This is a genomic window from Aquamicrobium terrae (genome assembly GCF_040545735.1).
Lineage (GTDB): Bacteria > Pseudomonadota > Alphaproteobacteria > Rhizobiales > Rhizobiaceae > Mesorhizobium > Mesorhizobium terrae_A.
Genome location: NZ_JBEPML010000001.1, coordinates 1 through 56,964, shown reverse-complemented (window position 1 = coordinate 56,964; position 56,964 = coordinate 1). Strand labels below are relative to the sequence as shown.

50 protein-coding genes and 1 tRNA gene are annotated in these 56,964 nt (G+C 64.7%); 23 read left to right on the top strand and 28 right to left on the bottom strand.

Annotation, left to right across the window (positions count from 1 at the left end):
- Positions 1-27 precede the first annotated feature (27 nt).
- From ABID37_RS00255 to ABID37_RS00235, 5 genes are all read right to left on the bottom strand, one after another.
- On the bottom strand, positions 28-765 hold the full coding sequence (locus tag ABID37_RS00255; protein WP_354191935.1) for a 5'/3'-nucleotidase SurE: 738 nt from the start codon (positions 763-765) through the stop codon (positions 28-30).
- Positions 762-1,934, bottom strand: a complete 1,173-nt coding sequence (locus tag ABID37_RS00250) for an MBL fold metallo-hydrolase (RefSeq protein WP_354191934.1) — start codon at positions 1,932-1,934, stop codon at positions 762-764. The genes ABID37_RS00255 and ABID37_RS00250 overlap by 4 nt, the downstream gene beginning before the upstream one ends.
- Positions 1,931-3,007 carry an ABC transporter ATP-binding protein gene (locus ABID37_RS00245; RefSeq protein ID WP_354191933.1) on the bottom strand — a complete coding sequence of 359 codons (1,077 nt, stop codon included), beginning with the start codon at positions 3,005-3,007 and terminating at the stop codon, positions 1,931-1,933. Before ABID37_RS00245 ends, ABID37_RS00250 begins: the two co-directional genes overlap by 4 nt.
- Positions 2,995-4,698, bottom strand: a complete 1,704-nt coding sequence (locus tag ABID37_RS00240; RefSeq protein WP_354191932.1) for an ABC transporter permease — start codon at positions 4,696-4,698, stop codon at positions 2,995-2,997. Before ABID37_RS00240 ends, ABID37_RS00245 begins: the two co-directional genes overlap by 13 nt.
- A gap of 171 nt (positions 4,699-4,869) precedes the next feature.
- Entirely contained in the window at positions 4,870-5,856 is a 987-nt protein-coding gene (locus ABID37_RS00235) for an ABC transporter substrate-binding protein (RefSeq protein WP_354191931.1), read from the bottom strand.
- A gap of 211 nt (positions 5,857-6,067) precedes the next feature.
- Here ABID37_RS00235 and ABID37_RS00230 point away from each other — a divergent pair, with 211 nt between their 5' ends.
- A complete protein-coding gene (locus ABID37_RS00230) occupies positions 6,068-7,051 on the top strand; it encodes a sugar-binding transcriptional regulator (protein WP_354191930.1) in 984 nt (327 codons plus the stop codon).
- 108 nt (positions 7,052-7,159) lie between these two features.
- Here the strand turns inward: ABID37_RS00230 and ABID37_RS00225 are convergent, their stop codons facing one another.
- From ABID37_RS00225 to ABID37_RS00170, 12 genes are all read right to left on the bottom strand, one after another.
- The gene (locus ABID37_RS00225; protein ID WP_354191928.1) at positions 7,160-7,528 is read right to left on the bottom strand and encodes a hypothetical protein; all 369 of its coding nucleotides are present in this window, start codon (positions 7,526-7,528) and stop codon (positions 7,160-7,162) included.
- A 95-nt stretch (positions 7,529-7,623) separates the two neighbouring features.
- Complete coding sequence (locus ABID37_RS00220; RefSeq protein ID WP_354191926.1) at positions 7,624-8,952, bottom strand: pyruvate dehydrogenase complex dihydrolipoamide acetyltransferase; 1,329 nt, start codon at positions 8,950-8,952, stop codon at positions 7,624-7,626.
- A 3-nt stretch (positions 8,953-8,955) separates the two neighbouring features.
- Positions 8,956-9,954, bottom strand: coding sequence for an alpha-ketoacid dehydrogenase subunit beta (locus tag ABID37_RS00215; RefSeq protein WP_354192430.1), 999 nt, complete (start codon positions 9,952-9,954; stop codon positions 8,956-8,958).
- Positions 9,954-10,979: a thiamine pyrophosphate-dependent dehydrogenase E1 component subunit alpha gene (locus ABID37_RS00210; RefSeq protein WP_354191925.1), complete on the bottom strand. Its 1,026-nt coding sequence runs from the start codon at positions 10,977-10,979 to the stop codon at positions 9,954-9,956. Before ABID37_RS00210 ends, ABID37_RS00215 begins: the two co-directional genes overlap by 1 nt.
- A gap of 11 nt (positions 10,980-10,990) precedes the next feature.
- A complete protein-coding gene (locus ABID37_RS00205) occupies positions 10,991-12,307 on the bottom strand; it encodes an NAD(P)H-dependent oxidoreductase (RefSeq protein WP_354191924.1) in 1,317 nt (438 codons plus the stop codon).
- A 315-nt stretch (positions 12,308-12,622) separates the two neighbouring features.
- Positions 12,623-14,050 (bottom strand): glutaminyl-peptide cyclotransferase, encoded by a 1,428-nt coding sequence (locus tag ABID37_RS00200; protein WP_354191923.1) that lies wholly within the window; start codon positions 14,048-14,050, stop codon positions 12,623-12,625.
- Between the two features lie 100 nt (positions 14,051-14,150).
- Positions 14,151-14,927: a 2,3-dihydro-2,3-dihydroxybenzoate dehydrogenase gene (locus tag ABID37_RS00195; RefSeq protein WP_354191922.1), complete on the bottom strand. Its 777-nt coding sequence runs from the start codon at positions 14,925-14,927 to the stop codon at positions 14,151-14,153.
- A gap of 13 nt (positions 14,928-14,940) precedes the next feature.
- Positions 14,941-18,828, bottom strand: coding sequence for a non-ribosomal peptide synthetase (locus ABID37_RS00190; RefSeq protein WP_354191921.1), 3,888 nt, complete (start codon positions 18,826-18,828; stop codon positions 14,941-14,943).
- Positions 18,829-18,830: 2 nt separating this feature from the next.
- Complete coding sequence (locus ABID37_RS00185; protein ID WP_354191920.1) at positions 18,831-19,079, bottom strand: phosphopantetheine-binding protein; 249 nt, start codon at positions 19,077-19,079, stop codon at positions 18,831-18,833.
- An 11-nt stretch (positions 19,080-19,090) separates the two neighbouring features.
- On the bottom strand, positions 19,091-19,726 hold the full coding sequence (locus ABID37_RS00180; RefSeq protein WP_354191919.1) for an isochorismatase family protein: 636 nt from the start codon (positions 19,724-19,726) through the stop codon (positions 19,091-19,093).
- Positions 19,727-19,731: 5 nt separating this feature from the next.
- Positions 19,732-21,360: a (2,3-dihydroxybenzoyl)adenylate synthase gene (locus tag ABID37_RS00175; protein WP_354191918.1), complete on the bottom strand. Its 1,629-nt coding sequence runs from the start codon at positions 21,358-21,360 to the stop codon at positions 19,732-19,734.
- A complete protein-coding gene (locus ABID37_RS00170; protein WP_435521511.1) occupies positions 21,357-22,556 on the bottom strand; it encodes an isochorismate synthase in 1,200 nt (399 codons plus the stop codon). The genes ABID37_RS00175 and ABID37_RS00170 overlap by 4 nt, the downstream gene beginning before the upstream one ends.
- A 198-nt stretch (positions 22,557-22,754) precedes the next feature.
- On the opposite strand from ABID37_RS00170, the gene ABID37_RS00165 reads away from it, so the two are divergent.
- Positions 22,755-23,255 (top strand): cytochrome b, encoded by a 501-nt coding sequence (locus ABID37_RS00165; protein WP_354191916.1) that lies wholly within the window; start codon positions 22,755-22,757, stop codon positions 23,253-23,255.
- A gap of 11 nt (positions 23,256-23,266) precedes the next feature.
- Entirely contained in the window at positions 23,267-24,367 is a 1,101-nt protein-coding gene (locus tag ABID37_RS00160) for an ABC transporter substrate-binding protein (RefSeq protein WP_354191915.1), read from the top strand.
- Here the strand turns inward: ABID37_RS00160 and ABID37_RS00155 are convergent.
- Positions 24,364-25,149: an ABC transporter ATP-binding protein gene (locus tag ABID37_RS00155; RefSeq protein ID WP_354191914.1), complete on the bottom strand. Its 786-nt coding sequence runs from the start codon at positions 25,147-25,149 to the stop codon at positions 24,364-24,366. The genes ABID37_RS00160 and ABID37_RS00155 overlap by 4 nt on opposite strands.
- On the bottom strand, positions 25,146-26,210 hold the full coding sequence (locus ABID37_RS00150) for a FecCD family ABC transporter permease (RefSeq protein WP_354191913.1): 1,065 nt from the start codon (positions 26,208-26,210) through the stop codon (positions 25,146-25,148). The genes ABID37_RS00155 and ABID37_RS00150 overlap by 4 nt, the downstream gene beginning before the upstream one ends.
- 118 nt (positions 26,211-26,328) lie before the next feature.
- On the opposite strand from ABID37_RS00150, the gene ABID37_RS00145 reads away from it, so the two are divergent.
- The 8 genes from ABID37_RS00145 to ABID37_RS00110 all read left to right on the top strand — a co-directional run bounded on the left by ABID37_RS00145 (position 26,329) and on the right by ABID37_RS00110 (position 34,796).
- Positions 26,329-27,165, top strand: a complete 837-nt coding sequence (locus ABID37_RS00145; protein WP_354191912.1) for an alpha/beta hydrolase — start codon at positions 26,329-26,331, stop codon at positions 27,163-27,165.
- 262 nt (positions 27,166-27,427) lie between these two features.
- Positions 27,428-28,453 (top strand): tonB-system energizer ExbB, encoded by a 1,026-nt coding sequence (exbB, locus tag ABID37_RS00140; RefSeq protein WP_354191911.1) that lies wholly within the window; start codon positions 27,428-27,430, stop codon positions 28,451-28,453.
- An 11-nt stretch (positions 28,454-28,464) separates the two neighbouring features.
- Positions 28,465-28,926 (top strand): TonB system transport protein ExbD, encoded by a 462-nt coding sequence (gene exbD / locus ABID37_RS00135; RefSeq protein WP_354191909.1) that lies wholly within the window; start codon positions 28,465-28,467, stop codon positions 28,924-28,926.
- 11 nt (positions 28,927-28,937) lie between these two features.
- Entirely contained in the window at positions 28,938-29,831 is an 894-nt protein-coding gene (locus ABID37_RS00130; RefSeq protein WP_354191908.1) for an energy transducer TonB family protein, read from the top strand.
- A gap of 345 nt (positions 29,832-30,176) precedes the next feature.
- A complete protein-coding gene (locus ABID37_RS00125; RefSeq protein WP_354191907.1) occupies positions 30,177-32,453 on the top strand; it encodes a TonB-dependent receptor in 2,277 nt (758 codons plus the stop codon).
- Between the two features lie 69 nt (positions 32,454-32,522).
- Positions 32,523-33,206, top strand: a complete 684-nt coding sequence (locus ABID37_RS00120) for a Fe2+-dependent dioxygenase (protein WP_354191906.1) — start codon at positions 32,523-32,525, stop codon at positions 33,204-33,206.
- A 4-nt stretch (positions 33,207-33,210) separates the two neighbouring features.
- Entirely contained in the window at positions 33,211-34,299 is a 1,089-nt protein-coding gene (locus ABID37_RS00115; RefSeq protein WP_354191905.1) for an alpha-hydroxy acid oxidase, read from the top strand.
- Between the two features lie 134 nt (positions 34,300-34,433).
- Positions 34,434-34,796 (top strand): hypothetical protein, encoded by a 363-nt coding sequence (locus tag ABID37_RS00110; RefSeq protein WP_354191904.1) that lies wholly within the window; start codon positions 34,434-34,436, stop codon positions 34,794-34,796.
- A 265-nt stretch (positions 34,797-35,061) separates the two neighbouring features.
- Here the strand turns inward: ABID37_RS00110 and ABID37_RS00105 are convergent, their stop codons facing one another.
- Positions 35,062-35,778 carry an SIMPL domain-containing protein gene (locus ABID37_RS00105; RefSeq protein ID WP_354191903.1) on the bottom strand — a complete coding sequence of 239 codons (717 nt, stop codon included), beginning with the start codon at positions 35,776-35,778 and terminating at the stop codon, positions 35,062-35,064.
- A gap of 195 nt (positions 35,779-35,973) precedes the next feature.
- On the opposite strand from ABID37_RS00105, the gene ABID37_RS00100 reads away from it, so the two are divergent.
- The 10 genes from ABID37_RS00100 (at position 35,974) to ABID37_RS00055 (ending at position 43,125) form a co-directional block, all read left to right on the top strand.
- Positions 35,974-36,049: transfer RNA gene (locus ABID37_RS00100), tRNA-Ile, on the top strand.
- Positions 36,050-36,225: 176 nt separating this feature from the next.
- A complete protein-coding gene (locus ABID37_RS00095) occupies positions 36,226-37,446 on the top strand; it encodes a tyrosine-type recombinase/integrase (RefSeq protein WP_354191902.1) in 1,221 nt (406 codons plus the stop codon).
- Positions 37,443-38,492: a hypothetical protein gene (locus ABID37_RS00090; RefSeq protein ID WP_354191901.1), complete on the top strand. Its 1,050-nt coding sequence runs from the start codon at positions 37,443-37,445 to the stop codon at positions 38,490-38,492. Before ABID37_RS00095 ends, ABID37_RS00090 begins: the two co-directional genes overlap by 4 nt.
- Positions 38,493-38,583: 91 nt before the next feature.
- A complete protein-coding gene (locus ABID37_RS00085) occupies positions 38,584-38,799 on the top strand; it encodes a helix-turn-helix transcriptional regulator (protein ID WP_354191900.1) in 216 nt (71 codons plus the stop codon).
- Positions 38,789-39,118: a hypothetical protein gene (locus tag ABID37_RS00080; RefSeq protein WP_354191898.1), complete on the top strand. Its 330-nt coding sequence runs from the start codon at positions 38,789-38,791 to the stop codon at positions 39,116-39,118. Before ABID37_RS00085 ends, ABID37_RS00080 begins: the two co-directional genes overlap by 11 nt.
- A 17-nt stretch (positions 39,119-39,135) precedes the next feature.
- Positions 39,136-39,750, top strand: coding sequence for a hypothetical protein (locus ABID37_RS00075; protein WP_354191897.1), 615 nt, complete (start codon positions 39,136-39,138; stop codon positions 39,748-39,750).
- A 2-nt stretch (positions 39,751-39,752) separates the two neighbouring features.
- The gene (locus ABID37_RS00070) at positions 39,753-39,977 is read left to right on the top strand and encodes a hypothetical protein (RefSeq protein WP_354191896.1); all 225 of its coding nucleotides are present in this window, start codon (positions 39,753-39,755) and stop codon (positions 39,975-39,977) included.
- Positions 39,978-39,979: 2 nt separating this feature from the next.
- Positions 39,980-40,183, top strand: a complete 204-nt coding sequence (locus tag ABID37_RS00065) for a hypothetical protein (RefSeq protein WP_354191894.1) — start codon at positions 39,980-39,982, stop codon at positions 40,181-40,183.
- Entirely contained in the window at positions 40,180-40,464 is a 285-nt protein-coding gene (locus tag ABID37_RS00060; RefSeq protein WP_354191892.1) for a hypothetical protein, read from the top strand. Before ABID37_RS00065 ends, ABID37_RS00060 begins: the two co-directional genes overlap by 4 nt.
- Positions 40,465-40,539: 75 nt before the next feature.
- Positions 40,540-43,125: a virulence-associated E family protein gene (locus ABID37_RS00055; protein WP_354191891.1), complete on the top strand. Its 2,586-nt coding sequence runs from the start codon at positions 40,540-40,542 to the stop codon at positions 43,123-43,125.
- Positions 43,126-43,614: 489 nt separating this feature from the next.
- On the opposite strand, the gene ABID37_RS00050 is transcribed toward ABID37_RS00055, so the two are convergent.
- The 8 genes from ABID37_RS00050 to ABID37_RS00015 form a co-directional block, all read right to left on the bottom strand.
- Complete coding sequence (locus tag ABID37_RS00050) at positions 43,615-44,076, bottom strand: DUF6998 domain-containing protein (RefSeq protein ID WP_354191890.1); 462 nt, start codon at positions 44,074-44,076, stop codon at positions 43,615-43,617.
- Positions 44,077-44,181: 105 nt separating this feature from the next.
- The gene (locus tag ABID37_RS00045; RefSeq protein ID WP_354191889.1) at positions 44,182-45,273 is read right to left on the bottom strand and encodes a DNA methyltransferase; all 1,092 of its coding nucleotides are present in this window, start codon (positions 45,271-45,273) and stop codon (positions 44,182-44,184) included.
- Positions 45,270-46,271 (bottom strand): hypothetical protein, encoded by a 1,002-nt coding sequence (locus ABID37_RS00040; protein WP_354191888.1) that lies wholly within the window; start codon positions 46,269-46,271, stop codon positions 45,270-45,272. The genes ABID37_RS00045 and ABID37_RS00040 overlap by 4 nt, the downstream gene beginning before the upstream one ends.
- Positions 46,261-47,421: a ParB N-terminal domain-containing protein gene (locus ABID37_RS00035; protein WP_354191887.1), complete on the bottom strand. Its 1,161-nt coding sequence runs from the start codon at positions 47,419-47,421 to the stop codon at positions 46,261-46,263. Before ABID37_RS00035 ends, ABID37_RS00040 begins: the two co-directional genes overlap by 11 nt.
- A complete protein-coding gene (locus ABID37_RS00030) occupies positions 47,418-47,645 on the bottom strand; it encodes a helix-turn-helix transcriptional regulator (RefSeq protein ID WP_354191885.1) in 228 nt (75 codons plus the stop codon). The genes ABID37_RS00035 and ABID37_RS00030 overlap by 4 nt, the downstream gene beginning before the upstream one ends.
- Before the next feature lie 471 nt (positions 47,646-48,116).
- Positions 48,117-49,487, bottom strand: coding sequence for a nucleotide sugar dehydrogenase (locus tag ABID37_RS00025; RefSeq protein ID WP_354191884.1), 1,371 nt, complete (start codon positions 49,485-49,487; stop codon positions 48,117-48,119).
- 194 nt (positions 49,488-49,681) lie between these two features.
- Positions 49,682-51,487 (bottom strand): hypothetical protein, encoded by a 1,806-nt coding sequence (locus ABID37_RS00020; protein ID WP_354191883.1) that lies wholly within the window; start codon positions 51,485-51,487, stop codon positions 49,682-49,684.
- Complete coding sequence (locus ABID37_RS00015) at positions 51,487-54,009, bottom strand: glycosyltransferase (RefSeq protein WP_354191882.1); 2,523 nt, start codon at positions 54,007-54,009, stop codon at positions 51,487-51,489. Before ABID37_RS00015 ends, ABID37_RS00020 begins: the two co-directional genes overlap by 1 nt.
- Positions 54,010-54,313: 304 nt before the next feature.
- On the opposite strand from ABID37_RS00015, the gene ABID37_RS00010 reads away from it, so the two are divergent.
- On the top strand, positions 54,314-55,681 hold the full coding sequence (locus tag ABID37_RS00010; RefSeq protein ID WP_354191881.1) for a UDP-glucose dehydrogenase family protein: 1,368 nt from the start codon (positions 54,314-54,316) through the stop codon (positions 55,679-55,681).
- Positions 55,678-56,700 carry an NAD-dependent epimerase gene (locus ABID37_RS00005; protein ID WP_354191880.1) on the top strand — a complete coding sequence of 341 codons (1,023 nt, stop codon included), beginning with the start codon at positions 55,678-55,680 and terminating at the stop codon, positions 56,698-56,700. The genes ABID37_RS00010 and ABID37_RS00005 overlap by 4 nt, the downstream gene beginning before the upstream one ends.
- The last annotated feature ends 264 nt before the right edge of the window (positions 56,701-56,964 follow it).

The following is a 56,964-nucleotide window of genomic DNA, read 5'->3' as shown; positions in this document are numbered from 1 at the left end:
GGATGATCAGTTCGCGAACGCAGAACGTCAGAGCCCCGCCACGAACCCGTCGTCCAGCCGCGAGCCGCCGAACCAGTTGAGCCGGTTGACGGTGACGAAACCGGCGTCGATCATGCTGTTCTCGTCGCCCTGGATGGACGTGTGCGGACGGCCGCGCGGCACGATGATCACGGTGCGGTCGCCGTCGCTTTCCACGACTTCCGCCTTGGAGGCGATCTTGTCGCGGCCGATCACCGGCTGGCGCACCTCGGCCGGCAGCCGTGTCGGCAGGTTGACGCTCAGCCAGTGGCCCTGCGCCGCCCATTCGGCCCGCTTCTCCCACAGCCTGCCGATGAAGCCGGAAAGCCAGACCTCGTCCGCGTCGGTGATCTCAGGGTTCTTCACCCGCGAGAATCCGATGGAAGGCACGCCCCAGAAGGTCGCCTCGCGGGCGATGCCGAGCGTGCCCGAATAGGCGAGGTCCTCGGCGACGTTGCGCCCGTCATTGATGCCGGACACGACGAGGTCCGGCTTGCGGTCGTTCCCGAACAGCCACGCCATGGCCGCAACCACGCAGTCGGCCGGGCGGCCGGAACAGGAGAAGCGCCTGTCGCCACGCTTTTCCATGGTGATCGGCTGGGCGATGGTGAGCGAAGGCCCCGCCGCCGTATGCTTCTTCTCCGGCGCGACCACCCATACGTCGTCGCTCAGCCGGCGCGCGGCCTCCGCCAGGCGGGCAATGCCCGGTGCGTCGATGCCGTCGTCATTGGAAACCAGAATTCTCATGCACTTGCCTTTTGTCCAACCACCAGCCGCTCGCCGGTGCGCCTTGCGCTTTGCAGCGCCGGAATATGCTCGCCCAGCCGCGCGATCTCGTCCGCTCCGCAGGAATGACCGAGCACCGCCGGACGGCCGGATTTCTCCCAGATCTCGACATTGCCGGCGAGCGTCGGATGCGTCGGCATCCTGATCCAGTCGGCGCGTCCCTTCGCGTGCAGCTCGAAACCGGGCGTGCCGGCCGGCAGATGGCCGGAGAGCAGGATCGGAAAGCCCTGCGCATCGGCCAGCGGGATCAGGCGCGACGATGGCCCCGCCTTGCCCATGCCGTCATCGGCCAGCAGCGGACAATCCGGCAGCGGCTCACCGTCCGTCCAGTCGAGCGCCGCATCGATGCGGGCGCGCAGCAATTCAGGCATGCCGGGCTTCAGCGCATCGCGCGCCTCGATCTGGGCCAGCAGATGTTCGCGCATCGAGGCATGGATGGCGAAGCGGCCGGACATCGCCGCCACCAGCTCCAGCGACCGTCCCGAAAGCGGTGTCGGCAAAAGGCAACCGCCCGCGCGCTCCGCGATCCACGCGGCAATGCGCTGCGCCCGCTCGCCGCCCGATACAGGGTCCGCCCCATAGGAAGCGTCGAGCAGCAGCAAATCGCATTCGGGCATGCGGTCCATGACGAAGACGGCGCTGTCCGGCACCACGTCGGCGCAGTAGACGACGCGGGTGCCTTCATCTTCCAGCGAAAACCACACGCCGCCCACCACATGGCCGGAGCGCCCGGTGGCGATGCGGAAGCCGGCGACGTCGAGCACGTCGCCCGGCCTGAACAGCTCGATCCTGTCGGCCGGGAACGGATATGCCTCGACAAGCGCCTTCTCGCCATAGGCGGCCAGCGTGGCCGGCGCCTCCTCGAGCGTTTCGCGCGTCATCAGGATGCGCCCGCGAAAGCCTTCCGACAGCAGCCAGTTGAGCGCCCCGACATGATCCTCATGGGCATGCGAGATCAGCACCGCGTCGAGCTGGTCCATGGGTGTCAGCGGCCGCGGATAGTAGTCGCGGCCGGTCGCGCCCACCTTGATGCCCGCATCCAGCATCACGCGCTGGCCTTCGCGCCCGACGACGACGCTGGTGCGGCCCTTCTCGCCAAAGCCGCCGGCGAGTTCCACGTCCAGGGTCATGCGCCCTGCCCGCCGGGAATGAGCCAGCCCGAAACGATGCGCAGCCGCAGCCGCGCTCCTTCCTCGAAACCTGCATGGCCGGGATATTCGAAGCTGATGTGCCGGTCCGGATCGGCCGTCGGCTGAAAATCGATGCGCAGCGCGCCGCCCTTGTAGACGGCGCGCGTCACCGTGCCGTCGATGCCCGGCTCGCCCTCACCGGCGATCTCCAGATCGGGGGTGCGCACGCAGATGCTGGCGGCAGCGCGCGGGCCGTCGCCCGGGCGGCAGCGCACCGTGACCTCCTGGCCCAGAACCTCCACCCGCGCCTTCCCGCCTTCCGCCGAAAGCACCCTGGCCGGCAGCACGATGCCCTGTGCGATGAAGGAGGCGACCATTTCGTTGGCCGGCTCGCTGTAAAGCTCGCGCGGCGTGGCGAGCTGCGCCAGCCGGCCATGGTCCATCACCGCGATGCGGTCGGCCAGCGCCATGGCCTCGGACTGGTCATGGGTGATGTAGACGATGGTCGTGCCGGTGCGCTTGTGGAAGGCGGCGAACTCATCCTCCATCGAGGCGCGCAGATGCACGTCCAGATTGGCCAGCGGCTCGTCGAACAGCACCAGCGAAGGTGCGGCCACAAGGCAGCGCGCCAGCGCCACGCGCTGCCGCTGCCCGCCCGAAAGATTGGCCGGGCGGCGGTCGGCAAGGCCCTTCAGGTCCACCAGCGCCAGCGCCTCGTCCACCTTGCGCTTCGCCTCGGCCTTGTCCACCTTGGCGACTTTCAGCGAATAGCCGACATTCTCGGCCACCGTCATGTGCGGCCACAGCGCATAGTTCTGGAAGACGATGCCGACGCGCCGCTTCTCGGGCGGCACGCTGCCGCCGGCGTCCGACACGGTCTGGCCGCCGATGCGGATCTGCCCGTCGCTCACCCGCTCGAAGCCGGCCACCAGCCGCAGCAGCGTGGTCTTGCCGCAGCCCGAGGGGCCCAGCACGGCAAGGAACTCGCCGTCACGCACGTCGATGGAGACGTCCTTCACGGCATCGAAATCGCCGAAGGTCTTGGTTACGTTGGAGAGCGTCAATCCCGCCATGGCAGAACTCCGTTGGGAAGGTAGGGGGCGAGCAGATTGGTGGCGAGCATCAGCACGAAGGTGATGGAGACCGTGATGGCCGACATCGCCGCCGCATAGCTGGAATCGCCGCCCTGCTCGAACGAGAACATCACCACGCCGATGGTCTCCGAGCCGGAGGACCACAGCAGGGCCGAAACCGTCAGTTCGCTGAGCGCGGTCATGAAGATGAGAAGCCCGCCGGCAAGGGCGGCCGGCGCCACCAGCGGAAAGACGATGGTGCGCAGCCGCGTGAACAGTCCCGCGCCCGCCACCTGCGCGGCCTCCTCCAGCGCCCGGTCGATCTGGTGATAGCCGCTCACCGTCGGCCTCAGCGCCAGCACGAGAAAGCGGGCGAGATAGGCATAGAGGATGATCCAGACCGTGTTGTAGAGCTGGATGCCGGTGAACGGGATCGGGCGCAGGAACATCAGAAGCGCGGCAATCGCCAGCACCACGCCGGGCAGCGCATAGGGCAGCTCGATGGACAGGTTCACATAGCGGATCCACTTGTGGCGGCCCCAGGCCACCAGATAGCCGACCGGCACCGCGACCAGCACGGCGAAGGTCGCCGCCGCGATCGACAGTGCGAACGAGTTGAAGAAGGAACGCCGCGCCGCCGCATGCTCGAACAGCACGAAGCGGTAATTGTCGAGCGTGGCCGTCGCCCAGCCGAGCGGGATGCCGTAGCCCGGCACCAGCGAGGTGAGCAGCAGGCCGAACAGCGGCAGGACGAGGATGAGCACGATGAACAGCCACATGCCGACCTCGACCGGCAGCCGCCATTTTCCGAGTTCATAGGGGTCGGCCGGCAGCGAGGTGGACGAGATGCGGTAGTCGCGCCGCCGGCTCATCACCTCCTGCGCCAGAATGCCGGCCATGGCGATGATGCCGATCAGCACCGACAGGAACGCCGCCTCGCCCAGCACCGCCGGGCCGCCGCCCGCCAGCTTCTGGTAGATCAGCGTGGGCAGCACGAGATAGTTGGCGGGAATGCCGAGGAAGGCGGGAATGCCGAAATTGCCGACGCAGGAAACGAAGGCAAGTGCGGCCGCCGCCACGATGGAGGGCGTCATCAGCGGCAGCACGATGGTGCGCAGCACGGTGAACCAGCCCGCCCCGCCCGAGCGCGCCGCCTCGATCAGCTCGCGCGGCAGCTTGCGCAGGCCGGCGCGCACCAGCAGGAACACCAGCGGCCCATATTGCACGCCGAGCAGGAGGATGATGCCTTCCGTGGAATAGAGCGGGTTGCGGCTGCCCAGCGGCGGCGCCATGCCGATCATCTTGAGGAAGGGGCTGGCCGGCCCGAACAGTTGCAGCCAGGCCAGCGCCGTCACCTGCGGCGCGATCATCAGCGGCATGACATAGGCCAGCACCAGCGTGGAGCGGCCGCGAATGTCGGTCAGCGTCACCAAGAGCGCCACGAAGGTGCCGAGCACCACGGCCAGCACCGTGCCGCCGAAGCCGACGACCAGCGTGTTCACCGTGGCGGTCCAGGTGGCCGGACTGGCGAGGCCGAGGCGGATCGCCGTATCGGAAATGGTGCCGCCCGGCGCCACGATCTCCTTGATGAGGCGCAGCATCGGCAGCAGCGAAAGCAGCACGATGACGACGGCAACGGCCACCGTCAGGGCCATTTCCTGGCCCCGGCTTTCCTTGACAGGTGCGGACATAATTGTTTCCCGAGATGCCCCAGGGGGCCGGTCAATAGGTTTCGTTTATGTCGGTCGGCTCCGGGCCGCCTCGATATTCGTCGCCTTTTCCTTCGTGTCAGGCGCTACGGCCCGGGCACGACATGCGATGGGCAGGGACCGGCGGCATGGCTGCCGGCCCCTCGCCCGGCTTCAGCCGCCGAACAGTTCGGAGAATTTCGACTTGTCGGCTTCGGTGTTCTTGATGATGGCGGGCATGTCGAACGACATCACCTTCACCTCGGTGCCCTCCGGCATCCATTCGGGCCGGCCGACCGACGCCTTGGCCGGCAGGTAGCCCATGTCGAGCGCCAGCTTCTGGCCGTCGTCGGAGAGGATGAAGTCGACGAACGCCTTGGCGCCCTCGACATTCCTGGCCGTCTTCATGATGGCGACGGGCTCGGTCACCGCCGGCACGCCTTCCGTGGGGAACACGAACTCGACCGGCGAGCCCTTGGCCTTGGCGTTCATGGCCATGAAGTCGACGAGGATGCCGTAGGGCTTCTCGCCGCTGGCCACCGACTTCAGCACCGCGCCATTGCCGCGCACGGAGATGGTGTTGTTTTCCTTCAGCTTCTGGAAGAAGTCCCAGCCATATTCGGAATCGGCCACGAAGCCGGAAAGCAGATAGGCTGCGGCGCCCGAATAGAGCGGGCTCGGCATCACCAGCCCGTCCTTGTACTCAGGCTTGGCGAGATCGGCCCAGTGCTCGGGCTTTTCGGCCGCGGCGGTGTTGTAGGCGATGCCGGTGGTGATCAGCTTGGAGCCGAAATAGGTCTTGTCCTTGTCGACCGCATCGGGCTCGATGCCGTCGGTCTTGGCTTCCGGATAGGCCATCAGGTGGTCTTCCGCCTTGAGCAGTTCCATGCTCACCGCATCGGCGATCAGCAGCACGTCCGGCTGCGGGCTGCCGGCGGCGAACTCGGCCGCGAGCTTGGCCAGAATGTCGCTCGTGCCGGAGCGGTAGATATTCACATCGGTGTTCGGATTGGCCTTCTTGAAGGCCTCCACCGTCTTGGCCGCATCCGCTTCCGGCTGCGAGGTGTACAGCGTCAGCGTGTCGGCGCTGGCTGCTCCCGAGATGAGCATTGCAGCGAGCGCGACCTTGCTCGCAAGCAATGTGACGAAACGCGTTTTCATAAGACCTCCTGATCCTTTGCGCATGGCCTCCGGCTTCTTTGCCGGCCAAGCCCGCTCCTCCCTGCACGGCGTATATGACCCGTCGATGACAAAACGCCTGCATCCATATGATATGTTCATTTGTTCGTTGTCAAACACAAATGAACATGTCTAGTGTGGCATTGTCGACATAAGCGTTATCCACAATGGCGCATCGGCCCGGGAGAGGAACATGCAGCCAACAGCGAAGAAGAAGCGCAAGATTGCCGGCCGGGACGTGCCGCTGGTTTCCTCCGACATCAACGTCAAGACGGCCTGGCTCTATTATGTCGAGGGGCTGACGCAGGAGCAGATCGCCGAGAGGCTGAACGTCAGCCGCGTCAAGGTCATGCGCACGCTGGCCGCCTGCACCGCCGAGGGCGTCGTCGTCACCACCATCAACGCGCAGGCGGCCAAGCAGGTGGCGCTGGAGCGTGCCCTGGAGAAGCGCTGGAGCCTCGATTCGGCGGTGGTGGTGCCGACGCCCGAGGATGCCGGCCATCTGGAGAAGGCCATCGGCCATGCGGTGGCGCTCTATCTGGGCGAGCACATGCAGGACGGCATGACGCTGGCCATCGGCGGCGGCGCGACGCTGCACGCCAGCCTCGGCTTCCTCGCCCGCCGGCAGTTGCAGGACGCGACCGTGATCGGCCTCGTCGGCGCGCTGCCCCATTCGCAATGGATCAATCCGTCCATCGTCGCCGCCAAGGTGGCCGACATCTTCGGCATCGACAGCTATCAGATCACCGCCCCGGTCATGCTGCACGACCCGGCGCTGCGCGATCTCCTGTGGGCGCAGCCCGAGCTGATGGACGTGAAGGCCCGCGCCGCCAGCGCCGACATCGCCCTGCTAACGGTCGGCGAGATCGCGCGCGAGGCCACCATCTTCCGCCACGGGCTGGTGCCGCCGACACTCATCCCCTCGCTGCGCGCGAAGGGCGCGACGGCAAATGTGCTCTCCTATTTCATCGATGCGCAGGGCCGGCTGGTCGATCACGAGGTCAACGACCGGGTGATGGCCATCGATCTCGACGTGGTCGGCGCGATCCCCAACGTGGTGCTGGCCGCCGGCGGCCGCCACAAGATCGCCGCCATCCGCGCCGCCCTCAACGCATTTGAAACGAACGTCCTGATCACCGACAGCGAAACGGCGGAAGCGCTGGCGGGAACCGGCTGATCATCCCTCGTCAGGCCGGAAGCCGCAGCGAAGCGAAGGCTGTCCGGGAGTCCATGCCGTGCCAGAGCAATCTGCTTGCCCTTGGCCGGGATGACGATGGGGCGTTTCCTAGATCAGCCCGCGCTCGCGCAGGAAATCGTCGAGGCCGGCATTGGTCATGTCCTCGAACTCGCGCACCGCCTCGTTCATGCGGCGGCGGTGGGTGACGAGCAGGGTCAGCACCTGCCGCATCTCGACGGAAATGCCGAATCGCGCCCAGCGCTCGGCGATGTGGGCGGGAAGCTGCAAGTCGGTGCAGAAGGCTTCGAGGCTTTCATAGCCCAGCTGCTGCACCAGCCGGGCGGTGTCCTCGCCCGAAAGCCGTTCCTCGAAGGCATGGTCGTGCAGGCGCTGCGCCACCAGCTTGATGTCGGCCGGCGAGGCGCTCATCACCTTCGAGACAATGTTGCGGACGTCGGATGGACCGAACGGGGGCATGGCGAGGTTCCCTGCTGCCTTGGCGTTCCCCGCCCACAAGGGCGAGGAATTTTCAGCCCGAATATAGGGGCATTGCCGGCCAGCGCCAACGCGGTTCAGACAACGAGACCCATCGGGTTTTCGATGAGGCGCTTGAAGGCGCCGACGAGTTCGGCGCCGAGCGCCCCGTCCACCGCCCGGTGGTCGGTCGACAAGGTCACCGACATCACCGTCGCGACCTTGACCTCGCCACCCTTCACCACCGCCCGCTGCTCGCCCGCGCCGATCGCCAGGATCGTCGCATGCGGCGGGTTGATGACGGCGGCGAAGTCCTTGATGCCGAACATGCCCAGGTTCGACACCGCCGTGGTGCCGCCCTGATACTCTTCCGGCTTCAGCTTGCGGGTCCGCGCCCGCGCCGCCAGGTCCTTCATCTCGTTGGAGATCGACGACAGGCTCTTTTCCTCCGCCTTGCGCACGATCGGCGTGATCAGCCCGCCGGGGATGGAGACGGCCACGCCGACATCGGCATGCCGGTGCTTGACCATCGCGCCCTCGGTCCACGACACATTGGCGTCTGGCACCTCCTTGAGCGCCAGCGCCAGCGCCTTGATGATCAGGTCGTTGACGGAGAGCTTGTAGGCCGGCTCCTCGCCCTTTTCGGTCTTCTTCACCGGGGCGGCGTCGTTGAGCTGCTTGCGCAGCGCAAACAAAGCATCCAGCTCGCAGTCCAAGGTGAGGTAGAAGTGCGGCACGGTCGACTTCGCCTCGACCAGACGCCTTGCGATGGTCCTGCGCATATTGTCGTGCGGGATCAGCTCGTAGGAGCCTTCCTCGAACAGCTTGAGCACCGCCTCGTCCGACATCGGCTTGACCGCCGGCGCGGCTGCGGCAGGCGCGCCGGCTTCCGCAGCCGGAGCGGCCGCCTTGGCCCCGCCGCCGGCAATCGCCGCCTCGACATCGGCCTTCACCACCCGCCCCTGCGGACCCGAGCCCGAAATCCCGGAAAGGTCGAGGCCGGCCTCGCGGGCCAGACGCCGCGCCAGCGGCGTGGCGCGGACCGCACCCGCCTGTACAGGCGTATCCTGTACCGCGGGCGCAGTCTGCGCGGACCTGTCCTGGGAGGACGATTCGGGCTTTTCAATTTTCACTTCGGCGGCCGGGGTCGCGGCAGACGCAGCCGCCGGAGCAGCACTTGCATCCTCGCCCTCGGCATAGATCCACGCCACCGCATGGCCGACGGGAATGTCCACGCCTTCCTTGCCGGTGATGTTGCGCAGGACGCCGCTGGCCGGGGCGTCGATCTCCATCGCCGCCTTGTCGGTCTCGATCTCGAACAGCACGTCGCCCTGCTTGACGGTGTCGCCTTCCTTGAAGAACCAGCGCGAGATCTGTCCGGTCGCCATGTCCATGTCGACCTTGGGGAGGATGACTTCGACGGCCATGTCTCAGCGCACTCCCTTCGCCAGGTCGCGGGCAGCAGCGATGATGCCGGGCACCTGCGGCACGGCGGCCTTTTCCAGCTCCGGATTGTAGGGGATCGGCGTCTCGGCGCCACCAAGACGCACGATCGGCGCGTCGAGATAGTCGAACGCCTCGCTCTCGGCGATCATGGCGCTGATCTCGGCGCCGATGCCGAGCGTCTTCACCGCCTCGTAGACGCACAGCAGGCGCGAGGTCTTCTTGACGCTCTCGATCACCGTCTCGCGGTCGATGGGGCGGATGGTCCTGAGGTCGATGACCTCGATGTCGATGCCCTCGCCGGCCAGAGTTTCGGCCGCTTCCAACGCCTTGTGCACCATGATCGAGGTGGCGACGATGGTCAGGTCCTTGCCCTCGCGGCGCACCTCGGCCTTGCCGATCGGCACCGTGTAATGGCCTTCCGGCACCGGGCCCTTCATCTTGTAGAGCAGCTTGTGCTCGAAGATCATCACCGGGTCGGGATCGGCGACGGCCGCCAGCAGCATGCCCTTCACGTCATGCGGGGTGGCCGGCTGAATCACCTTGAGGCCCGGCACATGCGCCAGCCATGCCTCGAGGCTCTGGCTGTGCTGGGCGGCAGCACCCGTGCCCGAACCGGCCGGAAAGCGCATGACGACGGGAACGGAGACCTCGCCGCCCAGCATGAAGCGCATCTTGGCGGCCTGGTTGACGATCTGCTCCATGCCGAGCGTGGCGAAATCGGAGAACTGGAATTCGAAGATCGGACGCAGGCCAGTCACGGCCGCACCGACGGCGACGCCGGCGCCGCCGAGTTCGGAGATCGGCGTGTCCATCACCCGGTCGGTGCCGAAGCGCTCGACCAGATCGCCGGTCACCTGGAAGGCGCCGCCATAGACGCCGATGTCCTCGCCCATGAGGATGACGCGCTCGTCGGCCTCCATGGCAATCGCCATGGCTTCCTGAATGGCCTGCGAGTAGCTCAGTTCACGCACAGCGGCATCCATCACGCCACCTCTTCCGTATAGACAAATCTGGCAAGGTCGGAGATTTCGGGCATGGGGCCTTCCTTGGCGTACTCGATGCCTGCCGCGATCTCGCGCGCCACGTCCTCGCGGATCGCCTCGATGCCCTTGTCGTCGACCACGCCGAATTCCTTCAGCTCGGTCTCGAACAAGGTGATCGGATCGCGGTTGGTCATCCAGTCCTCGATCTCTTCCTTGGTGCGATAGCGGTTGCGGTCGCTCTTGGAATGGCCGCGATAGCGGTAGGTCTTGGATTCGATCAGCGTCGGCCCCTCGCCGGCCCGCGCCCGCTCGACGGCGGCATGGGAGGCTTCCGCCACTTCCGAGAAATTGTTGCCGTCGACGATCACGCCCGGCATCGAATAGGCGGCGGCGCGGTCGGCGATGTTCGGCACTGCGGTCGAGCGCGCCGTCGAGGTGGACATGCCGTAGCCGTTGTTCTCGCACACGAAGATCACCGGCAGCTTCCAGATCGAAGCCATGTTGAGCGATTCGTGGAACGCGCCCTCATTGTTGGCGCCGTCGCCGAAGAAGGAGACGACGACCTTGCCGTTGCCAAGGCGCTTGGCCGACAGCGCCGCACCCACGGCGATCGGAATGCCGCCGGCGACGATGCCGTTGGCGCCGAGATTGCCCTTGCTGACGTCGGCGATGTGCATGGAGCCGCCACGGCCCTTGCAGTAGCCGGTCGTCTTGCCGAAGAATTCCGCGAACATCTTCTTCACGTCCGCGCCCTTGGCGATCGAATGGCCGTGGCCGCGATGCGTGGAGGTGATCTGGTCGTCGTCGGTGAGCGGCATGCAGATGCCCATGGCGCTCGCCTCCTGCCCGATGGACAGGTGCATGGTGCCGTGGATCAGGCCGCGCATGTAGCTGTCTTCCGCGCCCTCTTCGAAGCGGCGGATCAGATACATCTTGCGCAGCACGTCCCTGAGCTGCTCGTGGCTGTACTGGGTGTAGGCGAAGGGCAGGTTCGACTGTTCCGCCGCCTTTTTCGCTGTGGCCATGTTCAGGTTCCTCAACCGTAGACGAGCTTGTCCTGCCGGGCGCGCAGTTCGGCGATCTTCGATCCCGGCGCGGGCGCGGCGTTGGCATAGGTGATCAGCTCACCCTTCTTGATCGGCGCGGTCACCGAGCCGCCCTGCAGCAGGCCGCAGGGAATGGCCTTGGCGGCGTGCGCTTCCGGCGCCGTCATGATCCAGGCGCGGTAGCAGTATTCGCCGATGGCATCGAGCTTCTCGCCCGGCTGCATGTCCTTCTTGGCGACGGCGCAGACCTCGGCGACCGGCTTGGCCAGCGGCACCATGTCGGCCTTGCCGTAGAGCACGACGCGGGCGCAGGTCAGCGGCACTTCCAGCGAGGTTAGGTGATAGGGGCGATGGAAGGTGAAATACGGGCCCTTGCCCATCTTCAGGTCTTCCATGCGCTCCGAAATGCGCGGATGCGACATGTCCGCGACCACGAACACGCCCGGCGCCACGCCCTTGCCGATGGAGTAGTCGACCACGCCGACCTTGGAGAGCACGCCGCCGTCCTTTTCCGGGATCAGCACGCTGGAGAGCTGGTCGAGCGTGGCGGCGGGGCCGTGCATGCCGGGCTTGTCGGGCACCAGGCCGGTGGCGTTGGCGATGGCCGCCATCTCGACCATGGTCTTGGAGCCGTCGACGAACTCGACCAGCATGCGCACGTTCATGTTGCGGCGCTTCGCCTCTTCCTCGTAGTCGGGCGGCGTGGCGTCGATGTTGAGCGGGTTGTTCTTGCCCTTGCCGGCGGCGACGATCGGATGGCCCATGGCCGAGACGAACTCGATCAGTTCCATGCACGACGACGGCTCGTCGCCCGCGCCCAGCGAATAGGTGACGCCGAGGCGGTCCGCTTCGCTCTTGAGGTAAGCGCCGATGGTCACGTCGGCCTCGACATTCATCATCACCAGATGCTTGCCGTGCTCCATGGCGCGCAGGCCGATCTCGGCGCCCACGGCCGGAACCCCGGTGGCGTCGATGACCACGTCGATCAGGTCGTTGTTGATGATGAGGTCGGCATCGGCGGTCACCGCGACCTTGCCGGCCTCCATCGCCGCCGTCATGTCGGAAGCGTTGGAAACCTCGCGCGAATGGCCTTCTTCCTGATAGGCGATGTCGACCGCCTTGTGGGCATTCGGAACCCTCAGCTCGGAGATCGCGCCGATCTCAATGCCCGACATATGCGCCACGCGGGTGACGATATCGGTGCCCATCTCGCCCGAGCCGATGAGGCCGATGCGGATCGGCTTGCCCGTTGCGGCACGTTCCTGAAGATCCCGCGCCAGACCGGTCGGGGCGATGTTGATGCTCATGTCGTGCGTCCTCCAGTGGTTGATCCATCAATAGTGAACATGTGTCTCTCAATCAAGTCGAATGTTCATGAAGTTGATAATAGCACCCATTCACCGCAGCTTTGCGGCAGCGTCCTGTGGATGACGACGGGAAGCGGTGAATTGCCGCGCGTCAGGCCGTGAGCGCGCCGTGTCGTCCCGGAACATGAAAACGCCGCGCATCCCGACGGATGCACGGCGCTCTGACATTTCTTCGACGAATTTTGCCAAAAGGGAGCGGAGCGCTCCCCCGCTTTCAGGCACCGGCCGGATGCAGGCCCGGCCGGTGCCCCGCGATCACTGCTTGGGAGTGAGCTTGGAAATGCGGTCGCCTGCCGCGTCTTCCGGACCGGTCGACTTGTTGATGGCGAAAACGTCACCCTTGCCGTCGATGGCGACATGATTGGCGAACGGCGCGTTCTCGAGATTGGCAACGATGTTGCCATCCGGATCGACAACGGTGACCGTTCCGGCGCCGCGGCTGCTGACATAGGCAAGGTCGTTGACCGGATCGAAGGCGACGTTGAGCGCCCCTGCACCGACCGGCACGTTGTGCAGCGTCTCGCCGCTGTCGGCGTCAACGATGAGAAGATTGTCGCTGCCCTGCGAGGCAACGAAGATGCGCTTGGTCTCGCCGTCATAGGCAACGCCGATGGAACCGCGCGATCCTTTGATCGGGATCACCTTGTCCACCTCGCCGCTGGCGACATCGACGATCGCCACCTCGTCGGTGGACAGGCTGACCGTGAACAGCTTGCCGCTATCGGCATCGAGCTTCAGGCTGCCGACCGAGAAGTTCTCGCCCCGCTTGTCGCTCTTGATCTCGATGGTGGCGGCCTGCTCCAGCGTCTTGGTGTCGAACACAACCACGTTCGGCGTGCCGGTGGCGGTGACATAGGCCTTGCCGTTCTTCTCGTCCAGGACCACGTCGCGGGCATGCGGGGCGACGCCCGGCTCGAACTGCTTGACCAGCGAAAGGTCGGACTGCTTGTAGACGGCCACCGTGTTCTGGCGGGTGTTGGTCACCCACACCGTATCGTTGCTGTCGTCCACGGCGACGCCATAGACGGCGAACACGCCGCCTTCCTTGCCTTCGTCGCGCGCGGGCGCTTCCGCCGGCGTCACCTGTGCGGCGATCTCCAGCGTCTCGGGGTTCACCTTGACCAGTTCCGACGCCTTCACCGGCGGGCGGCCGACGGCCGAGGTCACGAACACGGCATCGTTCTTGGCGCTGTAGGCGCTCTGGTAGAGGCCGGGGACCAGTTTGTTGTCCTTGACCTCGAACTTGTCCTCGCCCGACAGCGGCACCTGCGGCGAGACCTTCAGTTCCACGATCTCGGCATGGTAGGGCGCGGCCGTGGTCAGCACCAGCGGATGGGTGCCGACGGCGGCATCCTCGGGCAGCTTGAAGGTCGCCTCGAACTTGCCTTCCTGGTCGGTGGTAATGGCCCCGTCGCCCAGCGTCTGCGTGCCGCGCTGGATGGTCACGGACTGGCCGGGCTTGAAGTCCTGGCCGGAAATCTTGATCTCCGAGCCCGAATAGACGGGCTTGCCCTGTTCGGCCGCCGTGGCGCGCACGCGGCCCTGGAAATCGGCGTCGGGCGCATCGAAGGCGACCTGCGCCAGCGCCGTGCCGAGGCTGAGCGCCAATGCGCCCGCCGCAATGATGAAGCGCAATCCCGCAGCGGACCGGTTTCGGGAAACGGAGGATGAAATGCCGTGCATGGAAAGCTTTCCTGTCAGTTGCGACCCCTGCAAGCAGCGGTCTTTTGGGAGAACGGCTCCGTTCTACATAACATGATAATGATGCTCAAGTTATATTTGCTCAACCGCGCAAGGTGGCGCCACCGTCCACATAAAGGTCGCTCATGGTGATGTGTCCGGCGCGGTCGGAGAGCAGGAACACCACGGCTTCGGCGATGTCCTGCGGCGTCGCCAGCTTGCCGAGCGGAATGCCGCTCTTGAACGCCTCCAGCGAGCCGGCGATCACCTTTTCCGCGCCGGTCTCGTCGGCCCACATGCCGGTCTGCATCGGCGTCAGCGTCGAGCCGGGCGCGACGATGTTGCAGCGTATGCCGAAGGGAGCCAGTTCCAGTCCGAGGCAGCGGGTGAACATGGTGGCCGCCGCCTTGGACGCCGCATAGGCGGCCATGGCGTGGCGCGGAATGCCGGCCGCGTTGGAGCTTACCGTCACCAGCGCGCCGCGCCGCCTTTCCTTCATGCGCTTTGCCAATGCCCGCATCACATGGAACACGCCGTCGCTGTTGACAGCGAACACGTTGCGCCATGTCGCGTCCGAGGTCTCGGTGACGAGATCGGTCGACAGGATGCCGGCCACGCTGACACCGAGGTCGATCGGCCCCGCGTCGCGCTCATGGGCCTCGACCAGAGCGTCGACGGCAGAAGAATCGCGCACGTCGAGCGCAGCCGTCGTCACCCTGTCCGCCGGCAGGTCGGCCAAAGCGGCAAGCCCTTCCACGTCGAAGTCGGTCGCCAGAACGTTGGCGCCCTCCTCCACCAGAAGCCGCGCCACCACCTGCCCGATACCGCCCCCGGCACCGGTCACCAGCGCGGTCTTTCCCTCAAGTCCGGTCGGGCGCATGAAAAAAACTCCTTCAGTCGTATTGGGCAAGCCGGCGGTCCAGCTCCGGCGCGATCAGCGCCGAGGCCGCCGGCGCGGTCAGTTGCGGATGCAGGAACGGCACCTCGATGCAGTCGAGCGCCGCCGCGTGCGCCAACCACAGCTCCGGCACCAGATCGGGGCGCTCCTTGTGGTCGAGCCCGGCCCGCACATGCGTGACCGTGCCGTCATAGCGGTCGTGATAGTGGGTGCGCACCAGCCGGTTGGTGTCGAGCACCACCCGCACCACCCCGTCCAGCGCCGTTCCCGGCAAATTGCCGAGCGGGCTGTCGCCGGCGCGCAGGAAGGCGATGATGGCCGCGCGCGTCGTCAGTTCGGGATGCGCGTTGGGATCGTAGCCGGCAATCGCCAGCAGCGCGCGCAGCGCCGCCGCCTCGTCCGGCTCCGGCTCGGCCCGCCAGCACTCCGCCGGATAGGAATCGAGCATCGCCACCACGCCGGCCTTCTTCCCAAGCGCCTGAAGATGCACAGCCATGGCATGCGCGATGATGCCGCCCACCGACCAGCCGGCCAGATGGTAAGGACCCTCCGGGCAAAGCTCCACGATCCGCGCCGCATAATCGGCGGCCAACGCATCGAGACTGTCGGGCAGCGGATGGCCGGGATCGATGGCCGGCGATTGCAGCCCATACACCGCGCGCCCCGCCACCAGCGACCGCGCCAGCGTGCGATAGCCCCATGAAAGCCCGCCCGCCGGATGGACGATGAACAAAGGCGGCCTGCCTCCATCGCCACCGCGCAGCCTTATGACCGGCTCAAGCCCGCTGTCATGCACCCGGTCGGCATCGATTGCTGCGGCCAGCGTGGCGATGGTCGGATGCTCGAACAGGACGCCCAGCCCCGGATCGAAGCCGAACCGCTCCTGAACCCGCAACAAGAGGTGCACGGCCAGCAGCGAGTCGCCGCCGAGATTGAAGAAATCCGCGTCCGGGTCGGGCAGCGCTTCCAATCCCAGCACATCGGCCACGAGTTGGCAGAGCGCGGCCTCGGTCGGCGTCGCCGGCGCGCGCGCGGCTGGCGCCTCGAAGCTCGGCGCCGGCAGCGCCTTGCGGTCCAGCTTGCCGTTGGCGTTGACCGGCATCGCCTGCATCTCGATCACGGCCGAAGGCACCATGTAATCCGCCAGCCGCGCCGCCATATGCCGGCGCAGCCGCTCCGCCTCATAGCCCTCGCCCGGCACTACATAGGCGACGATGCGCTTGTCGCCCGGACGGTCCTCGCGCACGATCGCCACCGCATCGCTCACCAGACCGGAGCCGGCAATCGCCGCCTCGATCTCACCGAGCTCGATGCGCAGGCCCCTGATCTTCACCTGATGGTCGGAGCGCCCGAGATAGACGACCGCGCCATCCTCGCGCAGCCGGGCCAGATCGCCGGTCATGTACATGCGCTCGCCCGGCCGGAACGGATCGGCCACGAAGCGTTCTTCCGTGAGATCCGGCCGACCCAGATAGCAGCGGGCAAGCTGCACGCCGGCAAGATAGAGATGGCCGGCGACGCCCGGCGGCAGCGGCCGCAGCCGTGCATCCAGCACATAGAGCCGCGTGTTCCACACCGGAAAACCGATCGGCACCGGCGAAGACGTATCGTCCGGCCCCGCCGGCCAGTAGCTGACATCGACCGCCGCCTCGGTCGGCCCGTAGAGATTGTGCAACTCGCCCGTGATGCGCTGATGGAAGCGGTCGCGGTGGTCGGCGGTCAGTTCCTCGCCGCTGCAGAATGTGCGCGCGACGCTCAGGCCCTGCGAGGCCGGCGAAGCCAGGAAGGCCGAGAGCATGGAAGGCACGAAATGCAGCGTGGTGATGCCGTGCCGGCGCACCAGCGCCGCAATTGCCGCCGGGTCGCGATGCGCGCCGGGCGGCGCCACCACCAGCCGCGCCCCGCACAGGAAGGGCAGGAAGAATTCCCACACCGAGACGTCGAACGTGGCGGGCGTCTTTTGCAGGAAGCGGTCTTTGGCCGAAAAGCCGTAGTGCGTGCGCATCCACTCCAGCCGGTTGACGATGGCGCGATGCTCGATCACCACGCCTTTCGGCTCGCCCGTGGAACCGGATGTGTAGATGACATAGGCCATGTCGCGGGGTTCGACCTGCGGCAATGCCGCGCCACCCGGCTCCGTCGGCCAGCACGCTGGAGCCAGTACTTGCGCGTTCGCAAAAGCTTCATTGCCCGGTTCGGCCAGCACGCAGACGGGCTCGGCGGATGCCACGATGCGGGCCAGCCGTTGCGGCGGATTGTCGAGATCGAGCGGCAGGTAGGCCGCCCCCGCCCGCAATGTCGCGATCAGCGCGATCACCAGTTCCAGCGAGCGCGGCAGCGCCACCGCCACGATCCTGTCGCGCCCTGCCCCAAGCTTCACCAGTTCGCTGGCTAGCGACGCCGTGTGCCGGTCAAGCTCGGCATAGCTCAGCACCGTGTCGCCGAACACCAACGCCGGCGCATCCGGCGTCGCGCGCATCTTGGCCTCGATCAGCGCCGTCAGCGTCGTGTCCGGCACCTTATGTTCGGTGCGGTTCGCTTCCACCACATAGCGCTGCACATCGGCCTCGCAGGCGGTCGGCACATCCGCCAGCGTCGCCGCCTCCATGGCTTTTTCGAGGAAAGCCGCCAGCCGCCGCGAATGCGCTCTTGTGGCTTCCACCGAATAGAGCACGGGATTGGAATCCACCTCCATCAGCAGCGCGCTGCGCGCATCCCCCCGGAAGGTGAAAGTGATGTCGTCCACCGCGCCCGCGCCGAGGATGTTCAGCTTAACATCCAGTCCCGGCATGGTCGGCGGCAGGTCGAAGGGCTGCATGTTGACCAGCGGCCCATAGAGCCGGCGCTGCCCGCCGACGAGCCCCAGATCGCGACGCAGTTGCTCGGAGCGGTAGCGCCCGTGCCTTCGCGCCCGCATCATCTGCTTCGACACGCCAACGAGAAAATCGCCCACGCCCTGCGTCTCGTCTGGCGCGACGCGCAGCGGCAACACGTTCATCAGCATGCAGGGCACGCGCGCCGCCACGCTGCCCAACCGCCCCATATAGGGCACGCCGACGACAATCTCTTCCGTTCCGGCGAAGCGCCGGCAATAGGCCACGACCAGCGCCGTCAGCGCATCCGGCCACGTCACTTTCGCTTCTGAAGCAAAGGCTTGCAGCCGTTCCATGAATCTTTGCGGCAGGTAGCAGCTTTCCCGGTGGAAGTTCGGGCCGGAGACAGCGCGCCCCGGGGCCATGCCGGTCACCGGCTCCAGCCCCGCCATCGCCTCGTGCCAGTATGCGCGGTCGGCCTCGCGCTTTTGCGAATCCGCATAGGCACGGTTGTCATCCAGCGCCACCTGCAACGGCGGGAAGCTCGCCGCCGGCTCCGTGCCCTTCATCAGGCAGCCATAGCGTTCGGCCACCCGGTTGGTCACCAGAACCATGCCGAAACCGTCGATGGCCAGATGGTGGATGCGCTCGTAGAAGAAATGCCGCTCATCCGACAGCCGGTAGAGCCGGAACGCCGCGATCCGGTCGCGGGCGAGGTCCACCGGCGTGTTCGTATCGGCCTCGATCAGCGCCAGCGCCTCGGCTACGGGATCGTCCGCGCCTGAAACATCCACGATTTCGAGGAACGGCCGCCGCGACGGATCGACCATTTGCACCGGTCCGTCAGGTCCGTCCTCGAAGCGCAGCGACAGCGCCTCGGCCTCCAGCACGGTCTCATCCACCGCCTTGCGGAAGGCGTCCACATCGAGCGGCCCGACAATATCGAGATACTGCCCGGTGTTGAGGATCGGATTGGCGGGGTCGATGCGCTGCGTGTACCAGAGGCCCGTCTGCGCCTCGGTCAGCGGCGCGCCTGTCCCTGAAGCGGCGGCAGGCGGCTTGGCATCCATGTCTAGGCCCCGCCGCCCGCGCCCGCCTGCTTCGCCTGGATCGCCTCCCACCAGCCGGCCAGCGTGAAGCGGTCGGCCAGTTCGGCGAATTCGAGGTCGAGCCCGTCTTCCTGCCATTTCAGGATGAGGTTGAGCAGGCGCATGGAATCGATGCCGAGGTCCATCAGGTTGTCCTCCAGCCCGATTTCCTCCGGGTCCTCGTGGATCATGCCTGCGATGTCGGCGCGCATGCGCTCCAGCGTGATGGCCATGTCAGCCTCCGTCAAACAAGGGCGGCGATGAACTGGTCGGTGCCGGCGACGACGCCGCAGCGCCCCGCCACCCAGTCCAGCGCCAGGTCGTGCTTCGCCCGGGAAAAATCGGCCAGCGCGTCGGCGGCGAAGAACGCCTCGATGTCGCGCTGGAAGGCCTCCGCCGCCGTCATCATGCAGCCGATATGGGCATAGATGCCGGTGACGATGAGCTGGTCGCGCCCGCGCGCCCGCATCAGCACCTCCAGATTGGAGCGCTGGAAGGCGCTGTAACGATGCTTGACCAGCACGAAATCGCCCTTCTCAGGTGCAACCGGCGCGATGATCGCCTGATCCGCCTCGGCCGAACTCATCCCCGGCCCCCAGATGTCGGCCTGCAAGCCACGGTCGCGCCGGTCCTGGTCGCCGTTCTGGGCGGTATAGAACACCGGAATGCCCTTCTGCCGGCAATGTGCCGCCAGCCGCGCGATATTGGCGATGGCCGGCGCAAGCGGCGAAGCATCCGTCACGAAGGGCCGCACGAAATAGTTCTGCATGTCGTGGATCAGCAGCGCCGCGCGAGCGGCTTCCACCTTCCACGGCCCGCGCGAAGCGGGCAGTTCCGCCGCTGACGGCAGGTCGTAGGGCGGGATCGTCGGCAGGCCCATGGCGTTCACCCCTTTTCCGCTTCGGCGTCGAGGAATGCCTGCCGCAGCCGCGCGCGCAGCTCCTTGCGGCTGATCTTGCCGACCGCCGTGGTCTCGAACGCATCCACGAACAGGATCTGGTCCGGCACCTTGAACTCGGCCACGTTGCGCGTGCGCATCCACGCCTTGATGGCCGCGCCCTTCGGCTTCTCGCCCTGCGGGATGATGAAGGCGCAACTCCGCTCGCCGAGGAACTCGTCCGGGATCGACACCACCGCCGCGTCGAACACGTTCGGGTGTGCCAGAAGATGGTCCTCGATCTCTTCCGCCGAAACCTTCTCGCCGGCGCGGTTGATGTGGTCGGTCGCCCGCCCCTGCACCACGAGGTAGCCCTCGGGCGTGCGCTTCACAACGTCGCCGGTGCGGTAGAAACCGTCCCCGGTGAAGGAACGCGCATTCGCGCCCGGCTCGTTGTGATAGGCGCGGATCGTATAGGGCCCGCGCGTCAGGAGGTTGCCAGCCTCGCCTTCGGGCACGGGATTGCCCTCATCGTCGACGATCAGCACCTCGTCGTCAGGGCTGATCGGCCGCCCTTGCGTTTCCACCACGATCTCGTCCGGGTCGTCGAGCCGCGTGTAGTTCACCAGCCCTTCGGCCATGCCGAACACCTGCTGGAGCCGGCAGCCCAGCGCAGCACGCACCCGGCGCGCGGCTTCCGGCATGAACTTCGCCCCGCCCACCTGCAACACCTTCAGGCTGGAAAGGTCGTGCCTTGCATTGGCCGCCGCCTGCATCCACAACAGCGCCAGCGGCGGCACCAGCCCGGTGATCGTCACCTTCTCCTGCGCGATCAGCGCGAACGCCATCTGCGCGTCGGGCGAAGGGCACATGACGATGCGGCTGCCGGCATGAAGCGCGCCCATCACGCCCGGCGAACTCATCGGGAAATTATGCGCCACCGGCAGCGCCGCCATGTAGACGCTGTTCTCATCGAGCCCGCAGATCTCGGCGCTCGCCCGGAACGAATAGATATAGTCGTCATGGGTGCGCGGAATGAGCTTCGACAGCCCGGTGCTGCCGCCCGAAATCTGCAGGAAGGCAACATCTGAGGGGGAAGGATCGCCCGGCAGCAGCGACGGATCGGCGGCAAAATCCTCGAAGCGCGCGAATTCCTCCGCCTCGCCCAGCACCACGACATGGCGAAGCCTCGGCGCCTGCGCCTTCACCTCGCGCGCAAGGGCGCGATAGTCGAAACCGTCGCCCCTGTCGGCCACCACATAGCCGGCGGCTTCGGCCTTCCCGGCGAAATGCACGATCTCGGTGCGGCGGTGCGCCGGCAGCGCGTAGACCGGGATCAGCCCGGCATAAAACAGGCCGAACACCACGGACAGAAACTCCGGCCGGTTGCCGATCTGCACGATCACCCGCTCGCCGGGCTTCAGCCCGAGCTTGAGGAAACCGGCAGCCGCCGTTTCAGCGCGGGCATGCAGCTCGCCATAACTCCAGCGCTGATCGCCGCCCACCACGGCGATGCGGTCGGGAAAGGCGGCGGCGCGCTCGCGCAGCATCTTGGGAAAAGTTTCGCCGCGCCAATAGCCCTTGTCGCGGTAGCGCCGGGCGAATTCCTCCGGCCATGTCTGGCTGACTTCACTCATGCCGCATGCTCTCGCAGGGGTCGGCCGTGCTCGTCAATACCGAGTGCGGAAAGCAGCGCCACGAACTTGGCCGAGGTCTCGTCGGTCTCGCCGGCGGGATCGGAGCCCGCGACGATGCCTGCCCCCGCATAGAGCGTCGCGTGCCTGCCAGCCAGCCGCGCGGAGCGGATCGAGACATACCATTCGCCGTCGCCCTTCTCGTCGGCCCAACCGACAGCGCCGGCATAGAAGCCGCGATCGTAGCCTTCCAGCTGGCCGATCACCCCGGCGGCGCGCTCGCGCGGCAGGCCGCACACGGCCGGCGTCGGATGCAGCGCGCCAGCCAGCTCAGCCACCGGCGTTTCGGTGTCCTTCAGCCTGCCGACGATGCGCGTGCCCAGATGCCACATGGAGGCGGTGGGCCGCAGCGTCGTGCCGTCCGGCGCCGTCAACTCACTGCAATAAGGCGACAGCGCATCGAACACCGCATCGACCACGGCCTGGTGCTCGCGCCGGTCCTTCTCCGAACCCTCCAGCACAGCGGCCGAACGGCGGTCGGCGCCCGGATCGCCGTAGCGCCGGGCCGAACCCGCCAGTGGATACGAGACCACTTCGGCACCCTTCCTCGACACCAGAAGCTCCGGTGTCGCGCCCACCAGCAGCGGGTGCGGCGCATCGGCCTCGGCCGGCAGAAGCGTGGAGAACACGGTGACGCTGGGATCCCTGCCCAGCGCTCGAATCAGGTTCCCGGCATCGAATGCATGCGACGAGGCCAGTTCGAGGCTGCGCGACAGCACGACCTTGGTCAGCGGCTCGGCATCGCCGGCCGAAGCCGCGATCATCTCCAGGCAGGCGGCGACCGCGTCGCGATAGGCCGAAGGGGCCGGCACCGGCCGGATGGTGCAATGCACCGCATCGGGCAAGGTGGCAGCCTTGCCGGCCTCGCTCCGGCTGCCCATGGCTACCGCCTCGGGCTGGAACAGGTAGTCGGCCCGGGAGCGATCGAACGGCAGGCTGCCCATGACGAGTCGCGGGCCGCCTTGGCGATCAGAAAAAAAGCCGCGTACGCGCTCCGCGAGGCTGTCGATCGCCCCGCGCGCGACTTCCGCGCGCAGCCCTTGTCCGATCAGGGTCTTTTCGCTACCGCACAGCCGGAAGACCTCTTCCGCCTGTCTGCCGGTTCCCGCAACCTCGTTTCCTGACGACAAGATACGCACCTGAGTTTCAGTTTTCCGGCCGCACATGCGGTTTGCGCGCGAAACCGGAAAGGATTCCGACAAGGGAACCCGTCATGGATTTACCGGCACCAATAAAAATATGAATTGCAATGTCAACTTAAAAACTTGCATTGTGGACGTGAATCCATGATGCCAGCGCAGACAGTTGACGAGGGCATGCAAGGAGCGAAACCGGATATGAACGAGCGGCACCGATACGATCCGGTCGCCATCTGGTTGCACTGGCTGGTGGCGGTTCTGGTGCTCGCCCAGTTCGCAACCGGCTGGATCTGGGGCTTTTTCGAGCGCGGCTCGGAGCCGCGCTTCTACCTGTTCCGCACCCACATCACCCTCGGCTCGGCCATACTGGCGCTGGCGCTGGCCCGCATAGGCTGGCGCCTCACCCATCGGGCGCCACCGCTGCCGCAAGGCATGTCGCGCCTGCAGCGGATCGCGGCGCATGCCGGGCACGGCCTGCTTTATCTGGCCATACTGGCCCAGCCGGCGCTCGGCCTGCTGGCCATTTCCGCCTTCGGCAAGACGCTTGGCCGCTGGCCGCGCGACCTCCATAATCTCGGCGCGAAGCTTATCCTCGCCATCGTCATGCTGCATGTCGCGGCGGTGGTCTGGCACCAGTTCATCCGCAGGGACGGGCTTCTGTCGCGCATGCTGCCGTCCCGCCTCGCCGTCCGCACATAGGTCCGCCTTACATGAGAAATCGCATCCAGCTTCTTGCCTGCGCCCTGTTCACGGCGCTTGCGTTTCTGACGGCCGCTCCCGCACAGGCCGAAATCGAGACGACCGATCTCACCGGCCGCAGGATCGTTCTGGCCGAACCCGCCCACCGCATCCTCATCGACGACAGCCGCTATCTGGTGGCGCTGTCGCTGATCCATCCGGACCCGGTCAGCCTGCTTTCGGCCTGGCCGCGCGACATCAACCGCCTCGGGGCGGAGACCTACCGGCAATATGCGGAAAAGTTCCCGGCCATCGAGAAGCTGGCGTTGACCGCCAGTTCGGCCGGCACCTTCTCGGTCGAACAGGTGCTGGGTGCCCAGCCGGACCTTGCCATCTTCTCGCTCCAGTCGCAGCCCGGCGCCGATGACATCGCCCGGCTGGAAGCCGCCGGCGTGCCGGTCGCCATCATCGATTTCTTCGACCAGCCTCTGGAAAACCTCGAACCCAGCCTGCGCCTGCTGGGCGACGTCACCGGCCGCCGCGCCGAGGCCGACGCCTTCCTCGCCTTCCGCCGCGCGCATATGGACGCCATCGCGGCCAGGGTGGCGGCGGCGTCCGGGCCGCGTCCGCGCGTCTTCCTGGAGCCGCATGCGGCCCGGACCGACGAGTGCTGCGCCTCGCCGGGGCGCGGCAATATCGGCAACTACATCGAGTTCGCCGGCGGCGAGAACATCGGCAACGTGTTGCAGGGCGTGACCGGCACGCTGAACCTCGAATATGTGATCTCGGCCGACCCGCAGGTCTATATCGCCACCGGCGGCCCGCATATGGAAGGCACCGCCGGCCTGCTGATCGGCCCCGGCTATGACGAAAAGCGCATAAGGGAGACACTGGCCCGCGTCGCCGCCCGCAACGGCATTTCCGGCCTCGCCGCGGCGCGCGAACACCGCGTCCACGGCCTGTCCCACCAGCTTCTCAACTCGCCACTGGATATCCTCACCGTCGAGGCGCTGGCGAAGTGGATCCGCCCCGACCTGTTCCCGGACCTCGACCCGGAAAAGACCCGACAGGAGATCAACGAGCGCTTCCTCGCCGTGCCGATCGAGGGCACCTACTGGGCCGATCTAAACTAGGCCGCGTCGTCGACCATGACCTGGAGATAGCCGCGCGAGCAGCGCTCCACCCGCGCCTGCACGCCATAGACGCCGGCGAACATTTCCGGCGTCACCGCCTCGTCGGGCGTCCCGTCGGCGAACACCTTGCCGCCCGACAGCACGAGGATGCGCTCGCACCAGCGGCAGGCCAGCGCGATGTCGTGCAGGACGAGCACCGTGGCGATGCCGCGCTCGCGGGCGATCGCCTGCACCACCTTCATCACGCGAAGCTGGTGGTTGAGGTCGAGCGCGCTGGTCGGCTCGTCCAGCAGAAGCACCGAGGGCCGCCGCGCGATCGCCTGGGCCAGGCTTGCCATCTGCCGCTGGCCGCCCGAAAGCTCGTCCAGAGGCCGCATGGCCAGTTGCTCGATGCCGAGGCGCGCCAGCGTCTCCAGCGCCAGTTCCCGGTCGGCACTCGACGCGCGACCGTGCGGCGAGGCCTTCAACGCACCCAGCAGCGCCTCGAACACGGTAAGCCCGACGCGCTGCGGCAGCGATTGCGGCATGTAGGTGACATGGGCGGCATGCTCGGCGGCGCTGGCGCCCACCAGTTCGCGCCCGCCGAAGCGGATCGAGCCGCTCGCCCGGTTGAGGCCCGCCAGTCCGCGCAGAAGAGTCGTCTTGCCTGCCGCGTTGGGCCCGACCAGCGCCGTCAGCCCGCCGCCGCGAATGGGCGCCAGCGAAAGATTGTCGATGACCTTGCGGCCCGGATAACCGACCGACAGGCCCTCCACCTCCAGCAAAGCCGCCGCGCCGCTCATGTGCGCTCCCGCCTCAGGAAGATCAGCGCCACGAAGAAGGGCACGCCGATCAGCGCCGTCACGATGCCGACCGGCATCACCGCGCCGGGCACGATCACCTTGCTGGCCACGGAAGAGAGCGACATGACCGCCGCGCCCGCCGCCATCGAGGCGGGCAGGAAGAAGCGGTGGTCCTCGCCCACCAGCAGCCGGGCGATATGCGGCCCGACCAGCCCGATGAAGCCGATGGTGCCGACGAAGGCCACCGAGGTGGCGGCGAGCAGCGAGACCCTGAGCAGCGACACGAAGCGCAGCCGTGTCACGTCCACGCCGAAGCTGCGCGCCCGGTCCTCGCCGAGCCGCAGCGCCGTCATCTTCCACGCCGACCACATGGCGGTGGGCGTGACCAGCACCAGCACGACGAACAGCACCGCCAGCTTTTCCCAGTTGCCGCGCGTCAGGCTGCCCATGCTCCAGAACACGAGCTGTTGCAGCGCCTCCTGCGTCGCCACGAACTGGATCAGCGCCACCAGCGCGTTGAAGGTGAAGACCATGGCGATGCCGAACAGCACCAGCGTTTCCGGTCCCGTCCCGCGCAGGCGCGACAGCGCCTGCAACAGAAGCACGGAGCCGAAGGCGAACAGGAAGGCGTTGCCCGACACGATCCAGCTGTTGGCGATGCCGGGCAGGCCGATGCCGAGCACGATGGCCAGCGCGGCACCCAGCGAGGCGGCCGACGACACGCCGAGCGTGAACGGACTGGCCAGCGGGTTGTTGAGGATGGTCTGCATCTCCGCGCCGGCCAGCGACAGTGCCGCGCCCACCATGACGGCCAGCAGCGCCTGCGGCAGCCGCACATCCCAGATGATGACGCGCACCGGCGGCGACAATTCGCCCGGGAAGATCAGGCCCCGCACCGCCTCGGCCACCGAAAGCTGCGACGGGCCGGTCACCAGGTCGGCAACGAAGCCGGCCAGCAGGACGACGCAGAGGCCGGCGAGGATGGCCAGCCGCCTGCGCACCAGCCGGTCATAGTCCTCGATCACGGAAGAAGCCTGCACGCTATCGGCCAAGAGATGCATCCTGAAGCAGTGGCCCGGTCAGTTCAGGGCCGGCCGCTTATGGGGTACATGATAAAAATCGTCAAGTTAGCGCCGGCCGCTCTTGACGGCGTTTCACCCGACCTGCCACAGCTTGAGGATGCAGTCCGCCGCCCCTGCCCCCGTCCAGCCCAAGCAGCCGCAACCGGCGGCGCTGGCCATTTTCGACACCGGCGTTTCCACCCACCGGCTGGAACGCCGGCTGGTTTCCACGCAGGGCGGCCGGACGTTCCAGATCTTCCTCGCCATACCGCATGCGGCGCCCCCCGTCGCCGGCCATCCGCTGCTTTACATGCTGGACGGCAATGCCGCTTTCGACGCGCTCACGCCCGCGCATCTGAAGGCCGTTCCCACCCTGGCGCTCGCCGGAATCGGCTACGACACGGACCTGCGCTTCGACGTGGTGGCACGCAGCTTCGACTTTACGCCGGTCGAGATCCCGCCGGCCCCCAACGGCCACAGGACCGGTGGCGCCGCCGCCTTTGTCGACCTTCTGGCCGGGGAACTGCGCGACGAGGTCGAGGCCGCCCTGCCCGTCGATCCGGCCCGCCGCGCCCTGTGGGGCCATTCTCTGGCGGGCCTGTGCACCCTCTATTCGCTGTTGAGCCAGCCCGGCGCCTTCCGGCGCTACGCTCCGGTCAGCCCGTCGATCTGGTGGAACGACCAGTGGATGCTCGGCCTGGAAGCCCAGACCCCGCTATCCGGCAGCGACGCCGACGTGCTGGTGATGCTGGGCGATGCCGAGCGGCGCTCGAACCCGGCCGGCCCGCATTGGGACGGCGCTGCCCCCCACACGCTGGAAATGGTCGACAGGCTGAAGCGACGGGCGGGACTGGCGGTCGAACTGCGCATCTTTCCCGAGCTCGGCCATGCCGCCACGCTGCCGGCTTCGCTTGCGCCGGCGCTGGCCTTCGCGAACCTGCAGGATCATGCCTGAGCGGCTGCAAAAGGCGCCGCCCGGCTTGCCGGCGCCGGAATTCGACATAGTTTCTGACGAAAGTTGTCGTATAATCTTGAATGATTTAGTCAACAATGGTAACCGCCATCCAGTTTGATCGAAAGGCGTCCCCGGACGGCCTTCGATGAAGTGCGCCACTGGCGCCGGGACCAGCATGGCGCTCGAGCGCCGCGAAACAATTGAGATGGGTTGCAGTATGGTCGATCTGATGAAGCATGAATTCTGTGCAAAGGGATCGGCCATGAAACGCCTGGCCGCCATCGCGCTCTCCGCCGGCATCTGCCTTGCCTTGGCCCAGTCGGCCATCGCCCAGGAGCAGGCAGCCCCTGAAGCTCCTGCCGCCACCGTTCCGGCCGAACCCGCGCCGGCACCCGTCGCGCCGGCCGAAACCACGCCTTCCGCACCGGCCGCTCAGGCCCCTGAAAGCCCTGCGCCGGCCGCCTCCGATACGCCCGCGACCGCGCAGGACGGGGCACAGGCCCCCGCACCCGCCGCGACCGAACCGGCGCAGGACGCCGAGGCCCTGCCGCTGGAAGACGGCGCGCGCGACATGACCCTGCCGCACGACCTGTCGCCGTGGGGCATGTTCATGGCCGCCGACTGGGTGGTCAAGGCCGTCATGCTGGGCCTCGCCTTCGCCTCGCTCGTCACCTGGACGGTGTGGCTGGCCAAGTCGCTGGAGCTCGCCGGATCGAAGGCGCGGCTGCGCTCGGCCCTGCGCGCCATTCTCGGCTCGACCTCTCTGCAGGAGGCCGCCCAGAAGCTCGACAAGCGCCGTGACGCCGGCGCCCTGCTCGTCAATGCCGCCATGGAAGAGACCCGGCTGTCGATCGGCGCGCTCGACCATGCCGATCCCTCCGGCCTGAAGGAGCGCGTCTTCTCGCGCCTGTCGCGCATCCAGATCCAGACCGGCCGCAGGCTCAGCCGCGGCACCGGCGTGCTGGCGACCATCGGTTCCACCGCTCCCTTCGTCGGCCTGTTCGGCACCGTGTGGGGCATCATGAACTCCTTCATCGGCATTTCGGAATCGCAGACCACCAACCTCGCCGTCGTCGCGCCGGGCATCGCCGAGGCGCTGCTGGCCACCGCCATCGGCCTCGTCGCGGCCATTCCCGCGGTGGTCATCTACAACGTGTTCTCGCGCTCGATCACCGGCTACCGGCAGGCGCTGGCCGATGCCGCCGCCGGCGTCGACCGCCTCGTCAGCCGCGACCTCGACTTCCGCCTGGTGCCCGCCGCGTCGCGGGACAGGCTGGCGGCGGAATAGGAGCAGGCGTCATGGCCGGAGGCATCAGGGAAACTGCTGGCGACGACGACGATCTCCAGGAAACCCACGAGATCAACGTCACCCCCTTCATCGACGTCATGCTGGTTCTGCTCATCATCTTCATGGTGGCGGCGCCGCTCGCCACCGTGGACGTGAATGTCGACCTGCCGGCCGCGGCCGCCACGCCGGCGCCGCGCCCGGACAAGCCGCTCTACCTCACCGTCAAGGAAGACCTGTCGGTCCTGCTCGGCAATGACGAGGTGGCCCGCGACAACCTCGCCGGGGCGCTCGACACGTTCACCGAAGGCAACAAGGAACAGCGCGTCTTCCTGCGGGCCGACCAGTCGGTCGACTATGGCGAGCTGATGAATGTCATGAACCTGCTGCGCAAGGCCGGCTATCTCAAGATTGCGCTGGTCGGCCTTGAAATGGTGCCGACGGCGACGACGGAAACCGGAACCGGGTCCCCGTGATGAGTCCCGCGATGCGCAAGACGGCCTACCATCCGGCAGACAGCCTGTCGCTCAATCTCGGCAAGGGCGAGATGGCGCTCTGGTCGGGCGCCGCCGCCTTCGTGCTCGCCGCGCATATGGCCGGCGCCTGGTATCTGCAGCGCGTGCCGGCCATGGAAGCCCCCTCCCTCGACGCCGCCCCCGCCATCATGATGGAACTGGCGCCCATGGTCGTCGCCCCCGAGGCGGTGCTGACCGACATGGCCGACGTCGTCGACAGCGCCCCCGTCGAGCAGGTGGAGGAAGTCACCGAGGAACTCGATCCGGTCGAGGAACCGGTGCTGGAAGAGGTGGCCGAGGAAACGCCGCTCGAGACCGAGGAGGTCGCCGAGATCGAGCCTCTGGAAGAGGTCGAGGAAGTCGTCGAGGAACTGGAGGAAGTGCCGCTGCCGGAGGTCGCCATGGCGGTGCCGCAGCGCCGCCCTGTCCCGGAAAAGCCGAAGCCGGTCGAAAAGCCGGTGAAGAAGAAGGTCGAAAAGAAGATCGAGAAGAAGCGGCCGGCGCCGCAGGTGGCGGCAACCAAGTCGGCCGACGACGCGCCGAAGGCTGCCGCGCCGCGCGTCAGCAAGGCGGCCGCCGGCTCCGGCATGTCGCCGGCGCGCTGGCAGTCGCGCGTCAACGCCCATCTCAACCGCTACAAGCGCTATCCGCGCGATGCCCGCGGCATCGGCACCGTCACCGTGCGCTTCACCATCAATCCGGGCGGCGACGTGGTCGGCGTGTCCCTCGCCGGCTCCTCGGGCGATCCGGCATTCGACAGCGCCGCCCTCGACCTGGTGCGCCGCGCCTCCCCGGTTCCAGCCCCGCCGCCGGACATCGCCAAGTCGCGCATGAGCCTGGTGGTGCCGATCCGCTATTCGCGCTGAAGCCCGCTGTATCGCAGAGTTGACCCGGCTCCGTCGCCAGGGCTCCTGTCCGGTGGCCTGACGCCAGCGTGCGGATGCGGACCGCCCCCTACCCGCGCCTCCCAGTGCGTCATTTGCAACAGGTTGCGGCAAACCGTTCTGCCGAAACGCAACCGGGCTGGCCCTTCATCGGATGATACTTGACAATTATTATCAGCTTCCCTAGCGGAAGGTTGCCGGTGTTTCCCGGCGACCCCGCTTTCTTGGCTCGGCAACAATCTGGAGACATTTTCCTGGCCCCGGAGGGATCGCGGCCAGCAAGAAAGGTTGGGGATGAAATCCATGGAAACTGGCAATGGTGGTCTCATGACCGCACCCGAAGGATCGGCACAGATCCGCAACACTTTGGGGCTCCTGCCCGTCATTGCCATTTCGGCAGCGTTAACCGGCCCGGCCTACGCCCAGACGGTCGCGCCTGCGCAGAACAGCGCCGGCAACAATAGTGATGTCCGACTGCAACAAGTCAACGTGCAGGGCAAGGGCGAACCGTCCAACGCCGTCGAGCAGGAAACAGACCTCGGCCGCATTCCGGGCAAGGTCAAGGACGTTCCGCAGGTCGTCAACGTCATCACACCCGAGGTGATGGAGCAACAAAAGACGCAGACGCTCGAACAGGTGCTGCGCAACGTGCCGGGCGTCACCATGGCCATTGGCGAAGGTGGTGGCGGCCTGAATGGCGACCAGTTCAAGATTCGCGGCTTCGAAGCCAAGGGCGACATCTACAGCGACGGCCTGCGCGATTTCGGCGTCTATGTCCGCGACAGCTTTGCCTATGAAGGCGTGCAGGTCTTCAAGGGTCCCTCTTCCGAGAACTTCGGCATGGGCACCACCGGCGGCGCCATCAACACCCAGCAGAAGAAAGCGCATCTCGGCGATGAAATTTATGTCGAGGGACAGGCGGGCAACGGCCCACTCGGCCGCGCCACGCTGGACGTGAACAAGCAGTTGAACGAAACCAGCGCACTGCGCTTCGTTGCTATGGGCCACTGGCAGGATCTTGCCGGCCGCGACCACGTCGAGTCCAACCGCGCCGGCATCCTCGCCACCGGTTCGTTCGGCATTGGCACCGACCTCACCTGGGACATCAGCTATATGTACCAGCATGGCGACCGTACGCCCGACTATGGCGTGCCGATGGTCGTGAATGGAACGGCAAGCCCGGATAATCCCTCGCTGCCCATCACCGAGTTCGGCGTGAGCCGTAATGTCTTCTACGGCAAGAAGCAGGACCACGACGTCTTCAACACCCATGCCGTCACCTCGAAGGTGAAATGGCAGGCCGAGGACTGGCTGACGATCTACAACGATACGCGGCTGTCCGTGTACGACCGCGATTTTTCCACCAGCGTGCCGGGGTGCAGCGGCGCATGCGCTACCGACTTCTTCGCCGGCAATCCGGCTTTCCTGTCCGGTTACGGCGGCGGCAACCCAACCTATGAGCAGAATTCCTGGGGCATCCAGAACGTGACGACAGGCGTCGCCAGGTTCGAGACCGGCTCGCTACGGCATGAACTGGTTTTGGGCCTTGATGCCTTCTATCAGGAAAACGATCGTGACGCCTTCACCGTCACCGGCAAGGATCCGAGCATCGTCTATGTCCGCAATCCGGGGGCGACTTACAACCTGCCCTATACGGTCGCGCGCAATCCCAACGGAGACCGCCACAGCACCGGCACGAATATCGCCCTGTTCGGAAGCGATCGGGTCTGGTTGACGGAACAGTTTTCCGTTCTGGCCGGCGGGCGCTTGGACTATTTCGACTCCAAGTACCATCAGGCGACCACATCGAATAGCGATCCGACTCCCTTCGACGGGCGTGAAAAGACCACTGTGTTCTCCCCCAAAGTATCGCTTATCTGGGAGCCGACATCAGATCAGACTTACTACGCTTCGTGGGCACGCTCCTTCACACCGGCGGGGCAGTTTATCGCCAACGGGTCCAGCACCATCAGCCCGACTCAACCGAACCTCGACCCGGAAAAGAGCGATCTTTACGAGGTTGGTGGAAAGGTCAATTTCCTCGGTGGGCTGATGAGCGTCACCGGCGCCGTGTTCCAGGTCGAAAAAAGCAACGCCTTCTATACCGATCCCAATACCGGTGATCCCGTTGCCACGGGCGAGAAGCAGCGCGTGCGCGGCGTCGAGCTCGGCGTTTCCGGGCGGCCTACCGAGAACTGGACTGTCGGTGTTTCCTACAGCTATCTGGACAGCAAAATCCTTACCTCGACGGCCACGCCACCGAATCCGTCGACGGTCGGCAACGAAGTTGCCTACGTGCCGCACAATGCCGTATCGCTGTGGACCAGCTACGAGGTGTCTCGCCACTTCGATATGGAAGGCAAGCTCGATGTCGGCGGCGGCATCGTCTATTCCGATGCCTACTACACGAATTCGGGCAACACCGGCCGCATTCCGGAGTCTTTCTCACTCGATGCGTTCATTGCGTATGAATACAAGAACCTGAAATTCGCTTTGAACGGCTACAATCTGACGGATAATCTCAATTACTCCACGGGTTGGAGCAACCGTGCCGTGGTGGCGCCGGGCAGGAGCTTCGTGTTCACGGTCGGCGCGAAGTTCTGATCCAGTAACCGCGTCCCGGATCGGGCCGGCCACGCTTCGGCCTGCCCGATCCGCCATGGGAGACCCATCATGCTCATCACCATTCCCGACGTGCTCACCAAGGAAGAGGTGGCCTATATCCGGCAGGTGCTGGAAAACACGCAATGGGTGGATGGGCGAACCACGGCCGGCGAGCAGGCCGCGCTGGTGAAGAAAAACCTGCAGGTGCCGGTCGACGCGCCCGCCGCGCAGGAACTCAGCCAGATCGTCATGCGTGCGCTCGGCCGCAACCCCACCTTCTCCTCGGCCGCCCTGCCCCTGCATGTGCTGCCGCCCATGTTCAACCGCTACGACGAGGGCATGACCTTCGGCGCCCATGTCGACGGCTCGATCCGCGTCGTGCCGGGCGCGGGCATGCGCCTGCGCACCGATGTCTCGTCCACCCTCTTCCTCACCCCGCCGGAAGATTATGACGGCGGCGAATTGGTGGTGCATGACACCTACGGCACCCATTCCGTAAAGCTGCCGGCCGGTCACATGGTCGTCTATCCGGCCACGTCGATGCACAGCGTCACTCCCGTCACGCGCGGCAGCCGCTGGGCGTCCTTCTTCTGGACCCAGTCCATGATCAAGGATGACTGGCGCCGCCACATGCTCTACGATCTCGACATGTCGATTATCCAGGTGCGCCAGACCATGCCCGACGATCATCCGGCCGTGGTCGGGCTGACAGCCCATTATCACAACCTGATCCGCCACTGGTCGGAACTGTAGCGGCATGACGGCCTCGCCCGTCCCCGCCGATGTCGTCTCGCTGGCGGACTATGAGCGCCACGCGCGTGAGCGTCTGCCGGCTGCCGTCTGGGCCTATATTGCCGGCGCCGGCGCTGACGGCATCACCCGGCGCTGGAATCGCGAGGCTTTCGACCGCCTGAAGCTGGAAGGCCGGGTGTTGGCCGACATGACCGGCGCCGACACGGGTCTGGACCTGTTCGGCCAGAGGCTGCGCGCTCCAATCATCCTGGCTCCTGTCGCTTTCCACAAGCTTGCCCACCCGCGGGGAGAACTGGAAACTGCTCTGGCTGCCGCCGCCACCGGCACGGTGATGACCATCAGCGCCCAGTCGAGCGTCCTCATCGAGGAGATCGCCGCCTCCGCGCAAGGGCCGTTGTGGTTCCAGCTCTACATGCAGGCGCGGCGCGAGGACACGCTTGCCCTTGTGCGCCGTGCCGAGGCAGCCGGTTGTCGCGCCCTGCTGGTAACGGCGGACGCCCCCGTCAACGGCGTGCGCAACGAAGAGCAGCGCGTAGGCTTTCGCCTGCCCGACGGCCTCGAGGCCGTGAACCTCAGAGACATGCCCGGCCCCGTCCTGCGGGTCGGCCCCGGCGAAAGCCCGGTCTTCAAGGGATTGCTGGATGCCGCCCCGACATGGCGCGACATCGAATGGCTGCGGGCAAGCACGAAACTGCCGCTGCTGCTCAAGGGCATCATGAGCTGTCATGACGTGCGCCTTGCACTCCAGAGCGGTGTCGACGGCATCGTCGTGTCCAACCATGGCGGCCGCGTGCTCGACACGCTGCCAGCCACCATCGAGGCGCTTCCAGCCATAGCCGACGAGGTCGCCGGGAAGGTGCCGATCCTGCTCGACGGCGGCGTGCGCCGTGGCACCGACATCGTCAAGGCCGTGGCCCTTGGCGCCAACGCGGTAATGGTCGGCCAACCGATATTGCACGGGCTTGCGGTTGCCGGGGCCGTGGGCTTGGCCCATATCCTCAATATCATGTGCGCGGAACTGGAGGTGGCGATGGCGCTGACCGGCCGGCCTCGCCTGAGCGATATCGACCACGGCATTTTCGCCTCCTGCTGAAACGGAAGCACCGCCGCCGGATGAACCGCAGATGAATGCGCGGTTCGCGCGCCGTTCAGCCACCGGCTCCTAATGTGCCTTCCATGGACAGGCGATGCAGCAAGCCCGTCCCCGAACGGACCCTGGAGAATACCATGCTCAAGATGATCAAGACCGCAGTTCTTTCCGCCCTCATCGGCCTCGGTGGCCTCGCCGCCATGCCGGCCGCGGCCCAGGCGGACGGCCTCTACCTCAATTTCGGCGGCAACGGCCCCGGCTACGGCGTACAGGTCAACCATCGCGATCACGGCCGCCACAACAACTGGCGCCGCGGCTGGGACCGCCGTCAGGCCTGCTCCCCCAACCGGGCGTTGAACAAGGCCGAGCGCATGGGCGTCCGCCGCGCCCGCATCGTCGATGCCAACCGCCGCGTGGTCAAGGTGGCCGGCCGCAAGTTCAACCAGCGCGTCATGGTCACCTTCGCCAACCAGCGCGGCTGTCCGCTGCTTTACCGCTAATCGGAACAGGCATCCCCATCATGAAAAGCCCCGGAGGCCATCGCCTCCGGGGCTTTTCATGATGTCGGAGCAATACCGGGCTCATCGGGACCAACCGTCATCCTCTCCCCGCAAGCGACAGGTTACCCCGCCGCCGCCACCGCAATCTTCGACATTTGGCGCCGGATGCCGCCGTTGCAGAATTCCCCTCCTCCTTGTGGGGAGGGGTTAGGGTAGGGGTTATGATGCCGCCCGGTCAGCAGACGATAGCCCGGCCGCAAACGCCCTATTTCATCTCGAAAGTCACGTTGACCTGCACGCGATAGGCATTTTCGCCCGCCTGCACAGGTGCACCGCCCGCCTGGGGCATGGCATCGAAGGACTTCGCAGCCATGCGGACAGGCATCGGCGGTGCAAACTGTTCGGAAATCTCGATCACCCTGCCCACCGAAGTGCCGGCCGCCTCGGCCAGCGTTTTGGCCTTGGCGGCGGCGTCGGCGACCGCCTTCTTGCGCGCCTCGGTGACGATGGCAGCCGGGTCCGCATTGGTGAAGACGATGCCGCCGCCCTCGTTGACGCCGAGCGTCACCGCCTTGTCGAGCAGTTCGCCGGTCTTGTCGATGTCGCGGACGCGCACCGACAGCGTGTTCGTCACCTGATAGGCGACGAGTTCGGCATTCTGGGTGCCATCGGGCTTGTTGGTGTAGTTGTAGCGGGGGCTGATCTGGATGCCGGCCGTCTGCAGGTCGCGATCCTCGATGCCGGCCGCCTTCATGGCGGTGATGACCGCCGCCATGGCGTCGTTGTTGGCATCCAGCGCCGCGCGCGCCGTCTTGGCCTCGCGCATCACCGACAGCGACAGGATGGCCATGTCGGGGGCAACCGTCGCCTCCCCCTCGCCGGTAACGAAGATGCGCGGCCCCGGCCTGGTGTCGCCGGCATGCGCGATGGCCGGCAGCGCCATCGCCGCAGCCAGTGCCAGAGGAAGAAGGAATCCGTTCATCATGTGCTCCATGAAATGCGTCCCAGCGCGAGATGGACTAAGTGGGGAATATGGACTGATTTGGGCGATTGGCGCCAGACCTTCGCCAAATGGTTGAAGTTTGCCGGTTGCCGGACAAGGGCACCGGCCTCGCCGACCTGCCGCTTCCGCGTGCCTCTTGTGCACGGCAGCGAAACACACTAATCAGCCCCCGTGGGGCCTGTAGCTCAATGGTTAGAGCCGGCGGCTCATAACCGCTTGGTTGGGGGTTCGAGTCCCTCCGGGCCCACCATTCACCTTCCCCGAATAGCTCCGAAGAACTCCGGTAAAGTCCAGAAATCTAAGGATTTGCAAGGGTTTCCGGATTAGTTAGCCTCCGAAGAGGTTCGGAACAAACCGGTGACAGCCGGAAATTTTGTTGGTATGTTTTAGCCGAGATACCCACTGGCTAGTTTTCGAGTACCAACAATGCCCCTGACCGACACCGCGTGTAAGAACGCCAAACCCTCTGATAAACCTCGCAAAATGGCAGACGGCGGCGGGCTGTTCCTGCTGGTGGCGCCCACCGGTGGCAAGCTCTGGCGCCAAGCGTATAGGTTCGACGGCAAGCAGAAGCTCTTGAGCCATGGCGCTTATCCCGCCGTGACGCTTCAAGCCGCCCGAGCCGCGCGCGATGCGGCCAAGGCCCTCTTAGCGAAGGGCATTGATCCGGGTGAAGAGAAGAAGACGGAAAAGCAGAAGGCCAAGACCGAAGCGGCCAACAGCTTCCAAGCCATTGCCGAGGAATGGTTTGCCGCCCGGAAGGCTGGCTGGACGCCAGCCTATTCCGAACGCATCTGGCGCCGGATCGAAGCCGATCTTTTCCCCGCCATTGGCTCGACTCCGATCAACGCGATTGAGCCGCCCGAAGTTCTTCGCGCGATCCGTGCCGTTGAAAGCCGCGACGCGGTGGTATTGGCGGGGCGACTGCTTCAGGTCGCAGGTCAGATTTTCCGATACGCCGTTGCCAGTGGCCGTGCCGTCCGTGACCCGACTCAAGACCTGAAGGGCGCTCTAAAGGCCCCCGGTGCGCAGAAGCACCGTAGCGCTTTGAAAGCGGCTGAACTCCCCGAGTTCCTGAAGGCGCTGTCGAACTATCAGGGCGACCGGCAAACCGTGCTGGCGCTGCGACTGGTCATGCACACGGCCGTCAGGACCGCCGAAGCCCGCTTCGCCATATGGTCAGAGTTCGAAGGGCTGGACGGCGCCGAACCGCTCTGGCGTATCCCTGCCGAGCGGATGAAAATGCGCTCCGGCCATTTGGTGCCGTTGTCGCCGCAGGTGGTCGCGATCCTGAAGGAACTGAAGAAGATCGCAGGCGATTCCGATTATGTCCTGCCGTCCGCGACGAAGGAAAAAGTCGTTTCCCAAAATACCATGATCTTCGCGCTTTACCGGTTAGGCTACCATAGCCGGGCGACGGTCCACGGTTTCCGTGGCACCTTTTCGACTGTCTTGAACGAGTCCGGCTTCAACCGCGACTGGATCGAACGGCAGCTTGCGCACACCGACGGGGATTCTGTTCGTTCGGCCTACAATGCCGCCGAGTGGCTTGCCGACCGTCGTGCAATGCTCTGCTGGTGGTCCGACTATGTGGACGCTGCCGAGCATGGCCGGAAGGTGATCCCGTTTCCGGGGCGTCGAGCATGACTGACGAAAAGCTGCCCGTGCGCGTATCGGAATGGGAGGTTCAGGCCGATAGGCTGGTAGAGAAGCAGGCGGCAGCGCATCAGGTCGCCGGGGAAGTCGCGGTGGACGGCCGTGCCTACGCGGTTGATGCGCCGAACGGTGAGCCCGTTTTCAGGAGCGGGACTGTCGCCGATGTGCGGCAGTACGAACGTGCCGTTCATGACCTTACGATGCTCGGGGCAGATGCGTCACCGGAAGAGCGAAAAGCCCTAGCAGCGAAGGTACAGCGCAAGCGCAACAAGCTGGTATTTGCGAAGAAGAAGCAGCGACCCGGTAAGTTTGCCTATCCCGAGCGACATTCCAAGATCAACGTACCTGACCGCTTGAAGCCGGATTATCGAACTTTCGAGGCATGGCTTATTGAAAGTCTCGAAAGCGTGCTGTCGAAGAACGCGATGAACTTCTGCTTCTGGTGCACGGCGGAAGTCGATGCGGGACGCATCGACCTAGACCGACTCGGCTTCAGCAAGGACATGATAGCCAAGGTGAAGTCGGGCGGCGCGTTTGGGCCCGAGGAATTTCTTTCCGTCGTGACCGGCATCCACCTAGACCGGGTGCGGAAGGGCTTTGAAATCCTCCACATGGGCCATGCACCGGCTGAACTTGAAAGGCTTCAAGGTGCCGGACAGTACCTTTCTAACGATGAATTGGACCTTTGCCTAACAGCCTGCCGGGAGTGGTGCGGATATGACGAAGGGCCGGGAGTCGACCAAGCATCGGCCGTAGTCCGCGAGCTTTTCGAAGAGATGAAACGTCGCCGAATCGACAAACATGAACTTTCTGCCCGCGCCCATGTTGCCGTGACCACGCTGGACTCGTGGAACAATAGTGACGCGGCGAAACGCAAACCCCCTTCTTTGCCCAAGATCGCCGCGTGCTTGGAAGCAATGGGGTTGCGCCTGTTGGTGGTGCCTGAAGCCGAGGTTCCCATGATCAACCGCCTTCGGCGTGAACTCGCTGAACAGGAGAAGGCGACATATGATCGTGATTGGGGCAAGAAAGTCTAAGACCCTACTGTAGTGGGCTAAATTCCCCGCGCCCCTTCCGCCACCTTTTGAGCCAAGCCGGACGCTTCCGGCGCAATTCGAAAGGTGGACCATGCACGACAATCCCTCACCCTCTTTTGTGCGGTGGCCCGAGCTTTTGGCGGAAGTGCCGCTCGGGCAGAACTCCATCCGCGACATGATTAGCCGGGGCGAATTTCCGGCGCCCGTTCCTCTTGGCCCCCGCACCGTGGGCTTCGTCCGCGACGAAATCGAGGCATGGAAGGCCGAACGCATCGCGGCGCGCGGAGGGCAGCGCAATGGCCGTTGATCCCGTCACCACGGCACTTCAGGCGCTGCCCGACGGCGCCGACCACCTGACCGCCGCGTTCGCCGGTGCTGCCGCTGGCGCCCGCGTGTTGCCGGTCCAGCGGCACGGAAACACCTACGCTCCGATTGACGTGCCGATGGGACCGGGCCGTTCGCCGTGGACGGCCGCGACGCGCGATCACGGTAGGCTCCGGCGCCTCTTTGCCGAGCACCCGGACGCCGTTCCGGCCTTTGTTGATCAAACGGAAGCGGGGCCGCGAGCCCGCATCTGGTCCGGCGGCCGCCTCGCCACCATTCCCACCAGCTACGTGAGGGCCTGACCATGCTGAAATCTGGAATGGAGGCGCAAGCCGGTCTTCGGAAACAGATTGCGGACCTTGAAGCAATGGCCGCCAAGTTTCGGCGCGAGAGTGCCGAGGCGAAGGAAGAAATCGCCCGCATTGAATCAGCCGTGGCCGAAGAGGCCGTCGCCGCATTGCTGGACGGTGCAGCAACCGTCCCGGAGAAAACCGAACGGCGCCGCCGAAAAATCGAGCGGCTGCGGAGCATTATAGAGAATACAGCCGCCGCGTTGAACCAGCTTCCCGCGCGTCGTCGTGACGTTGAAGAGAAGCTGGAAACGCTGACTCCGTCGATTGTGGATGCTGCGCTTGATGAGGTTTCGGCGCGTCGTCTGGCTGCGCTGGAAAAGGTGAAGGTCGGACTCGCCGAGATAGCGGCGCCTCTGGCCGAATTGGCCGCCACCGACATGCTGGAACGCGACCTGCTCGGGGAGCACTTTGCCTTTGATCCGGGGAAGCACCCACACGTTTTTGCGGCCCGTGTCGTCGTCGCCCGTTTCCTCGAAAATCTTCCGGTGCGCCTGACACCTGAACAGTTGGACGCCTTCACCATCCGGTCGCAGGCCGCCGAAATCGCCACCCATTGGCTGAACGACATCAAAGGAAACTGATCATGGTCGAAATTCGCGCCATCACCGAGATCTGGAAATCCTCCGGCCGGGTGGTTCCGACCGGGAGATTCGACCGGGAGGGGAATCCTGTCCTCCGCGTCGAAACCGTCATCATCGAAGCTGGAACGACCTTCGAAGCCGAAGACGACGAAGCTGCAAAGTTGATCGCGAATGGCGCTGCCGCTCCGGTCGAGGAAGAAACCAAATGGACCAAGCAAGGAGAATAACCATGGCCCAACTGACCGCCACCGTCGATATTGCCGCCGAAAATTTCGGCGCTCCGCTCCGCGCGCGCTCCGGCGAAACCTTCACCGCGTCCGACGATGAAGCGGCTCGCCTGATCGCAGCCGGGCTTGCCGTGTCCGCCGACAGCCCGGACGCCGCCCTTCATCGTGATGCGCGTGCGGCACTGGTGGGGAAGCGTCGGGAATGACTGGCTTCTGGCGCCGCTGGCGGCAGCGTCGCGCGCGCCAGCTTCAGGCAGCGGGAGTGCCTGCCGAGACCGCCCATTGGGTGGCGGACGAAGAGGCCGAAACCCGGTCGAAGGCGGAACCGATCTGCGGCAGGGCTGCGGCGCTTGCGGGTGAGGTTTCCCACTTCCACGACGGCTTCGGCTGGCGCCGTCGTCTTAATGTCCACCGGTCGGACGTGCCCCCCGAGCGACATGCCGCCTGCGAGGCGTGGCAATCGCCCAATACCCCCACGCTCCAATAGCCGAAGCCCGCCGGGATGGTCCGACGGGCTCCGAACAGGCGCAGTACAGAGGCGCGGCAGAGGACCGCTAAGACATTGACATATCATGATAAACAGTCCTTCGCAACGTCGAACGACGACTTCATTGTGCGCTTCGCAGAAGGTCGCGGCAGCAATCAGGGCAAGGCACGGAATACCCAAGCTCGACTCGTGGATTTCATCGGAAAATTCCGCACGCCGACCCGCACCCCGGAGACGCTGAAGGACTATCGGAAGCTCACACCCGACGAGCAAAAGGAACTGAAGACCGGCGGGGGCTGGCTTTTCCGCGCCCACGTCGAAGGGAAGAAGCGCAACGCCAAATCGGCCAAGCCCTGCAATCTGGTGACGCTCGACATAGACGGCGCGACGCCCGAGTTTGTGGACCGGATGTTGGCTGGTTGCGTCTGCCCGACCGTCGAATATTTCGCGCATTCCACCCGTAGCCACACCCACGAAAGCCCCCGTCTGCGCATCTTCATTCCGGTTGATCCGGCCGTGACCAATGACGAATACGGCCCGCTTTCCCGGATCATCGCCCGCTTGTTCGATCCCGAAATGCGTATGGTGGACAAGGTGTCCTTCCGGCCGGGGCAGATGATGTATCTGCCGACGTGTTCCATCGACGGCCCCTATGTGTTCTATCGCAATGAGGGGAAGATCATCGATCCGGTGGCGGTGTTCGCCGATTTCGAAGTCACCGATGGCGATTGGCGAGACCTGTCGAATCTGCCCCGCTGCGAAGGCGAAGAGCTTCGCGAGCACGCGAGAAAGGCGGAAAACCCCACCACGAAGAAGGGACCGGTAGGCGACTTCTGCCGCGCCTATGACGTAATCGAGGCTATCGAGAAGTTCGACCTGCCCTATGAGCCGACCGACGACAACAGCGAGAAGCCCCGCTTCACCTACACCGGCGGCACGACGACGAACGGCGCCGTTGTCGAAGACGGCGGCCTGTTCCTCTATTCACATCACGGCAGCGACCCTTGCGCCGACCGGTTGGTGAACGCCTTTGATCTGGTTCGCATCCACAAGTTCGGCCATCTGGACGAAGACGAGTCGAAGGAAACGCCGCCGACGGCGCTTCCGTCGTGGAAGGCAATGATCGACTTCATCGCCGATGATCCCGAGTTCCGGCGCCAACAGGCCGAGTCCAGGTATGACCAACAGGCCATGTTCGATGATCTGGCGGACGACGACGAACCGGGCGATGCTGGCGACGACGAGGAAGACCTTGTGGGCGATCCGAAAGCCAAGCGGACCGACTGGCAGTTGAGCCTTGAACGCAATGGCCGGGGTGATCTGCTGAATACCGTCGCGAATCTGGCGACCATCATCGCCAACGATCCCCGGATTCGCCCGTGTGTCGAGTTCAACGCATTTCGGGAACAGGTGGTGACGCGGAAGCCGCTGAAGACGAAACTGGCCGTGGTCGCCCGCATTTCGATCCGGGATCGCGCGAACGGGGATGTATGGCAGGACCAGCACACGGATGCACTTCGAATCTTGTTGGAAGCCCCGAACGGCCCGAAGCTGCCCGGATGGGGCTTGAAGCCGTCTGACCGTGACCTTCAGGCAGCAATCGGGAATGCCGCCCGGCTGGCGCCCTTCCACCCGGTCCGGGAACGTCTTGAGGCCGTGCCTTGGGACAAGGTGCCGCGTGTGGAAACGCTCTTCATTGATTTCCTTGGTGCCGAGGACAACGCCTATCACCGGGAGGCTGCACGGAAGTTCATGGTCGCGGCCGTCGCCCGAGCTTTCGAGCCGGGGCATAAGTTTGACTTCGTACCGATCTTCGAAGGGATGCAGGGCAAGCGCAAAAGCACCTTCATTCGCGTGCTGGCGCTGGACTGGTTTGAGGAGCTGAAGGGCGATTTCGGAGACGAGAAGCGGCTTGTCGAACAGATGATGGGTGCGTGGATTCTCGAACTCCCGGAACTGTCGGTGCTGCGGCGATCCGACATAGAAGAGGTGAAGGCGTTCGTCTCCGCATCGCATTCGACCGTGCGCTTGAGCTATGGTCGCCTGCCGAGGGTCTTTCTCCGGCAATGCGTGTTCATGGGCACGACCAATCAAGATTCCTATTTGGTGGACGACACGGGCAATCGGCGCTGGTGGCCCGTCCGCTGCGAAGTCGAGGAAATCGACACCGACCGGTTGAAGGAAGTCGTCCACCAGCTTTGGGCGGAAGCGCTGCATATCTATCGCCAGATGCGGCAGGACCAGCCGGAAGGCACGCTGTCGCTCTATCTAACGGACCCCGAGGCCCGCCGGATCGCGGGAGAGGTTCAGGAGAGCCGCCGCACGATCAACGATACCGACGCCACGGCAGGCATGATTCAGGAGTGGCTAGATACTCCCGAAGATTCCGAAGTCTTCGAAATCGTGGCAGGCGAGCCCAAGTTCCGAATGGCGACGTGCGTTGCGCAAATCTGGAAAGAAGCGCTCGGGGGAAATCGCGTCCCTACCACCACGGAATCCCGGATGATCGGCAAGAGCCTACGGAAGATTGGATGGGAGACGAGCCGGAAAGCCGAGCGCTTTCCGGGCTATGGTTCGACGAAGGTCTTCAAGCGGACGCCCGCCGACCTTGCACGCCTGAAGAAGCAGCGACAGGAAGACGACTTCGACGGCTTGGTGTAACCAAATCGAGATTCCTTGGTTACACGCTAAAAGGCCCGCTAAGCCAATGAAAGTAAGCGTTTTTTCGGCTCCGATTTGACCGGGGTGTAACCGTAACCATCACTTCCTATAAAGCCACGGGGAGACACGCGCGTTTTGCCGTTACACCGTCCGGGGCAGTCGTCACGACAACCGGAGAAGTCGCCTGTAGCTCTTAGGGGTAAATTTGGTTACATGGTTACAGAACGTCCATTAATCAATGTAAATCAATCGGTTAGTTTGCAACCAAACGCCTGTGACCATGGTGTAACCAAACGACACGGTTACACCCCGCCCGCCGGTAAGCAACCCGGATTCTCAAATGATGATTTCCCGGAGAATCTGAAAACTCTGGGTGACCGGGGCTCCGCGCACCCCCCGGTAGGGCACCCCCCGTCACCAAGGACCCGAGCGACCTTCATGCCCGTTGGCTACCGCGCGCCTACAACGACGCACACACGGCGCCGCCGCTCACCGTAGCCGGGGCAACCGCTGGTCATCGCGCACCGTGGTATCCAGTGCCAGCACCTTCGCCAGTCGCAGCACCTTCGTCCCTGACCATGTTGGGGGCAGCAACTGCCGCATCGGTGCTTCGGGGCCGTTGTAGAGCACGGCCGCTGTCCCGGCGCCGAAATCAATTCGAACGAATATCAACTGATCGGCGATACCTTCGCCGGGCGTGAAGGCTGGACCGGCTTTCGCGAGACCGGTCGCCTTGATCTGCACTGACCGTCCGTCTGCCGCGTGCCCGTCAACACCGGGCGTCCGCTGCCTGCACAACGTGACCCCGTATGCTTCCGCGATAACGGCTTCGCCTATGTCGCCCACCAGTTTCCCGTCAAGGGTGAAGGTCAGCCCGGTATGGGCGAAGTGGTGGCACATGGCCGTGTGTGCCGCGTACAGTGCCTTCACCGGCTCGGGCAGTGTGATCATGGGTCCCTCTTGGTAGGCGGTATTGCGGGGATCGCAGAGTCCCGACGTGTCGCTCTATGGCATCAAAACACTTTTCACTTCGTAGATTGTTCGGGGCTTCGTCGCCTATCCGATCACAAAGCAGAAGTCGTGCTCGACGGTCGGAGATGCCTTAGCTCCCCGGAAGCTGTTGGCTTGCGTTCGTTTAACAGGGGTCGTGACTCCGTCGTCGGCTGGCTGCACGTCGCGACCAGTCGCGTTCTTCAGACTCGTCAACAGGCTGTCAAACATCTCTTCCTTGGACAGCTTCCTACCACCGATACGAACCACAATTCTTGCCTGTGGCGCCAACAGCGGTGCGACGCCTTCCCACGCTTCTTTCAAGAAGGTCCAGTAAAGGGTCTTGTTGTAGTGTCGCCCGTCGTCGCGCGCTTGGGTGCTCTTGGGGTCTTCGCCCAAGAACCAGAGCCGCAACCACTGGTCTTCGCGATAGTTGGTCGTGTCGAGATAGGGGGGCGACGTGATGATGTCTGTCACCCTGCCTTCCAAATGTGGAAATGCAGTCTTTGCCTTCCGCGCATCGGACTCGGCGATTTCGCCACGATTATCCGGTGGAGGCGTACGAAAGCGGAAATCGACCATGCCGCGCAAAATGGCAAACGCATCCCGGTAGGGCGCGACATAGCCGTGCTTTCCCCACCAGCGCACCGAATAGGCGGGCTTCGTGCTGATCGTTCGCGGCATCCGATTGCTGAAATAGTTCGGGCTCCGGTGAGACTCGCCGTGGAGGGCACCGAGGCAAAGGGCGGCTATGAAGCGGTCGGTGCGATCATCCCGCCAGTTTAGATTGGCCCGGAGGAACCGCACCTGCTCATAGGTGTCAGCATGGAAGCAGGCGTTAAAGAAGTCCGCCATATCATCCGCAAGAACGGGCGGCGGCAGGACGGAAAAGCAACCTTCCAATTCTGCCAGTCGCGCAACCACGTCGTCACGATCTGGCGGATTGCACTTGGCGCCCGTGATGCAAACTGCGACAGGATGTAGGTCACATCCGGCGGCTTCCCTGCCGTTCAGCAATGCTTCGAAGACGGTCGTTCCCCGACCGCAGAACGGGTCAAACACGACTCCGCTGAAGCGCGACGCGGCAAGGTGCTTCTCCACAAACGCTTCGGGAAACATCGCGAAATATGGGCAGATTGAATGGAAGCGGTGTCTCATGCTGCGGCCGCTCCCCTTGCAGCGTAAGCCTTGATCCACTCGACCGCCACTGCGAGTTGGTCGAAGGCTTCAATTGCTACCCCTTGATCGTGGAGCCCTTGTGCTTCTGTCACCCGGTGGGGGACCCGAAGACGATGAAGAACGTTGCCGAGGACACGGCAGTCATCGAAGAATTCATCGTCTGGACGAGCAAAAGGGATGATGTGATAGCACATCATCATCGTCACTGGTTGTTGCCCAAACCAACGGCTCGGAAAGACCTTCTCCAGATGGTGCCGAAGCGACTTTTCGCGCCAGTTATTGCCGGTTGCAACTTGTCCTGCGGCAAGCAGGAAGCCCGGAAGCCCGTCGGGGTGGAGACGGGCTGCGAAAACGTCTATCTGGTCGTCCTGCGGCCTGTCGGGCACGCCCACGGCCGCTTGTAGAACGCCATCGCGAAACACCCCCCATATTTCGGCGAGTTTCGTGTGAAAATTGGTCTTGTCCGGTCGGGGATGACCGAAGGACCAAGCCCGACCATTCACTTCGGCCGCTAACGCTGCCGTCGCAAAATACTGGAAATATTTTCGAAGTTCGATGATTTCGGCATCCGTCGGGTAAACGGCCGATCCATGGAGAATCGGCGATACCGCCTTCAGATGCGAGAGAATGAGCGAGAGGATATACGCGGCCTGCCCGTAAGAAGGCTCCTCTCCGACGTACGTCAGGACATCCCCGTTCTCGTCCAGAGCGAACGGGTATGATCCGCCAAGCGCCCCGCGTCTGCCATCGATCCGCCTGACCGCGCCGGAAACGATCTCTTCCCGGTCGGTCATTTCTTCATCGACAGTTTCGTAGTCGTCTTCGGCACCAATCTCTGTTGCGTTGATGAGGTCTTTTGTGAAGGACCTAGCTTCCTCGGAAAAGAACGCAGTCAGTTCAAGGTAGTCTGCGGCAAGATCGAAGTTTGGATTTTTAGTATCGATTTCATCATGCGGGAAATAAAGTTCAACTGCCACGGTCATCCCCCATGGCTTCGCGGAACTTCTTCCTCATTCGATCATAGATAGTTTGCGCCGTTTCGGATACATCCTCCGCTATATTCAGAAGGGATTGGTCGCGTCCGTCATAGCCCCGAAGACTGTTTGCTGCTTCCCGGAGGACGCTACGGGCTCGAATAAGCGACGCTGAAAGGGTTTCATCCGCTGGCCGGGTGCTCGCGTGCGCTTCCGCCAGCGTACCACCTGCGCGCAGGATATGGAGTCCTTCGGCGCTCGCGAGCGTTTCACCAAGGTTTTTGATGTCGGGATTCTGCGACTGGACGACCGGCTCCTTGTCGTCCTCCTTGGACCCGTAAATCCAAACCAGCACTTCCCGCAAGCGGTCTAGTTTGTCAGCCGGGACCGGATCGGGTTGCGGGTCATACCGGGACCAAGCCGTTTCCAGTCCCAAATAGGTCATGTATGTCGAGCGAGAGAGGGCCGTATACAGATGCGAGAAATTGAACTTGGTGATCTTGCGATCTGTCAGCGAAAAGACGCCCTCACGCTCCGCCTGATCCAGAACGTAAATCGCGGCAACCATTCGCTTGATGGTGTCATGCCGGTCGCCGATCTTCTCGGAAATTTCCTCTAGCGACACATTCCCGGAGTTGTACCACCCGGCCGCGAACTTTGCCTTTGCGTAGGATTCCCATTTTGCCGCGCCGTTGATGTGCTTGAAGCCGATGAATGACCGGGCTGCATCTCGATCCGGGACGCGATAGACGGATACTTCGGCAAGCGATGCTTCAACCGCTTTGCTGATTTCGGGGACATTGATCTTGATGCGTTCATTTTTGGCGATAGCATCGACCAGCGCAGGTTCGCGAAACAGTCGGATAGCCGCAAGCCTACGGTTGCCCTCAAGAACTGTGAACTTTTGGTCGGCAGGGTCTAGCCAGACGATCAAGGGCTCTATGTCCAGATAGCCATTCGCCGAAATGGACTGAAGCAGTTCCCCTAGTTCCTCTCCCCGATAAAGCTGCGCGACGATGCTTTCGTCTGTCGTGCGGGCGCTTATGCCGACTAGGCGCGGATTTTCGCGGTCGAGTTTCAGCCAATCGACGCTGACTTTGGTCGTGTCTTCAAGCGGAACATCGGCAGGCTTCTGGATTGGATTGTTCGTCATTTTCCTTGCTCCGCCGTGAGCGTCACACCACCGTCTACAAAGGTTGCCCCTGCCTCTTCGAGAACGCGTTGGATGTCGCGCACCGTTCGGTCATAGGGTGTCCTTCGCCCCTTCTCGAACTCTGCGATTGTCGCAGGCGCTACATCGGCACGTCGAGCCAAGTCGGCTTGGCTCATATGCAACCCGGCGCGCGCCATGCGGCACTGCTCTGGCGTGATGGTCACGGGCGAACGACTCCCACGTACCGCAGAAGAACTTGAAGGTTATGGATTTTCAATAACATTGAAGGAATGTGCTGTCCACGGTAAAGAGGGGCAGCGACGAAGATGTCCGGGAAGCTCCGAACGCGTTCGGCAGCCGATGAACTTCGGCGAGTGTTGGTAGAATCGTGGGTATTTTCGGTTTTATGGAGTCGTTAACGACATGATTTAACTGCCAAAATATGGGTCAGTATGGAGTCCTCCGGGCCCACCAGTTTCAAATAAAATCAATACTTTATGCGCAGCTATCCGCAAAGGGAGGCCCACGCCACCGGATTCGCTCTTCTTTTGCATGGTTTGGCCGAGCAGTTCGGCCGCCTCGAAACACGCTCCCGCCACCGGCCGGCACTGGCAGCACGGTCCGCCTCCGTATAAAAAAGCCGGGCCCCTTACGGAGCCCGGTTTTTTGCTTGCACCTATGAAATATAGGCGACCCTAAGCCTTCACGATCCTTTCGGATTTCAGAGCGTGGCGAACGCAGGCATTGCGGGTGTCGATCACCAGCTTCGCGTTGTCCACCACCAGCTTGTAGTCGACCGCGTCGTGGTCGGTGGCGATCAGCACGGCATCGTATCCGGCCAGAGCCTCTGCACTCAGCTCCACCGACCGGCGGCCGGCGAGCGCCGCGTGCTCGCGGGTCATCGAAATCTCGGCGATATGCGGATCGTGGTAGGCCGTTTCGGCGCCCCGCTCCTCGATCATCTCGATCAGCCGCAATGACGGGCTCTCGCGCATGTCGTCGACATTCTTCTTGTAGGCGATGCCGAGCACCAGCACCCGCGCCCCGTTCAGCCCGCGCTTGAGTTGCTCGTCCATGGCCCGGGCCAGCCTGTCGACCACCCGTCGCGGCATGGCGGTGTTGATCTCGCCCGCCAGTTCGACGAAGCGGGTGGAAATCTCGTATTCGCGCGCCTTCCAGGTCAGGTAGAAGGGGTCGATGGGAATGCAGTGCCCGCCAAGCCCGGGGCCGGGATAGAACGGCATGAAGCCGAAGGGCTTGGTCTTGGCGGCGTCGATCACCTCCCAGACATCGATGCCCATCGCCTCGTAGACCACCTTCAACTCGTTGACGAGCGCGATGTTGACGGCGCGGAAGATGTTTTCCGTGAGCTTGACCGCTTCCGCCGTCGCAGTGGACGAAACCGGCACCGTGCGCGTTACCAGTGCCCCGTAGAGTGCATCGGCCAGTTCCATGGCCAGCGGGCCGTCGCCGCCCACCACCTTCGGGATGGTCGAAGTGCCGAAATCGGGGTTGCCCGGATCTTCCCGCTCGGGCGAGAAGGCCAGGAAGAAATCGCGGCCGCTCTTCAAGCCGCCCTGCTCCAGGACAGGTCTCAGCACCTCGTCGGTGGTGCCCGGATAGGTGGTGGATTCCAGGGCCACGAGTTGCCCCGGCCGCAGATTCTCCGCAACCACCTTGGCGGTCGCCGTCACGAAGGAGAGGTCCGGCTCGCGATGGCGTGTCAACGGCGTCGGCACACAGATCAGGATTGCGTCGGCTTCTTTCAGCCGGGAAAAATCGGCGGTCGCCTCGAACAGGCCCTTGTCGATGGCGCCTTTGATCAGCGCGCCGTCGATATGCTTGATCATCGTCTCGCCGGCGTTGATCCGTTCCACGCGACGGGCATCGATGTCGAAACCCAGGACCGGGAAGCCGGCATTCGCAGCCGTCACCGCCAGCGGCAGGCCGACATAGCCAAGACCGATGATACCGACGCGCGCGGTGCGCGCCTCTATCGCCTGACGCAGCTTTTCAAAGACTTCGTTATCGGGGCCGACACCATGCTCCGAGTGATTTTGCAACATACTAAGGTTCCTTAGTTTGCTCCCGCGCAAGGCGGAATAACCGGCAGACCTGTCCCAAGGCAAGGCTTTCGGTCGGCTGCATCACGGTTTTTTACCCGTAGGGAACAATCCCAGAGGATTTCTCCACGACTTCAGAGGGCAGAATGATCCAGGCAGGTGGTACGGGCAATCGCGCAGTTGCCGTTCCAAATCGATCACGCAGCGGTCCCCTGCTTTCGAGCCTCCGGCACGGCCTTGCCCGCAGTTGAAGCATCCCGCAAGGATTCGAAACCTTCCAGCACGCGGGCGGCAAGCGCCAGCCCGGCCTTCATCTTGCCGTTCAGGATTGTCCGTTCGAGCTGGACACAGTTCGCCACCAGCATCACATGGCCGCTGCCGATGTCATCCGCCAGCATGCCCGGGCGACGGCGGCGCACCTCGGCCAGCAGGGCCGCGAGCTTTTCAGCATTGGTGAGGGAAGCAGGCAGCCCCGCGCCCAGCGGCAGAAGGGACCACTGTCCCCACCCCCCCAGAACGCGCACGGCGCCATCGGCATCCAGCACGATTTCGGCCGGGATGAAGCCGGGATTGCTCAGGCGCAGCGGCAAGTCCGCGATCAGCTTGCGGATCGATGGCAAGGCATCGCCGAATCGGTGAAGCATCTCGGAATCGGCATCCGTATCGACGGCTATATCCATCCGGGCGACCAGATCCTCGCTCAGGCGCTCATGCATCGGCTTGTGGGAAGCCGAATAGATCCGCAGGAGGGCCGGCGGCAGTTCCGCGCACCACAGCGCGGTGATGAAGTCGCGGTGGCTTTCGGCCAGCGCCGCGCCCTTCGGCGCGACCCCTGTGCCCGCATCGTAGACGATGCATTCGTGCTCGCCATGCATGAAGCGCGCCATGACCGGCGCCGCGCGGACCGCCTCGCGCGCGACATGGCGGAACAAAAGGTCCTCATTCTCCAGCATGCGCCGCAGCCGGGGCGGGAAAACCCGCTGCCGCAAATGACGTACCTGCCCCCCGCTGCCCTGAAGGACGATGGAAAACTCCGCCATGCCGCGCAGCGGCGGGTCGAGCCAGCCGACGCTCAGGGTCTGGTCCGGTTGCCGCAATTCGGCAAGCGCATCGGCTATCAACTGGTCCCGTTCCTGCCGCCCGAACAGTTGGCGAAGGGCGCGTTGGTCCTCGCCCTCCAGCGGGTGAAACTGGCGGTCGGGCATCACCAGCGTATCGGCCAGATGCCGCTTCTGCGCGAGTGCCACCATGTCCCTGATGGCGCCGGTCGCCGTCGCCGTCATCTGGCGCAGCAGCATGAAGCAGATGATGGCCACCAGCACATTGGCGCCTGCCTCTTGCAAAAAAGGGCGCAGAACGACAAGAAAGCCAGAAAGGAACGCGACCGACGACAGGATGCTCAGATAGTTGGGCAACTGCTTATCGATGAAATCGCCCAGCCAATTGCGCTTGAGAGGTGTGACGCCTTTGAGCGCCCAGGCCGTCAACAGGTAGAAAATCATGCCGAAGGCGGACAGATAGGCGGCCAGCAGCGGATCGAGCACCGCCAGCATTCCCATTGACACCATCACGAACAGTGTACCGGACACGATCTGCATGAAGCGCGCATAGATGCCCTGCATCTCGGCCCGCTGGTTGTCGACCAGGGACATGACGCCGGCGGCGCTCATGAGATCGGCACCGGCTCTGTCCGACAGCCGCTTGGTATGGCCCTCAAGAAACAGGGTGATGGCATAGAAGGCGATGGCCGCTGCCGACAGGATGGCGATACCCAACTGTTTCTGGTCATTGGCAAGGAACGGCCGGAAATAATGCGGCACCCCGTTCGAGCCGGCGAGCAGGATGACCTTCAGCGGCAGCAGGAAGGCAAGCAGCCGCGTGATGCGCGCGGCCGTCAGATAGACGACCAGCGCCAGCGTCGTACCCGGCACCACGCGCAGGAACCGGCCCAGGATCTGAAGCACCCATTGGAACGTGCTTCTGGTTTCGACAATCAGGTTCATCAGCGCGCCTGCCGGTGGTTCTGCCGCATTTCCAGACGTGCGGGAAAAAGATCATAGGCACAGTTGGACCGGACAAAGGCGCGTCCAGCCTCGACGCGCCCTATCCACGCAGCCTCGTCTTTCCACAACCGCTCTATCGTCGGCCACACTTCGTGCGGCTCGGCATAGAGGGCCGCGTCCGCGAAGGTGGCGCGAAACACCGGCGGCAGTATGACGGGCACACCGATGGCCATCGCCTCCATAGGTGCACGCCCGAACTCCTCGATATAGTCGTCATGCGGATAGTGCAGGAAGAAATCCAGCCCCGCCAGGAAGTCCTTCACATCGCGAGAACCGAACGGCTGGACTTCCCAGTTTTTCGGCCAGCGCCCGGCCGTCTTGCGGGCGTGCGCCGCGCCACCAAGAAAACGCACCTCGCAGGCTTGCTCGGCGCAATAGGCATCCAGCAGCGCCGCACGCGCGCCAGGCCATTTGAGAAAATGATCGCGGCCGTGACGGCCGATCACCGGGCGGTCGCGCTCGCCACCCCGCCAATGCGGGCGATGCGCAAGCCACGTGTCCGTATCCACCAGCGGCATCCACGTATCCCGGTGTGGAGGGGGGTAGCGTTCATCCGCCTCCATGAGGGCGCGCACCGTCCCGGAAATCGGCACCCAGTCGCCTTCATGCCCGAAATAGTCGATGAGACGCCGCCGCACCACGGCAGGATCGTAGGCGACGTCGCGTCCGCTCCTGTCGCGCTCGGCCATCTGGTTGACGACGGTAACGACACGCTCGTGGTTCAGCCGCGGGAACATGTCGAGTTGATACTGCAATATCGGCGGATGCGTAACCACCACCGTACCGACATCCACCTCCTCGCCGGCGCAAACGATTCGGACACCGTTCTTTTGGGCATAGTCGATGACCTCGCCCTTGAGCGGTTTGGTCACGTCCAGATCATAGCGATAATATTGCAGGATACCGGCGCTCAACCCCGCTGCCCTTGCCGCGCGCAACATACCCATGGCCGAATGATAGGTGCCGCCGCTCATGTTGAAATCGCCGATGAAGACGACATCGAGCTTCCCGGCGACCGAATTGTCGCTCCGGATCGAGGAGGGAACCGGCAGATCCGGCGGAACCACCGGCCGGCCCGCTTGTGCGAGGCCATCCGCCAGCGACCTGTGCCAGTGTTCCGTAACCTCGTGATAGGTACGGCGGATGCCGTGGTGGAACGTCCTTACATGGGTTTTGCCATGCCGGGTGAGCGAGGTCGACACCGTGCGGCCGAACGCCAGAGGGCATTCCGACACGACCTGTTTCCTGTGATTGGCACCGAACAGCACATCCAGGCGCTTCACGAACTCCTGGTCGGCTGAAACGCGCACCTCGTTCCAGTTCCCCGCCTTCTCGAACACGGATCGTGCGACCATCAGCGATGACAGGTTGAGCGATGTCAGTTCGGCCGAGGGACGCCATGTGCCGAAAAAGCAGAGTTGCGGGGTTGCCCGCGCCAGCCGTGACAGATTGTAGGGAACGGCCGGCGACTTCAGCAATGCGCGCGCCTGCTGCTCGATCCGCAACGGGTGAGCCCAGTCGTCGGCGTCATGGATCGTCACGAACCGGCCGGCGGCCTCTTCCAGCGCCCGGTTCCGGCTGGCGTAGCTGCCGCGATTGACGCTTTGCCGGATGAGCCGGAACCGTTCATCCTTCCGGCAGAACGCTTCCACGATCCGGGCAGTATCGTCGGTGCTGCAATCGTCCGCCACCAGGATCTCGAGATTGCGCCAGCTCTGTTCCGCGAGGCTGGTCAGCGCCGTCCCGATGGTTTCGGCCGCATTGTAGGCCGGCACGATCACCGTCACCCTGGCGTCGGGATCGTCATGGGGCTGGCCCCCCTCGCCCCGTATGTTGTCGAGGGAAAGCTGCGTATCCGCGTCGCGCTTTACGATTCCCGGCAGCTTGTAGTGGGCATAGACGGCGTTGATATGCTCCAGCGTCTTACGCTCGGCCTCGACAGTCTGCTTGCCGGATATGGCAGGGTTCCAGCCATTGGCCATCATCAGCCGGGCCGAAATGTCGAAGGTGTGGCCGCTGACGGCCTGCCCGACAAGCGCCCGCGCCTCTTCCGCCCGGCCGAGCCTGCACAGCAACAGCGCTTCGAGCATATATTGCCGCGCGGCCCGTCCAACGCCCGGATTGATGGCCCGGCGGTCCTGCATCTCCTTCAGGGCGGCGGCGAAGTCGCCCTCCACCGCATGCCAGCGCGCAAGGCTGTAGCAGGCTTCCGACCGGTCGCGAACCGGCCGGCGCTCATCCGCCTTCATCGCCGCGAGGTCGGCCAGTGCCTGGTCGGAAAAGCCCCGCCACAGCTTGCCGTCATATTCCGCGACCTGGGTTCGGGACGTGAACCGCTCCCTGACAAAATCTTTCGCAGCCCGCGGCACGGCGGTCCGGGCCACGGCGGGAAGCATATCGTAGGCCCGGCGAAGCCCTCCTTCGATCGAGGCGACGAGGTCCTTCTTCAGCGACCGCTGCATCGAATCGGTCCTGTTACACACATGAGACAAAGGGCGTGTAGCATAGCGCATACCCCCGCCCTGCATCCCACATTTTAACAGCCTGGTTCATTTCGTTATCACCTCGGTCGCATTCCTGCCCCGTCCCTGCCCGGATTTGACCCCATGCAGGCAGCGGTTCCACTCGCTGAACATGTCATCAATATGGTCCGGCGAATCCGGGGTTGCGGGCAGGCCGCGGAATTCGGAGGCCGCCGCTTCACTTGACACCCCCTGTCCGGGAGTGCTCACACATCAGCCTTCGAGTTAGACGAGGTCTTCACGCATGCGGGTCACTGTCTTCGGGACTGGCTATGTCGGCTTGGTAACGGGTGCGTGCCTTGCCGATGTCGGCCATCGCGTCATGTGCATGGATATAGACGAGGGCAAGATCGCACGGCTCAAGGCCGGCGAGATACCGATCCATGAGCCCGGGCTCGACACCATCGTCGAGCGCAACGTAAAATCGGGCTATCTCGAGTTTACCACCAGCCATCGCGACGCCGTGGCGCATGCGGAACTCCAGATCGTCGCCGTCGGCACGCCACCCGACGAAACCGGCGCCGCCGACCTGCAGCATGTGCAGGCCGTGGCCGAAGCCATCGGCGCCCATATGACCGCCCCCAAGATCGTCGTGGTCAAGTCCACGGTCCCGGTCGGCACCTGCGACAAGGTGGCCGGGCGTCTGGCCGCCGTGCTCGGCGGGCGCGGTTCGGATATCGGCTTCGAGGTCGTCTCCAACCCGGAATTCCTCAAGGAGGGCGCGGCCGTCGGCGACTTCCAGAGGCCCGACCGCATCATCGTCGGCACCAATTCGGCACATGCGCGCGCCGTGATGGCCGAACTCTACGAACCGTTCAACCGCAACCACGACCGCATGGTCTACATGGCCCCGCGGTCCTCCGAACTGACCAAATACGCCGCCAACGCCATGCTGGCGACGCGCATCTCCTTCATCAACGAGATCGCCAACCTGGCCGAACGCCTCGGCGCCGACATCGAGCAGGTGCGGCGCGGCATCGGCTCGGACCCGCGCATCGGCTACCAGTTCATCTATCCGGGCGTCGGTTATGGCGGCAGCTGCTTTCCCAAGGACGTCAAGGCCCTGGCGCGCACGGCGCGCGAAGCCGGCTACGGCGCCAGCCTCATCGAGGCCGTGGAAGCCGTCAACAGCCGCCAGAAGATGAAGCTGTTCGAGAAGATCGCCGCGCATTTCGGCGGCGAGGCCGCATTGCAGGGCAAGACCATCGCCATCTGGGGCCTCGCCTTCAAGCCCAATACCGACGACATGCGCGAGGCGCCGAGCCGGGTGCTGATGGAGGCGCTGTGGGCCGCCGGCGCCGCCGTGCGCGCCTTCGATCCCGTCGCGGGTGCCGAAACGCTGCGCCTCTACGGCGAGCGGCCCGGTTTCGAGCTGGTGCAGGACAAATATTCCGCCCTCGACGGCGCCGACGCGCTGGCCATCTGCACGGAATGGCAGCAGTTCCGCGCCCCCGATTTCGGGGAAATGGCGCTGCGCCTCGCAAACCGCGTCATCTTCGACGGCCGCAACCTCTACTCGCCCGAGCGGCTGCGCGACGATGGCTGGACCTATTTCAGCATCGGCCGGGCAACGGCCTTTCCGCAAGCGCAGGCGGTGGAGCAACCGGGATGAAGGTGCTCGTCACCGGCAATGCCGGCTTCATCGGCTTCCACGTCGCCCAAAGGCTGATCGAGCGGGGCGACGATGTCGTCGGCTTCGACTGCGTCAACGACTATTACGATCCCGCGCTCAAGGAAGCCCGGCTGGCGCGGCTCGACGACATGTCCGGCCGACAGGGCGGTCGTTACCGCTTCATCCGCGCCGATTTGACCGACCGCGCCGCCGTCGATGGCTGTTTTTCCGACCATGGCTTCGACCGCGTCATCCATCTGGCCGCCCAGCCTGGCGTGCGCTACAGCCTTGAAAACCCCTATTCCTACGTGGCCAGCAATCTGGTCGGCTTCGCCAACGTGCTGGAGGCCAGCCGGCAGGCGAAGGCCGGGCACCTCACCTATGCCTCGACCTCCAGCGTCTACGGCGCCAATACCAGGATGCCCTATAGCGAGCACGATCCGGTCGACCACCCGCTCCAGCTCTATGCCGCCACCAAGCGCGCCAACGAACTGATGGCGCACAGCTATTCGCATCTGTTTTCGCTGCCGACCACGGGCCTGCGCTTCTTCACCGTCTACGGGCCGTGGGTGCGGCCGGACATGGCGCTGGCCAGGTTCACGCGCAACATCATCGAAGGCCGCCCCATTCAGGTTTTCAACAACGGCAACCACACCCGCGACTTCACCTATGTCGACGACATCGTCGAAGGCGTCATCCGCGCCAGCGACAAGCCCGCCGCCCCCAATCCCGACTGGGATGCCGCCAAGCCCGACCCCGCCACCAGCAACGCCCCGTTCCGCATCTACAATATCGGCAACAGCAGCCCGGTGCGCCTCGGCGACTACATCGCGGCCATCGAGGACGCCGTGGGCAGGAAGGCGATCAAGGAAATGCTGCCGCTGCAACCGGGAGACGTCGCCGACACTTTCGCCGACGTCGGCGACCTCGCCGCCGACCTCGGCTATCGGCCGCAGGTTTCGGTGCAGGAAGGCGTGCGCCGCTTCGTGGGCTGGTATCGGGAATTCTACGGCGCCTGACAGTGCAGACTATCTGATGCCTTACAGGAGAGGCGTCATCCCAGCCAAGGGAACGTCAGCGACCGCGAGCCCGGATCCATGCCTGAACCTTGAAGCGTCACGGAATGGATCCCGGACAGCCTGCCTTCGCTTCGCTGCGGCAGACTTCCGGGATTGTTTGATCGATATCGGGTAGGTTGAGCAGCGAGGCTGCGGGCCTGCAAACCCGCAGCCTCGGCGGCAGGCGACCGGTTCCGGGATCGGGCCGACACCCGACGTCATCAA

Bases quoted from the DNA above. Each gene is read 5' to 3' on its own strand.
- ABID37_RS00255 (WP_354191935.1), bottom strand. From the start codon at position 765: ATGAGAATTCTGGTTTCCAATGACGACGGCATCGACGCACCGGGCATT.
- ABID37_RS00250 (WP_354191934.1), bottom strand. From the start codon at position 1,934: ATGACCCTGGACGTGGAACTCGCCGGCGGCTTTGGCGAGAAGGGCCGC.
- ABID37_RS00245 (WP_354191933.1), bottom strand. From the start codon at position 3,007: ATGGCGGGATTGACGCTCTCCAACGTAACCAAGACCTTCGGCGATTTC.
- ABID37_RS00240 (WP_354191932.1), bottom strand. From the start codon at position 4,698: ATGTCCGCACCTGTCAAGGAAAGCCGGGGCCAGGAAATGGCCCTGACG.
- ABID37_RS00235 (WP_354191931.1), bottom strand. From the start codon at position 5,856: ATGAAAACGCGTTTCGTCACATTGCTTGCGAGCAAGGTCGCGCTCGCT.
- ABID37_RS00230 (WP_354191930.1), top strand. From the start codon at position 6,068: ATGCAGCCAACAGCGAAGAAGAAGCGCAAGATTGCCGGCCGGGACGTG.
- ABID37_RS00225 (WP_354191928.1), bottom strand. From the start codon at position 7,528: ATGCCCCCGTTCGGTCCATCCGACGTCCGCAACATTGTCTCGAAGGTG.
- ABID37_RS00220 (WP_354191926.1), bottom strand. From the start codon at position 8,952: ATGGCCGTCGAAGTCATCCTCCCCAAGGTCGACATGGACATGGCGACC.
- ABID37_RS00215 (WP_354192430.1), bottom strand. From the start codon at position 9,954: ATGGATGCCGCTGTGCGTGAACTGAGCTACTCGCAGGCCATTCAGGAA.
- ABID37_RS00210 (WP_354191925.1), bottom strand. From the start codon at position 10,979: ATGGCCACAGCGAAAAAGGCGGCGGAACAGTCGAACCTGCCCTTCGCC.
- ABID37_RS00205 (WP_354191924.1), bottom strand. From the start codon at position 12,307: ATGAGCATCAACATCGCCCCGACCGGTCTGGCGCGGGATCTTCAGGAA.
- ABID37_RS00200 (WP_354191923.1), bottom strand. From the start codon at position 14,050: ATGCACGGCATTTCATCCTCCGTTTCCCGAAACCGGTCCGCTGCGGGA.
- ABID37_RS00195 (WP_354191922.1), bottom strand. From the start codon at position 14,927: ATGCGCCCGACCGGACTTGAGGGAAAGACCGCGCTGGTGACCGGTGCC.
- ABID37_RS00190 (WP_354191921.1), bottom strand. From the start codon at position 18,828: ATGGATGCCAAGCCGCCTGCCGCCGCTTCAGGGACAGGCGCGCCGCTG.
- ABID37_RS00185 (WP_354191920.1), bottom strand. From the start codon at position 19,079: ATGGCCATCACGCTGGAGCGCATGCGCGCCGACATCGCAGGCATGATC.
- ABID37_RS00180 (WP_354191919.1), bottom strand. From the start codon at position 19,726: ATGGGCCTGCCGACGATCCCGCCCTACGACCTGCCGTCAGCGGCGGAA.
- ABID37_RS00175 (WP_354191918.1), bottom strand. From the start codon at position 21,360: ATGAGTGAAGTCAGCCAGACATGGCCGGAGGAATTCGCCCGGCGCTAC.
- ABID37_RS00165 (WP_354191916.1), top strand. From the start codon at position 22,755: ATGAACGAGCGGCACCGATACGATCCGGTCGCCATCTGGTTGCACTGG.
- ABID37_RS00160 (WP_354191915.1), top strand. From the start codon at position 23,267: ATGAGAAATCGCATCCAGCTTCTTGCCTGCGCCCTGTTCACGGCGCTT.
- ABID37_RS00155 (WP_354191914.1), bottom strand. From the start codon at position 25,149: ATGAGCGGCGCGGCGGCTTTGCTGGAGGTGGAGGGCCTGTCGGTCGGT.
- ABID37_RS00150 (WP_354191913.1), bottom strand. From the start codon at position 26,210: ATGCATCTCTTGGCCGATAGCGTGCAGGCTTCTTCCGTGATCGAGGAC.
- ABID37_RS00145 (WP_354191912.1), top strand. From the start codon at position 26,329: ATGCAGTCCGCCGCCCCTGCCCCCGTCCAGCCCAAGCAGCCGCAACCG.
- exbB (WP_354191911.1), top strand. From the start codon at position 27,428: ATGAAACGCCTGGCCGCCATCGCGCTCTCCGCCGGCATCTGCCTTGCC.
- exbD (WP_354191909.1), top strand. From the start codon at position 28,465: ATGGCCGGAGGCATCAGGGAAACTGCTGGCGACGACGACGATCTCCAG.
- ABID37_RS00130 (WP_354191908.1), top strand. From the start codon at position 28,938: ATGCGCAAGACGGCCTACCATCCGGCAGACAGCCTGTCGCTCAATCTC.
- ABID37_RS00125 (WP_354191907.1), top strand. From the start codon at position 30,177: ATGACCGCACCCGAAGGATCGGCACAGATCCGCAACACTTTGGGGCTC.
- ABID37_RS00120 (WP_354191906.1), top strand. From the start codon at position 32,523: ATGCTCATCACCATTCCCGACGTGCTCACCAAGGAAGAGGTGGCCTAT.
- ABID37_RS00115 (WP_354191905.1), top strand. From the start codon at position 33,211: ATGACGGCCTCGCCCGTCCCCGCCGATGTCGTCTCGCTGGCGGACTAT.
- ABID37_RS00110 (WP_354191904.1), top strand. From the start codon at position 34,434: ATGCTCAAGATGATCAAGACCGCAGTTCTTTCCGCCCTCATCGGCCTC.
- ABID37_RS00105 (WP_354191903.1), bottom strand. From the start codon at position 35,778: ATGAACGGATTCCTTCTTCCTCTGGCACTGGCTGCGGCGATGGCGCTG.
- ABID37_RS00095 (WP_354191902.1), top strand. From the start codon at position 36,226: ATGCCCCTGACCGACACCGCGTGTAAGAACGCCAAACCCTCTGATAAA.
- ABID37_RS00090 (WP_354191901.1), top strand. From the start codon at position 37,443: ATGACTGACGAAAAGCTGCCCGTGCGCGTATCGGAATGGGAGGTTCAG.
- ABID37_RS00085 (WP_354191900.1), top strand. From the start codon at position 38,584: ATGCACGACAATCCCTCACCCTCTTTTGTGCGGTGGCCCGAGCTTTTG.
- ABID37_RS00080 (WP_354191898.1), top strand. From the start codon at position 38,789: ATGGCCGTTGATCCCGTCACCACGGCACTTCAGGCGCTGCCCGACGGC.
- ABID37_RS00075 (WP_354191897.1), top strand. From the start codon at position 39,136: ATGGAGGCGCAAGCCGGTCTTCGGAAACAGATTGCGGACCTTGAAGCA.
- ABID37_RS00070 (WP_354191896.1), top strand. From the start codon at position 39,753: ATGGTCGAAATTCGCGCCATCACCGAGATCTGGAAATCCTCCGGCCGG.
- ABID37_RS00065 (WP_354191894.1), top strand. From the start codon at position 39,980: ATGGCCCAACTGACCGCCACCGTCGATATTGCCGCCGAAAATTTCGGC.
- ABID37_RS00060 (WP_354191892.1), top strand. From the start codon at position 40,180: ATGACTGGCTTCTGGCGCCGCTGGCGGCAGCGTCGCGCGCGCCAGCTT.
- ABID37_RS00050 (WP_354191890.1), bottom strand. From the start codon at position 44,076: ATGATCACACTGCCCGAGCCGGTGAAGGCACTGTACGCGGCACACACG.
- ABID37_RS00045 (WP_354191889.1), bottom strand. From the start codon at position 45,273: ATGAGACACCGCTTCCATTCAATCTGCCCATATTTCGCGATGTTTCCC.
- ABID37_RS00035 (WP_354191887.1), bottom strand. From the start codon at position 47,421: ATGACGAACAATCCAATCCAGAAGCCTGCCGATGTTCCGCTTGAAGAC.
- ABID37_RS00025 (WP_354191884.1), bottom strand. From the start codon at position 49,487: ATGTTGCAAAATCACTCGGAGCATGGTGTCGGCCCCGATAACGAAGTC.
- ABID37_RS00020 (WP_354191883.1), bottom strand. From the start codon at position 51,487: ATGAACCTGATTGTCGAAACCAGAAGCACGTTCCAATGGGTGCTTCAG.
- ABID37_RS00015 (WP_354191882.1), bottom strand. From the start codon at position 54,009: ATGCAGCGGTCGCTGAAGAAGGACCTCGTCGCCTCGATCGAAGGAGGG.
- ABID37_RS00010 (WP_354191881.1), top strand. From the start codon at position 54,314: ATGCGGGTCACTGTCTTCGGGACTGGCTATGTCGGCTTGGTAACGGGT.
- ABID37_RS00005 (WP_354191880.1), top strand. From the start codon at position 55,678: ATGAAGGTGCTCGTCACCGGCAATGCCGGCTTCATCGGCTTCCACGTC.